The sequence below is a fragment of the Kitasatospora sp. NPDC114501 genome, assembly GCF_055633695.1.
Genome location: NZ_JBVKDS010000019.1, coordinates 110,583 through 162,345 on the forward strand (window position 1 = coordinate 110,583; position 51,763 = coordinate 162,345).

General features: G+C 74.1%; 43 protein-coding genes and 5 pseudogenes (1 of these 48 running past the window's edge). 25 read left to right on the forward strand and 23 right to left on the reverse strand.

The features are described from left to right. A protein-coding gene (locus ACZ7RU_RS31335; RefSeq protein ID WP_470344346.1) for a tyrosine-protein phosphatase crosses the window boundary here: on the forward strand, nt 1–445 show its 3' portion. It extends 293 nt beyond the left edge of the window; only the last 445 of its 738 coding nucleotides appear in the window; its start codon lies off the left edge, out of view; it ends in the stop codon at nt 443–445. A 152-nt stretch (nt 446–597) separates the two neighbouring features. Then, a complete protein-coding gene (locus ACZ7RU_RS31340; RefSeq protein ID WP_470344347.1) occupies nt 598–1,158 on the forward strand; it encodes a DinB family protein in 561 nt (186 codons plus the stop codon). Nucleotides 1,159–1,183: 25 nt separating this feature from the next. Here ACZ7RU_RS31340 and ACZ7RU_RS31345 read toward each other — a convergent pair whose 3' ends face one another. Next, nucleotides 1,184–2,092 carry a pentapeptide repeat-containing protein gene (locus ACZ7RU_RS31345; RefSeq protein WP_470344348.1) on the reverse strand — a complete coding sequence of 303 codons (909 nt, stop codon included), beginning with the start codon at nt 2,090–2,092 and terminating at the stop codon, nt 1,184–1,186. A 129-nt stretch (nt 2,093–2,221) separates the two neighbouring features. Between ACZ7RU_RS31345 and ACZ7RU_RS31350 the strand changes: the two genes are divergently transcribed. After that, the gene (locus ACZ7RU_RS31350; protein ID WP_470344349.1) at nt 2,222–2,878 is read left to right on the forward strand and encodes a GNAT family N-acetyltransferase; all 657 of its coding nucleotides are present in this window, start codon (nt 2,222–2,224) and stop codon (nt 2,876–2,878) included. Here the strand turns inward: ACZ7RU_RS31350 and ACZ7RU_RS31355 are convergent. Then, on the reverse strand, nt 2,875–3,648 hold the full coding sequence (locus ACZ7RU_RS31355; RefSeq protein WP_470344350.1) for an SGNH/GDSL hydrolase family protein: 774 nt from the start codon (nt 3,646–3,648) through the stop codon (nt 2,875–2,877). The two genes, ACZ7RU_RS31350 and ACZ7RU_RS31355, sit on opposite strands and share 4 nt — an antisense overlap. Nucleotides 3,649–3,939: 291 nt before the next feature. Continuing rightward, a pseudogene (locus ACZ7RU_RS31360) lies at nt 3,940–4,293 on the reverse strand (winged helix-turn-helix transcriptional regulator); the annotation flags it as partial. A 97-nt stretch (nt 4,294–4,390) separates the two neighbouring features. On the opposite strand from ACZ7RU_RS31360, the gene ACZ7RU_RS31365 reads away from it, so the two are divergent. Together ACZ7RU_RS31365 and ACZ7RU_RS31370 are read left to right on the forward strand one after the other, a co-directional pair. After that, entirely contained in the window at nt 4,391–5,605 is a 1,215-nt protein-coding gene (locus ACZ7RU_RS31365; RefSeq protein ID WP_470344351.1) for a pyridoxal phosphate-dependent aminotransferase, read from the forward strand. A gap of 30 nt (nt 5,606–5,635) precedes the next feature. Continuing rightward, on the forward strand, nt 5,636–5,968 hold the full coding sequence (locus ACZ7RU_RS31370; RefSeq protein WP_470344352.1) for a YnfA family protein: 333 nt from the start codon (nt 5,636–5,638) through the stop codon (nt 5,966–5,968). A gap of 74 nt (nt 5,969–6,042) precedes the next feature. Here the strand turns inward: ACZ7RU_RS31370 and ACZ7RU_RS31375 are convergent, their stop codons facing one another. From ACZ7RU_RS31375 to ACZ7RU_RS31390, 4 genes are all read right to left on the reverse strand, one after another. Continuing rightward, on the reverse strand, nt 6,043–7,710 hold the full coding sequence (locus ACZ7RU_RS31375; RefSeq protein ID WP_470344353.1) for a purple acid phosphatase family protein: 1,668 nt from the start codon (nt 7,708–7,710) through the stop codon (nt 6,043–6,045). A gap of 202 nt (nt 7,711–7,912) precedes the next feature. After that, entirely contained in the window at nt 7,913–8,149 is a 237-nt protein-coding gene (locus ACZ7RU_RS31380) for a hypothetical protein (RefSeq protein ID WP_470344354.1), read from the reverse strand. A 159-nt stretch (nt 8,150–8,308) separates the two neighbouring features. Further along, complete coding sequence (locus ACZ7RU_RS31385) at nt 8,309–8,725, reverse strand: (2Fe-2S) ferredoxin domain-containing protein (RefSeq protein ID WP_387758131.1); 417 nt, start codon at nt 8,723–8,725, stop codon at nt 8,309–8,311. Between the two features lie 186 nt (nt 8,726–8,911). Continuing rightward, entirely contained in the window at nt 8,912–10,567 is a 1,656-nt protein-coding gene (locus tag ACZ7RU_RS31390) for an FAD-binding dehydrogenase (RefSeq protein WP_470344355.1), read from the reverse strand. Between the two features lie 336 nt (nt 10,568–10,903). Here ACZ7RU_RS31390 and ACZ7RU_RS31395 point away from each other — a divergent pair, with 336 nt between their 5' ends. Further along, a complete protein-coding gene (locus tag ACZ7RU_RS31395) occupies nt 10,904–11,842 on the forward strand; it encodes an SGNH/GDSL hydrolase family protein (protein ID WP_470344356.1) in 939 nt (312 codons plus the stop codon). Between the two features lie 98 nt (nt 11,843–11,940). Here the strand turns inward: ACZ7RU_RS31395 and nicT are convergent, their stop codons facing one another. Further along, a complete protein-coding gene (gene nicT / locus ACZ7RU_RS31400) occupies nt 11,941–13,053 on the reverse strand; it encodes a Nickel transporter NicT (RefSeq protein WP_470344357.1) in 1,113 nt (370 codons plus the stop codon). Between the two features lie 247 nt (nt 13,054–13,300). On the opposite strand from nicT, the pseudogene ACZ7RU_RS31405 reads away from it, so the two are divergent. The 3 genes and pseudogenes from ACZ7RU_RS31405 to ACZ7RU_RS31415 form a co-directional block, all read left to right on the forward strand. Then, nucleotides 13,301–14,254: pseudogene (locus ACZ7RU_RS31405) on the forward strand (hydrolase); the annotation flags it as partial. Between the two features lie 141 nt (nt 14,255–14,395). Beyond that, a complete protein-coding gene (locus tag ACZ7RU_RS31410) occupies nt 14,396–16,249 on the forward strand; it encodes a CocE/NonD family hydrolase (RefSeq protein WP_470344358.1) in 1,854 nt (617 codons plus the stop codon). A gap of 121 nt (nt 16,250–16,370) precedes the next feature. After that, on the forward strand, nt 16,371–17,192 hold the full coding sequence (locus ACZ7RU_RS31415) for a hypothetical protein (protein WP_470344359.1): 822 nt from the start codon (nt 16,371–16,373) through the stop codon (nt 17,190–17,192). Here the strand turns inward: ACZ7RU_RS31415 and ACZ7RU_RS31420 are convergent. Then, entirely contained in the window at nt 17,159–18,079 is a 921-nt protein-coding gene (locus ACZ7RU_RS31420; protein WP_470344360.1) for an aminoglycoside phosphotransferase family protein, read from the reverse strand. The genes ACZ7RU_RS31415 and ACZ7RU_RS31420 overlap by 34 nt on opposite strands. A 79-nt stretch (nt 18,080–18,158) precedes the next feature. Then, nucleotides 18,159–18,881 carry an SDR family NAD(P)-dependent oxidoreductase gene (locus ACZ7RU_RS31425; protein ID WP_470344361.1) on the reverse strand — a complete coding sequence of 241 codons (723 nt, stop codon included), beginning with the start codon at nt 18,879–18,881 and terminating at the stop codon, nt 18,159–18,161. Nucleotides 18,882–18,949: 68 nt separating this feature from the next. On the opposite strand from ACZ7RU_RS31425, the gene ACZ7RU_RS31430 reads away from it, so the two are divergent. Then, nucleotides 18,950–19,777, forward strand: a complete 828-nt coding sequence (locus ACZ7RU_RS31430; protein WP_470344362.1) for a LysR family transcriptional regulator — start codon at nt 18,950–18,952, stop codon at nt 19,775–19,777. 47 nt (nt 19,778–19,824) lie between these two features. Here the strand turns inward: ACZ7RU_RS31430 and ACZ7RU_RS31435 are convergent, their stop codons facing one another. Next, on the reverse strand, nt 19,825–20,679 hold the full coding sequence (locus tag ACZ7RU_RS31435; RefSeq protein WP_470344363.1) for a helix-turn-helix transcriptional regulator: 855 nt from the start codon (nt 20,677–20,679) through the stop codon (nt 19,825–19,827). Nucleotides 20,680–20,782: 103 nt separating this feature from the next. Here ACZ7RU_RS31435 and ACZ7RU_RS31440 point away from each other — a divergent pair, with 103 nt between their 5' ends. After that, complete coding sequence (locus ACZ7RU_RS31440; protein WP_470344364.1) at nt 20,783–21,526, forward strand: SDR family oxidoreductase; 744 nt, start codon at nt 20,783–20,785, stop codon at nt 21,524–21,526. Here the strand turns inward: ACZ7RU_RS31440 and ACZ7RU_RS31445 are convergent. The 7 genes and pseudogenes from ACZ7RU_RS31445 to ACZ7RU_RS31475 all read right to left on the reverse strand — a co-directional run bounded on the left by ACZ7RU_RS31445 (nt 21,514) and on the right by ACZ7RU_RS31475 (nt 26,984). After that, nucleotides 21,514–22,179, reverse strand: a complete 666-nt coding sequence (locus ACZ7RU_RS31445) for an HAD family hydrolase (protein ID WP_470344365.1) — start codon at nt 22,177–22,179, stop codon at nt 21,514–21,516. The two genes, ACZ7RU_RS31440 and ACZ7RU_RS31445, sit on opposite strands and share 13 nt — an antisense overlap. A 28-nt stretch (nt 22,180–22,207) precedes the next feature. Continuing rightward, complete coding sequence (locus ACZ7RU_RS31450) at nt 22,208–22,591, reverse strand: hypothetical protein (protein WP_470344366.1); 384 nt, start codon at nt 22,589–22,591, stop codon at nt 22,208–22,210. Nucleotides 22,592–22,838: 247 nt separating this feature from the next. Further along, complete coding sequence (locus ACZ7RU_RS31455; protein WP_470344367.1) at nt 22,839–23,078, reverse strand: hypothetical protein; 240 nt, start codon at nt 23,076–23,078, stop codon at nt 22,839–22,841. A gap of 139 nt (nt 23,079–23,217) precedes the next feature. Further along, nucleotides 23,218–23,946, reverse strand: a pseudogene (locus ACZ7RU_RS31460) (Ig domain-containing protein); the annotation flags it as partial. Nucleotides 23,947–24,150: 204 nt separating this feature from the next. Then, nucleotides 24,151–24,900 (reverse strand): annotated as a pseudogene (locus tag ACZ7RU_RS31465) (trypsin-like peptidase domain-containing protein); the annotation flags it as partial. Between the two features lie 80 nt (nt 24,901–24,980). Further along, nucleotides 24,981–25,952, reverse strand: coding sequence for a hypothetical protein (locus ACZ7RU_RS31470; protein WP_470344368.1), 972 nt, complete (start codon nt 25,950–25,952; stop codon nt 24,981–24,983). A gap of 111 nt (nt 25,953–26,063) precedes the next feature. Then, the gene (locus tag ACZ7RU_RS31475; protein WP_470344369.1) at nt 26,064–26,984 is read right to left on the reverse strand and encodes a hypothetical protein; all 921 of its coding nucleotides are present in this window, start codon (nt 26,982–26,984) and stop codon (nt 26,064–26,066) included. A gap of 156 nt (nt 26,985–27,140) precedes the next feature. On the opposite strand from ACZ7RU_RS31475, the gene ACZ7RU_RS31480 reads away from it, so the two are divergent. Further along, nucleotides 27,141–28,262, forward strand: coding sequence for an alpha/beta hydrolase (locus ACZ7RU_RS31480; RefSeq protein ID WP_470344370.1), 1,122 nt, complete (start codon nt 27,141–27,143; stop codon nt 28,260–28,262). Between the two features lie 73 nt (nt 28,263–28,335). Then, nucleotides 28,336–30,709, forward strand: a pseudogene (locus tag ACZ7RU_RS31485) (glycosyltransferase family 39 protein). A 65-nt stretch (nt 30,710–30,774) separates the two neighbouring features. Here ACZ7RU_RS31485 and ACZ7RU_RS31490 read toward each other — a convergent pair. Together ACZ7RU_RS31490 and ACZ7RU_RS31495 are read right to left on the reverse strand one after the other, a co-directional pair. Beyond that, nucleotides 30,775–32,349, reverse strand: a complete 1,575-nt coding sequence (locus tag ACZ7RU_RS31490) for an alpha/beta hydrolase (protein WP_470344371.1) — start codon at nt 32,347–32,349, stop codon at nt 30,775–30,777. 108 nt (nt 32,350–32,457) lie between these two features. Continuing rightward, nucleotides 32,458–33,228: an HNH endonuclease family protein gene (locus tag ACZ7RU_RS31495; protein WP_470344372.1), complete on the reverse strand. Its 771-nt coding sequence runs from the start codon at nt 33,226–33,228 to the stop codon at nt 32,458–32,460. Nucleotides 33,229–33,480: 252 nt separating this feature from the next. On the opposite strand from ACZ7RU_RS31495, the gene ACZ7RU_RS31500 reads away from it, so the two are divergent. The 5 genes from ACZ7RU_RS31500 (at nt 33,481) to ACZ7RU_RS31520 (ending at nt 38,651) form a co-directional block, all read left to right on the forward strand. Further along, nucleotides 33,481–34,110: a nucleotidyltransferase family protein gene (locus tag ACZ7RU_RS31500; protein WP_470344373.1), complete on the forward strand. Its 630-nt coding sequence runs from the start codon at nt 33,481–33,483 to the stop codon at nt 34,108–34,110. Nucleotides 34,111–34,284: 174 nt separating this feature from the next. Then, nucleotides 34,285–35,133 carry a hypothetical protein gene (locus ACZ7RU_RS31505; protein ID WP_470344374.1) on the forward strand — a complete coding sequence of 283 codons (849 nt, stop codon included), beginning with the start codon at nt 34,285–34,287 and terminating at the stop codon, nt 35,131–35,133. A gap of 227 nt (nt 35,134–35,360) precedes the next feature. Further along, entirely contained in the window at nt 35,361–36,203 is an 843-nt protein-coding gene (locus tag ACZ7RU_RS31510; protein WP_470344375.1) for a hypothetical protein, read from the forward strand. Nucleotides 36,204–36,363: 160 nt separating this feature from the next. Then, nucleotides 36,364–37,329, forward strand: a complete 966-nt coding sequence (locus ACZ7RU_RS31515; protein WP_470344376.1) for a (2Fe-2S)-binding protein — start codon at nt 36,364–36,366, stop codon at nt 37,327–37,329. Nucleotides 37,330–37,553: 224 nt separating this feature from the next. Then, a complete protein-coding gene (locus tag ACZ7RU_RS31520) occupies nt 37,554–38,651 on the forward strand; it encodes a DUF2637 domain-containing protein (RefSeq protein WP_470344377.1) in 1,098 nt (365 codons plus the stop codon). Nucleotides 38,652–38,716: 65 nt separating this feature from the next. On the opposite strand, the gene ACZ7RU_RS31525 is transcribed toward ACZ7RU_RS31520, so the two are convergent. After that, nucleotides 38,717–41,029, reverse strand: a complete 2,313-nt coding sequence (locus ACZ7RU_RS31525; protein WP_470344378.1) for an ATP-binding SpoIIE family protein phosphatase — start codon at nt 41,027–41,029, stop codon at nt 38,717–38,719. Between the two features lie 494 nt (nt 41,030–41,523). Then, on the reverse strand, nt 41,524–42,039 hold the full coding sequence (locus ACZ7RU_RS31530) for an ATP-binding protein (protein WP_470344379.1): 516 nt from the start codon (nt 42,037–42,039) through the stop codon (nt 41,524–41,526). Between the two features lie 575 nt (nt 42,040–42,614). Here ACZ7RU_RS31530 and ACZ7RU_RS31535 point away from each other — a divergent pair. From ACZ7RU_RS31535 to ACZ7RU_RS31550, 4 genes are all read left to right on the forward strand, one after another. After that, nucleotides 42,615–43,325, forward strand: a complete 711-nt coding sequence (locus tag ACZ7RU_RS31535; RefSeq protein WP_470344380.1) for an urease subunit gamma — start codon at nt 42,615–42,617, stop codon at nt 43,323–43,325. Then, nucleotides 43,322–45,043 (forward strand): urease subunit alpha, encoded by a 1,722-nt coding sequence (locus tag ACZ7RU_RS31540; protein ID WP_387758090.1) that lies wholly within the window; start codon nt 43,322–43,324, stop codon nt 45,041–45,043. The genes ACZ7RU_RS31535 and ACZ7RU_RS31540 overlap by 4 nt, the downstream gene beginning before the upstream one ends. Nucleotides 45,044–45,060: 17 nt before the next feature. Beyond that, nucleotides 45,061–46,110, forward strand: coding sequence for an agmatine deiminase family protein (locus tag ACZ7RU_RS31545; RefSeq protein ID WP_470344381.1), 1,050 nt, complete (start codon nt 45,061–45,063; stop codon nt 46,108–46,110). Between the two features lie 76 nt (nt 46,111–46,186). After that, complete coding sequence (locus ACZ7RU_RS31550) at nt 46,187–46,786, forward strand: TetR/AcrR family transcriptional regulator (protein WP_470344382.1); 600 nt, start codon at nt 46,187–46,189, stop codon at nt 46,784–46,786. Between the two features lie 858 nt (nt 46,787–47,644). Here the strand turns inward: ACZ7RU_RS31550 and ACZ7RU_RS31555 are convergent. Further along, nucleotides 47,645–49,306: a protein phosphatase 2C domain-containing protein gene (locus ACZ7RU_RS31555; protein ID WP_470344383.1), complete on the reverse strand. Its 1,662-nt coding sequence runs from the start codon at nt 49,304–49,306 to the stop codon at nt 47,645–47,647. A gap of 316 nt (nt 49,307–49,622) precedes the next feature. Between ACZ7RU_RS31555 and ACZ7RU_RS31560 the strand changes: the two genes are divergently transcribed. The 3 genes from ACZ7RU_RS31560 (at nt 49,623) to ACZ7RU_RS31570 (ending at nt 51,662) form a co-directional block, all read left to right on the forward strand. Beyond that, complete coding sequence (locus ACZ7RU_RS31560; RefSeq protein WP_470344384.1) at nt 49,623–50,162, forward strand: hypothetical protein; 540 nt, start codon at nt 49,623–49,625, stop codon at nt 50,160–50,162. A gap of 103 nt (nt 50,163–50,265) precedes the next feature. Continuing rightward, nucleotides 50,266–50,931 (forward strand): DUF3105 domain-containing protein, encoded by a 666-nt coding sequence (locus tag ACZ7RU_RS31565; RefSeq protein ID WP_470344385.1) that lies wholly within the window; start codon nt 50,266–50,268, stop codon nt 50,929–50,931. Next, a complete protein-coding gene (locus ACZ7RU_RS31570; protein ID WP_470344386.1) occupies nt 50,928–51,662 on the forward strand; it encodes a DUF305 domain-containing protein in 735 nt (244 codons plus the stop codon). The genes ACZ7RU_RS31565 and ACZ7RU_RS31570 overlap by 4 nt, the downstream gene beginning before the upstream one ends. Nucleotides 51,663–51,763: the final 101 nt, after the last annotated feature.

Genomic DNA, 51,763 nt, shown 5'->3' on the forward strand with positions numbered 1-51,763 from the left:
CCCGGAGCTCGACCCCTGGCGCTACCTCGCCGACCGCTTCGCCGAGGTCGCCGAGGACGGGGTGAAGGAGATCCGCCAGGTCCTGGACGTGATCGCGGCCGCCGAGGCCCCGGTGGTCTTCCACTGCGCCTCCGGCAAGGACCGCACCGGGCTGGTCGCCGCACTGCTGCACACCCTGCTCGGCGTCGGCGAGGACGACATCGCCGCCGACTTCGCCCTCACCGAGCTCGCCACCCCGCACCTCGTCGCCGAGTGGCACACCGCCCACCCCGGCCGCACCCTGCGCTGGCCCGGCTACGGGCGCGCCCCGGAGACCGTCATCCGGCTCGCCCTCGCCGACCTCGCCGACCGCCACGGCTCGGTCGAGGGCTACCTCACCGGCACCGTCGGCATCGACCGTGACCAGATCGAGGCCCTGCGCGCCCGCCTGCTGACCGCCTGCTGACCGCCTGAGCGAACGTTCCCAGCCGCGTGGGAAGTCTGCCCGGCCGACCTCCCACGCGAGCCCGCACCAGCGGCGGTGGCCGTCGGGGCGAGGACCGGGGCGCGTCACAACCCGCTGGCGGGACGGGGTGGTCACGGACGACCATGCACCGTATGACCGAACAACCCGTGCGATGGACCGAGGCGACCGTTCACCCCGACATGTGGGCCGACCCGGACGACGACCCCCGCAACAGTGACGGGCCCAGCCCGGACGGCGAACTCGGGGCGCTCCAGGACTGCCTGACGAACTACCGGCTGACCCTGCGGATGAAGTGCGACGGCCTGGACCCGGAGCAGCTGGCCCGCCGCTCGGTGCCCCCGTCGACGATGTCGCTGCTCGGGCTGGTCCGGCACCTGGCCGAGGTGGAACGGGACTGGCGGAACTGGATCACCGACGGCGAGCCGCTGCCCAGGCTGTACGGCAGGCGGGACGCGGCCTTCGACGAGGCGGTCGGCGACCAGGCCGTAGTGGACGCCGCGTTCCGTGACCTGGAACACGAACAGGCCGCGTTGGACGCCGAGTTGGCCGGCCACCGGGACCTGGGCGAGCGGGTCGGCAGGGACCGGATCGCGATCCGGGAACTGCTGGTGCACCGGATCGAGGAGTACGCCCGTCACTGCGGCCACGCCGACCTGCTGCGCGAGTGCGTCGACGGCCGGGTGGGCCAGTAGCGCCGGGGACCAGCGGCGCCGGGGCCTACCTGCGGCGGGGGGCCCGGGACGGGCGGGGGCCGCCGGTCCGGCGGGGCGCCTTCGGGGCCGGGGCCTGCTCCGGCCAGTGGGTGGGCCGGGTGAGGCCCTCGGGGAGGCGGGTGGTGGCGTCGCCGCGGGCGGCTTTGAGCTGGGCCTGGGTGAGGAAGAGGGCCGTGGTGAGGTCGGCGCCGGCCAGGTCGGCGTCCCGCAGGTCGGCGCCGACCAGGTCGGCGAGGCGCAGGTCCGCGCCGGAGAGGTCGGCCGCGACGAGCAGGGCGCCGCGCAGGTTGGCCCCCCGCAGGTCGGCGCCGCGCAGGCGGGCGCCGAAGAGGTCGGCGCCCCGGTGCTCGCGGCGGCGCGGGACGGCGGCGCGGACCAGTTCGCTGGCGCGCAGCAGCAGCTCGCTGACCCGCTGCCGGTGGGCCGGGACGTCGACGGCGAGGATCTCCTCGGGGGTGCCGCCGGCCAGCCGGTCGGTCTCCGCCAGCGCCTGCCGCAGCTCGTCGTGGACGGCGCGGGCGGGGGCGAAGGTGAGCGCCTCGGTGAGGTAGTGGAGCAGCTCGTGCAGCTGCCGCACGATCGGGAAGACGTCGAACATCGGCTTGGCGCTGTCCGGCTCCTCGCGCCAGCTGCGGCCGCCGAAGGTCACCTGGGAGACCCGCTGCCCGGCGCCGAAGCAGTCGTAGACGGTGCAGCCCTGGAAGCCCCGCTCGCGCAGCTGGGCGTGGATGCCGCAGCTGAAGTCGGTCCGGAGGTTGTGGCAGGCGGTGCCGGCGGCCTTGTTCATGGCGAAGTCGCTGCCGGCGGCGAACGGCAGGGCGGCGCAGCAGAGGCCGAAGCAGCTGCCGCAGTCGGACTCGAGCGGGGTCGGCGCGGCCGCCGTGGGGTCCTGCGGCGGTTCGGTCTCGCGCACGTTCCGGGTCCTTCCAACGGCTGGGCGCCGGGCGGCGCGGTGAACCCGGAAATCCTACTGGGCAGACGGCCCTCGACGCCTGTAAGGTACACATCGACCAAGAGACCATTACACGTAGGGGTGGGCGCCATGCAGGACCCGAGCATCAGGGAGCTGGTCCGGATGTGGATCTCGGGCTGGGCCGTCTCGCGCGGCTCCGCCGAGCCCGTCGACCAGCCCTGGGGCTGGAGCATCGACGTCGGCGCGCCGGTCGGCGAGGTGGGCCGGCACGTGCTGCCCGAGCCGACCGAGGCCGAGGTCCGCAAGCTCGCCGAGACCGTCACCGCGCCGACCACCTGGCTGAAGCTGTTCGCCGAGGGCGCGACCGTGCTCCCCTGGCTGGACGAGCGGTGGCACCTGGACGTGCCGGGCTTCCTGATGAGCGTCCCGCTCGCCGCCGAGCGGCCCGGGGCGCCGGCCGGCTACACCGTGACCACCTGGGAGCGCGGCGGGGTCCTCCGGGTGCTGGTGCGCACTGGGGAGGGGCACCTGGCCGCACGCGGCCAGGCGGGCCTGGCCGGCCCGGTGGCCGTACCGGACCAGATCACCACCGTGCCCGAGCACCGCCGCCGGGGCCTGGGCGGCCTGGTGATGCGGACGCTCCAGTCCGCCGCGTACGAGCGGGGCGCGCGCACCGGCGTGCTGGTCGGCACGCCGGAGGGGCAGGCGCTCTACACGGCGCTCGGCTGGACCACCCACTCCCCGATGACGAGCCTGGTGCTCCAGCCGGCGAGCCCGGAGGCCTAGGGGTACGGCAGCAGCTCCGGCCGCTTCGCCGGGCGGCCGTCGCCGGAGGAGCGGCCGGTGAGGCGGCGGCCGATCCACGGGCCGAGGTGGGTGCCCAGCCAGCGGGCGTCCGCGCGCAGCCGCTCGGCGCGGCCGGCCGGGGCGGCGGCGGGCAGCGGGGCCCGCCAGTCGAAGGCGGCGGGGCGGCCGAGCGCCTCCAGCACGCCCGCGGCGACCCTGCGGTGGCCCTCGGGCGAGAGGTGCAGGCGGTCCTCGGCCCACAGCCGGCGGTCGTCGAAGCAGGGCGCGGAGAACAGGTCGACCACGGCGAAGCCGTCCTGTCGGCCCAGCTCCTGGACGAAGGCCTTCATCCGCAGGATCGCGGGCAGCAGCCGGGCGCTGCCCGCCAGGCGGCGGGTGGGGTCGGTGCTGGTGAACAGCACGACGGTGGCACCGGTGGCGCGCAGCTCGGCGGCGCAGCGGCCGAGCTGCCGCTCGACCGCGTCGATGTCGCAGCCGGGGCGCAGCACGTCGTTGAGGCCGCCGGCCAGGGTGACCAGCTCGGCGCCCATCGCGACGGCGGGGGCGAGCTGCTCGTCGTGGATCTGGCCGATCAGCTTGCCCCGGACGGCGAGGTTGGCGTACCGGAAACCGCCGCCGTTCTCACCGGCCAGCGCCGAGGCGACCCGGTCGGCCCAGCCCCGGTAGTGGCCGTCGGGCAGCAGGTCGTCGCACATGCCCTCGGTGAAGGAGTCGCCGACGGCGACGTAGCTGCGGTAGGGGGTGGGCACGGGCTGGCCTCGCTCTCCTGGTCTCCCGAGACGGCTTCGCGATCCGACGATCGTACGTGTGTGCCCACCCGGGGCGGCGACGGGCCCTGGCGCTCATCGCACGTCGAGTGTTCGTTTATCGGTCCGGGCCATCCTGAGGACACGGGGCGGCGGCCGGCGACGGGGGCCTTGCCGCCGCCCCGGTCCCCGCCGGGCACGCCCCGCGGCCGTCCGCCGCCAGCGACCGCCGCCAGTCGCCAGCCGTCAGCCGGCCGCGACCGCCGCCGTCTCCTCCGCCGCCTTCCGCGGCATGAACCAGTGCTCGCGCACGGCGTCGGTGGGCCGCTGCTCGCCGAGGGCGGCGAGCCCCCACTCACCCAACGCCTCGACGACCGGCCGCAGTTCGCGGCCTCGCCCGGTCAGTTCGTAGACCATCGCGTTGGCGGGCCGTTCCAGTCGGCGGCGGACGACCAGTCCGTCCCCCTCCAGCTGCTTGAGCCGGGTGGCCAGGATGTCGGTGGAGACGCCGGGCAGGTCGGCGTGCAGGTCGGTGTAGCGGCGCGGGCCACCGAGGAGCTCACGGACGATCAGGAGGCTCCAGCGCTCCCCCACCGCGTCCAGGGCGCGGGCGACGGCGCAGTACTGGTCGTAGCTTCGGCGTGACATGCGGATCAGCATAGCCAAGAGGTTGGACTTTCCAAGTACACACTTGGTAGAACAAAGCTGAAGCAGCGGAGCGGTGGTGACGGTCGGGAGGCCGCAGATGGAGTTTCGGCAGTCCAGCAAGCTGAATGACGTGTGCTACGAGATCCGCGGACCGGTGGTCGACCAGGCCAACGCCCTGGAGGAGGCCGGGCACAGCGTGCTGCGGCTGAACACCGGCAACCCGGCCCCGTTCGGCTTCGAGGCGCCCGAGGAGATCATCCAGGACATCATCCGCAACCTGCCCAAGGCACACGGGTACAGCGACTCGCGCGGCATCCTGCCGGCCCGCCGCGCGGTGGTGCAGTACTACCAGCAGCGCGGGGTCGAGGGCGTCACCGTCGACGACGTCTTCCTCGGCAACGGCGTCTCCGAGCTGATCCAGATGGCCGTCACCGCGCTGGTGGACGACGGCGACGAGGTGCTCGTGCCGATGCCCGACTACCCGCTCTGGACGGCCGTGGTGCGGCTGGCCGGCGGCAAGGCCGTGCACTACCTGTGCGACGAAGGGGCCGAGTGGTACCCGGACCTGGACGACATCGCCGCCAAGATCACCGCCCGCACCAAGGCGATCGTCGTCATCAACCCCAACAACCCCACCGGCGCGGTCTACCCGAAGGAACTGCTGGAGGGCATCCTCGACCTGGCCCGCCGCCACCACCTGATGGTGCTGGCCGACGAGATCTACGACAAGATCCTCTACGACGGCACCGAGCACCACTGCCTGGCCGCCCTGGCCGACGACGTGCTGACCCTCACCTTCAACGGCCTGTCCAAGTCCTACCGGGTGGCCGGCTTCCGCAGCGGCTGGCTGGTCGTCTCCGGGCCCCGGCAGCACGCCACCGACTACCTGGAGGGCCTGACCATGCTCTCCGGCATGCGGCTGTGCCCCAACGTGCCCGCCCAGTACGCCGTGCAGGCCGCGCTCGGCGGCCACCAGTCCATCAACGACCTGGTGCTGCCCGGCGGCCGGCTCACCGAGCAGCGCGACATCGCGGTCAAGGCGCTCAACGAGATCCCGGGCGTCAGCTGCGTCAAGCCCAAGGGCGCGCTGTACGCCTTCGCCAGGCTGGACCCGGCGGTGCACCGGATCGTCGACGACGAGCGGTTCGTGCTGGACCTGCTGCTGCGCGAGAAGATCCACGTCGTCCAGGGCACCGGCTTCAACTGGCCCCGCCCGGACCACTTCCGCTTCGTCACCCTGCCCCGGGCCGACGACCTGGAGACGGCCGTCAACCGGATCGGGCGCTTCCTGGCCACCTACCGCCAGACCTGAGCGCCCAGGCCGACGCCTAGGCTCGACCGCATGACCGTCCTCCGCTCCGTCGCCCTGTTCGTCCTCGCCGCGCTCGCCGAGATCGGCGGCTGCTGGCTGGTCTGGCAGAGCGTGCGCGAGCAACGGCCGTGGTGGCTGGCCGGGGTGGGCGTGGTGGTGCTCGGCGCGTACGGCTTCGTCGCGGCGCTGCAACCGGACAGCCACTTCGGCCGGGTGCTGGCCGCGTACGGCGGGGTGTTCGTGGCCGGTTCGCTGCTGTGGGGCATGGCGGTGGACGGCTTCCGGCCGACCCGCTACGACGTGCTGGGCGCGCTGATCTGCCTGGCCGGGGTCGCCGTCATCATGTACGGGCCCCGGCGCTGAGGTCCTCCCTCGACGCCGGGGCCCGGTACGGGCGTCCGTGGACCAGCGGTCCCGTGAACCACCGGTCCCGTGGACTACCAGCCCCAGCCGCCGCCCTGGCCGTCGTCGTCCCGGTTCGAGTCCCAGCCCTCGCCGACCTCGCGCAGGATCGTGTAGTTGTCGATCTGCGTGCCGTCCTCGGCCAGCGCCGTGACCTTCATGACCGACTTCTGGCCCAGCTGCTTCGGGGTGACGTCGACCTTGATGAAGGAGTAGCCCGTGTAGCGCACCCGCGACCACTGGATGGTCTCGGGGGTCTTCACCCGGCCCTTGCTCCAGTAGTAGGTGCTGACCTCCTCCTGGTGGTTCTCGTGCCCCTCGTAGGTGTCCGGCACGTCGAACTTGTACAGGCTGCGGCCGGCCGCGCCCGCGGTCACGTAGACCACGCCGTCCTTGGCCGGCTCGATGGTGGCGCCGCTCGGCACCTGCTTCGAGACCTTGTTGCCGAGGATCGCGTCGGTGCGCTCGTAGATGTGGTTGTGGCCGTTGACGACCAGGTCCACCCGGTACTTCTCGAACAGCGGCACCCAGGCCTCGCGGACGCCGCCCTCGGAGGCGTGCGCGACGGTGGTGGAGAAGGCGCAGTGGTGGAAGAAGACCACCACGAAGTCGACGGTCTCGTCGCCGCGCAGGTCCTTGAGGGTGCGCTCCAGCCACCTGGTCTGCTTGTTCGCCGAGATGCCCAGGTTGGCCGGGATCTCGTAGGACACGTCATTGGCGTCCAGCGAGATCACGCCGACGTTCTTGTAGCGGAAGGTGTAGACGCCGGGGACGGTGCGCGGGTCCGGGCCGTTGTTCGGCAGGAAGAAGCGGGCGTTCTCGCCGCCGTAGCCGTTCGGCGAGTACCAGGCCTCGATGTCGTGGTTGCCGTACGCGACCATCCACGGGATGTCGGCGGCGACCGTCTCGGTCTGCACCAGGAAGTCGTCCCAGGTCCGTGCGTTGAAGACGGACTTGTCCGGGTCGGTGCCGGAACCGGCCGGGTCGGCGTAGCAGATGTCGCCGGCGTGCAGGTGGAAGGCCGGGTTCTGGGCCTTGATGACGTGGTCGTTGCCGGCCGCGTGCGCGCTGACGCCCTGGTCGCCGAAGGCGGTGAAGGTGAACGGCTCGTACACCTTGCCCCAGCGGTGGTCGCGGGAGGGCGCGGTGCGGAAGGTGTGCAGGGTGGAGATCCGCTGCTGCGAGGCCGGGTCGAAGCCCTCGTGGCCGACACCGTAGTAGTAGGTGGTGTCGGGGCGCAGGTCCTCCAGCGCCACGTGCAGGTAGTACTGGTCCACCGGCCGGCTGTTCGGGGTCAGCGCGGGGGTGTGCAGGGCGCGGACCTCGGCCTGGACCTTGTGGCTCAGCTCCCACGGGGTCCGCCCGAAGCGCAGGAAGGGCTTCCTGACCGGGGCCGGCACCTGCCAGGAGATGCGGAACTGGGTGTCCGGCTCGGGGCCGAACTGGAGGTGGCGGCCGATCGGGGCGACCAGCGAGCCGTCGACGCCGTCGGTCGTGCCGCCGGTCAGCAGCTGCGGGCCGGCCGGGGCGGCGAAGGCCGTCCCGTTGCCCAGCGCGCCGCCGACGGCGACGGCGCCCACCGTGACGGCACCGGCGCGCAGCATCCGGCGGCGGGAGAAGCGGGCCCGCAGGTACTCGTGCTGCTCGGCCATGCTCATGCGGTCGGCGAGCTCGGCCGGCACGCCCATGTTGGGGATATCCATGCGCGGGACTCTTCCAGCGGTTCGTTGATCGCGCACGGACGCCGGGTGAACGGGTCGCAGCGTACCGGTCATTCGAACGCAATTGTTCGACCATGATTCGGTCAAGGACGTGTCCGGATCGCCTTGACGCCGCATCATGGCCCGCCGACGGCCGGGAGCGTCAGCCGGTGCGTCAGCGGGTGCGTCAGCCGGAGGGATCGTCCTACTGGGTGGCGGCCCGGTTGCCGGTGCCGTCGCAGGTGCGGCAGATCTCGTCCCGGTAGGCGTGCTTGGCGCCGGTCGCGTCCACCCGGTAGCGCACGTACACCCCGGTGCCGTCGCAGAGGAAGCAGTTGCCGCCCCCGCCGCCCACCTCGGTGGTGCCGGTACCCTGGCAGGTCCGGCAGCTGAGACCGGCGGTCCGGCCGGTGCCCGCGCAGATGCGGCAGACCGTCGTCATCGGCTTCCTTCCTCGCGCGGAAACGGCTCGGCGCCGCCCGAAAGCGGCTCGGCGCCGTCCGGAACCGCCCGACGCCACCGGTCATCGTAGTGGTGAAGGCCGCGAACCACCCCCGGCCGAGGTGATCTGACGATCATTCAATCGGCTCGGGCAGCGGCCTCACTCGGGCAGGCCCTCGCGGACCCGCCGGGAGACCGAGATCAGCTGGAGGTCGAGCAGCCCGGGCGGGTCGGCCAGGCCGGGACCGCCCGCGCGCACCCAGGCGGCGATGTCGTCGATCATCTCGTCCATCAGCACGAAGCCCAGCCAGACCGGCCGGCCGCCCGCCGCCCGGCCCTCGGCGGAGGGGCCGACCACCACCACGTTGGACTGGGTGCACACGTCGAGGCACTTGACCGCCCGGACCCGGCCCGCCGGGCCCACCGCCGTCCGCAGCCGCTCGTACTGGCCCGCGTGGTCCACCCCAGGGTGCTTCGCCTCGGTGCCGCAGCAGCAGCCCCGGCAGACCGTCACGGTCACGGGGGCGCCGGCGCCCCGCTTGCGGTCCCGGGCACCGTCGCGGTCTCGGCGGCTCATCGGTTCTCCTGACCCTCCTGGTCGGCGGCGCCCTGCGCACCGGCCTCCGCACTGTACCCGTCACGCCGCCACGGCCCCGCCGCGGGTCGGATCCGGTGCACCCCGCGCGGGGGAGGGGGCGCACCGGGGCACGCCCCCGGAGCGCTCCCCGTCCCCGCGCCCGACAGGACCCCCCGGCCGACCGCGCTAGCCGACCGCCCGCGCCGCCGCCCGTCCCGCCGTGCGGCCGGAGAACAGGCAGCCGCCCAGGAACGTGCCCTCCAGCGAGCGGTACCCGTGGACGCCCCCGCCGCCGAACCCGGCCGCCTCGCCCGCCGCGTACACCCCCGGCAGCACCTCGCCGTCCGGCCGCAGCACCCGGGAGGACAGGTCGGTCTCCAGCCCGCCCAGCGACTTGCGGGTCAGGATGCTCAGCCGGACGGCGATCAGCGGGGCGGCGGCCGGGTCGAGGATGCGGTGCGGGGCCGCGGTGCGGACGAGCTTGTCGCCGAGGTAGCGGCGGGCGCCGTGGATCGCGGTGACCTGGAGGTCCTTGGAGAAGGGGTTGGCCAGCTGCCGGTCGCGGTCCTCGACGGTGCGGCGCAGCTCGTCCGGGTCGATCAGCGGCCCGCCGGTCTTGGCGTTCATGCCGCGGGCGAGGTCGGCGAGGTTGCCGGCGACCACGAAGTCCGGCCCGTGCCGCAGGTGGGCCCGGACCGGGCCGGGGGCGCCGGGCAGCGCGCGGCCGAGCACGCCGCGCACCGACTTGCCGGTCAGGTCGGGGTTCTGCTCGGAGCCGGAGAGGGTGAACTCCTTCTCGACGATGCGCTGGTTGAGCACGAACCAGGTGTGGTCGTACCCGGTGGTCATGATGTGTTCGAGCGTCCCGAGGGTGTCGAAGCCGGGGAACAGCGGGACGGGCAGCCGCCGGCCGCGCGCGTCCAGCCAGAGCGAGGAGGGGCCGGGCAGGATGCGGATGCCGTGCCGGGCCCAGACCGGGTCCCAGTTGGCGATGCCCTCGGTGTAGTGCCACATCCGGTCGCCGTTGATCAGGTTGGCCCCGGCCCGGCCGGCGACCTCCAGCATCAGCCCGTCCACGTGCGCGGGCACGCCGGAGAGCAGCCGGGCGGGCGGGGTGCCGAGCCGGGCCGGCCAGGCCTTGCGGACCAGGTCGTGGTTGCCGCCGATGCCGCCGGAGGTGACGACCACCGCCTGGGCGCGCAGTTCGAAGCCCCCGGCGACCTCGCGCGAGCTGGCCTCGCCCCGGCCCGCCGGGCTCGGCACCAGCACCTCGCCGGTGACGGTGTCGACGGCGCCCGCGGTGGCGGACAGCCCGGTGACCCGGTGCCGGAAGCGCAGGTCCACCAGGCCGCGCGCGGCGGCCGCGCGGACCCGCCGGACGAAGGGCGCCAGCAGCCCGGGCCCGGTGCCCCAGGTGATGTGGAAGCGCGGCACCGAGTTGCCGGGCCCGTCGGCGAGGAATCCGCCGCGCTCGGCCCAGCCGACCACCGGGAAGAAGCGCACGCCCATGACGTGCAGCCAGGAGCGCTTCTCACCGGCCGCGAAGTCCACGTACGCGTCGGCCCAGCGGCGCGGCCAGGTGTCCTCGGGCCGGTCGAAGCCCGCGGTGCCGAGCCAGTCCTGCCGGGCGAGGGCGTGCGAGTCGCGGATCCGCATCCGGCGCTGCTCGGGCGAGTCGACCAGGAAGAGGCCGCCGAAGGACCAGTGCGCCTGGCCGCCGAGACCGGTCGCGGGCTCCTGGTCGAGCAGGATCACCTTCCGTCCGGCGTCGGCGAGTTCGGCGGTGGCGGCGAGGCCCGCGAGGCCCGCCCCGATGACGATGACGTCGGCGTCCAGGGCCATGCGCAGTCCTCCGTCGCGGCTCGCGGTGGCGGCGCGCCCGGGACGCGCCGCCGCTGTGCGCCCGATAGTGCGGCCCGCGGTGACGTCCGGTCAACCCGTGGGTGACAGGCACCGGGCCGAATTCCGCTCCGGTCCGTTTCGGAATTGCCGTCGGGGGCCGAACGATACGCGGTGGAGCGAAATGCGAAATGCCGCACGGGCCCATCTGACGGAATATCGGCAATTTCCGCGCAAAGCATGGACGCCCGCGAAACCTGGCAGTAACTTACCTGCGAGTAGCTGTGGCCCGGCTCGGCACGACCCCCCACCCGTCGTTTCTCTCCCCCAGGAGGAACCGTGCTCCGCCCTGCCCGGAAATCCCGGCACCTCCGGAATTCCACCGCGCTCGCCGCCGTCGCCCTCGGCGCCGCGCTCGCGCTCACCTCCACCACCGCCCAGGCCGCCGTCGCGGCGCCGAAGCACTACGTGGCGCTCGGCGACTCCTACGCCGCGGGCGCCGGCGTGCCGGGCCAGTCGGCCGGCCTGTGCCTGCGCTCCGACCGCAACTACGGCCACCTGGTCGCCGGCGCCCTCAAGGCCGGCCGGTACAGCGACGTCACCTGCGCCGCGGCCAAGATCAAGGCGATGACGCAGCCCCAGTACGACGCCTTCATCCGGGTCAACGACCCGCAGCTGGACGCGGTGACCGCCGACACCGACCTGGTCACCCTCGGGATCGGCGGCAACGACCTGGCCGCCAGCGACCTCGGTCTCGGCGAACTCGTCGCCACCTGCGTCGCCGGCGCCGTCGTCAACCCGTTCGGCACGCCCTGCAAGGACGTCTACCACCACGGCTACTGGGACTGGAGCACCATGTCCTGGCAGTACGGCACCGACGACCTGGCCGAGCGGATCCGCACCACCATCGCCCCGCAGTTGGCCGACACCCTCAGGCGCATCCACGCCAAGGCCCCCGGGGCCAAGGTGCTGCTGGTCGGCTACCCGTCGGTGCTGCCCGCCGACGGCTCGACCTGCGTCCTGCGCCAGCCGGTGACCCCGGGCGACGTCGAGTACATGCACGGGGTGCTCGACACGCTGAACGCCGCCCTGAAGTCCACCGCGGCCGCGAACGGCGCGACCTACGTGGACACCGCGACGCCGACCCTCGGGCACGACGTCTGCTCGGACGACCGCTGGATCGAGGGCGCGCTGCCCGGCTCGCCCGCCGTGCCGTTCCACCCGAACGCGACCGGCGAGCAGGTGATGGCGCAGGCGGTGCTCGCCGCGCTGAAGTAGCACCGCCCGCCGCCGGGCCGGCCGGCCCGCCCGGCCCTCGACAACCCCGAGGGCCGGTGACCGGACCCCGGTCACCGGCCCTCGGCCACGTGCGCGCGCTACTCGGAATCGCCGGAGGCGGAGGCGGTGGCGGAGGCCAGCCCGGCCGACCACTTCTCCTCGACGTTGCCGAACTTCCAGTAGGCGATCGCCGCGGCCCAGGTGAGCACGAACAGCCCGACGATGGCGTAGCCGACGAAGTTGAGGTCCAGCCCGCCGATCCAGGCGATCGGGCCGCTGGTGACGTCCAGCTTCTCGCCGAGCAGGCCGATCAGCTCGATCGAGCCGATCACCAGCGCGACCAGCACCGACAGCCCGGTGACGGTCAGGTTGTAGTAGATCTTGCGGACCGGCTTGGAGAAGGCCCACTCGTACGCGAAGTTCATGAACGAGCCGTCGATGGTGTCCAGCAGGCTCATCCCGGCCGCGAACAGGATCGGCAGGGTGAGCAGCGCGTACCAGGGCAGCGAGAAGGCCGCCGCGCCGCCCGCCAGCACCAGCAGGGACACCTCGGTGGCGGTGTCGAAGCCCAGCCCGAACAGCAGGCCCACCGGGTACATGTGCCAGGGCTTGGTGACGGCCCTGGTGACCCGGCCGAGGATGCGGTTCATCAGCCCGCGCCGCTCCAGCTGGCGCTCCAGCTCGGCCTCGTCGTAGTCGCCCACGCGCATCCGGCGGAAGACCTTGAGGATGCCGTTGAAGGCGCCCAGGTTGATCAGCCCGAGCAGCAGCAGGAAGGTGCCGGAGACGGTGACGCCGATCAGGCCGGTCATCTCGTGCAGCGTCGAGTCGTCGGACTCCACCTGGCCGGCCAGCGAGCGGACGCCGAGGGCCAGCAGCGCGCAGAGGCCGAAGACGATCGAGGAGTGCCCGAGCGAGAACCAGAAGCCGACCGAGAGCGGCCGCTTGCCCTGGCCCATCAGCTTGCGGGTGGTGTTGTCGATGGCGGCGATGTGGTCCGCGTCGAAGGCGTGCCGCATGCCGAGGGTGTAGGCGGTCAGGCCCATGCCCGCGCCGAACGCCTGGCCTCCGACGTCGTAGTGCTCGGGCTCGACCAGCGCGAGCAGGGTGAACCAGCCGATCACGTGCAGCGCGAGGATGAAGCCGCCCATTCCGGCCAGGCGGATCCACTCCTCACGGGTGAGCCGGTCGCGCCAGCGGGGGGCGGTCATCGTCGTGTCCTTTCGGTCGGGCGGTCGGAGCTGGGCCATCTTTCCGCCTGGACGCGCGCAGTTGCAAGTCATGCGCAATTACGGATTCGCCTCCCCCCGATCGCACCCCCTCCCGAAGATCGCCACGACCCGTACAAGGCTTCGTAACCTTCCGGGGCTTTCACCCCGCGCTCTACGCGCGGATACTTCCGTTCTACGCGCGAAAACCTGAGCGCCGAACCCTCAACTCCCCACGGAGGAACGGCCCATGACGATCCGTATCCGAACCGCCGCGGCCCTGGCCGGCGCGGCGCTGCTCGCGGCCGGTCTCACCGCCCCCGCCACCGCCGCCCCCACCGCCAGCGCTCCCGCCGCCACGGCCGCCGCGGTCAGCGCCACCCCGCACCGGGTGCTGTTCGACAACAGCAAGGCCGAGACCGCGGGCAACGCCGACTGGATCATCAGCACCAGCCAGCCGGACCCGCTGGCCCAGAACGCCGCCCCCACCACCGAGAAGAGCTGGACCGGCGCCCTGTCCGCCTGGGGCGTCGCCCTCCAGAAGACCGGCCAGTACAGCCTGAAGACCCTGCCGGCCGGCTCCACGATCAGCTACGGCACCGGCGCCGCGCTCGACCTCGCCAACTTCGACACCTTCGTGATCCCGGAGCCCAACATCCGGTTCAGCGCGAGCGAGAAGACCGCGATCATGAAGTTCGTGCAGAACGGTGGCGGTCTGTTCCTGATCTCCGACCACCTCAACAGCGACCGCAACAACGACGGCTGGGACTCCCCGAAGATCATCAACGACCTGATGACCGGCAACGGGGTGAACGACAACGACCCCTTCGGCTTCTCGGTCGACCTGCTCAACATCTCCACCGACAACCCGCGCGCGACCAACGACGCCACCGACCCCGTGCTGCACGGCACCTTCGGCACCGTCACCGGCTCGATCCTGCGCAGCGGCACCACCTTCACCCTCAAGCCCGCCGACAACCCGGCGGTCAAGGGCCTGGTCTACCGGACCGGCTACAGCGGCAACACCGGCGCGTTCTTCGTCACCAGCACCTTCGGCTCCGGCCGGGTCGCGATCTGGGGCGACAGCTCCCCGGCCGACGACGGCACCGGGCAGTCCGGCAACACCCTCTTCAACGGCTGGGACGACCCGGCGGGCACCAACGCCGCGCTCGCCCTCAACGCCACCGCCTGGCTGAGCAAGGCCTGACCGGCCGCGCGCCCCGGCGGGCCTTCCCGCCGGGGCGCCGCCGTCGGGGCCTCCGTTCACCAGGCCCCCTCATCAGGAAAAGGTCCGCTCCCTCCCCTACTGTCGGATTACCGACGCCCGGGACCGATGGGAGCGGCCATGCCGTCCTACCCCTTCCACACCACCCGCGAGGACCTGCGCATCCCGCTGCCCGACGGGACGCGGCTGGCCGCCCGGCTGTGGCGGCCGGTCGGCGGCGAGCCCGGCCCCGCGGTGCTGGAGTACTCCGGCGGCCGCCTCACCGACCGGACCGCCGCCGAGGACGCCCGCCGCCACCCCTGGTTCGCGGGCCACGGCTACGCCGCCGTCCGGGTCGACACCCGCGGGCACGGCAACTCCGAGGGCGTCCCCGGCGAACCCGGCGGCGACCAGGAGCTGGCCGACGGCGCCGCCGTGGTCGACTGGCTCTCCCGCCGCCCCTGGTGCAACGGCCGGCTCGGCCTGCTCGGCGTCGGCGCGGCCGGCACCACCGCCCTGCGGCTCGCCGCCCGGACCCCCGACACCGTCGGCGCCGTGGTCACCGCCTGCCCCGAGGGCGGCCACCGGCTCGGCGGGGCCGTGCTCGCCGCCGACCTGCACACCCGGCTCACCGCCCTGGTCGCCGACGCCGCCCTGCCACCGGACCCGCGGCACGTCGGCGACGCCTGGCGGGCCGCCTGGCTGGCCCGGCTGGAGTCGCTTCGGCCGCCCGTCGAGGACTGGCTCGCGGCCGGCGAGAGCACCGTCCCGGTGTCCGTGCCCGCCCTCGCGGTGGCCGGCTGGGGCGACCCGTCCTGCTCCTTCGTGCTGCGGCTGCTCGCCGAGTCCCCCACCGCGCGCGCCCTGATCGGCCCCTGGCCGCACGGGCTGCCCGAGGACGCCCTGCCCGACGCCCTGCGCTGGTGGGACCACTGGCTGCGCGGCGCCGACACCGACGCCCTCAAGGCGCCCGCCCTGCGCAGCCGGCTCGGCGACCGCTGGGCCGGCGACGAGGCCTGGCCCTCCCCCGACGTGCGGGAGATCCACTACGGCCTGGACGGGCCGCTGCGCACCGCCGGCACCGCCTCCGACGACCGGTACGTCCGGGTCCGCTCCCCGCAGCACACCGGCCTCAACGCCGGCGCGTACGTCCCGCACGGCCGCCCCGCCGACCGGCCGCCGGACCAGCGCGAGGAGGACGGCCGGTCGGTCTGCTTCGACTCCCAGCCACTGCCCGAACCGGTCGAGCTGCTCGGCATCCCGACCGTACGGCTGCGGCTGCGCGAGGAAGGGGCGCCCGTCCAGGTGGCGGTACGGCTGTGCGCGGTCGGCCCCGACGGCACCTCGGAGCTGGTCACCCGGGGCGTCCTGGTCGCCGAGGGGCCGGACGCCGAGGTCGAGCTCGCGGCCTGCGCCTGGGCGGTCCCGGCCGGGCACCGGCTGCGGCTGGCCCTCTCCTCGGTCTACTGGCCCTGGGTGTGGCCCCCGGCGGAGGACACCGGGTACGGCGTCGACCCGTCCCGCTCCGCGCTGAGCCTGCCGGTGCGCCACCTCGCCGCCGACGTCGGCGCCCCGCCCCTCACCTTCGAGGCCCCGGTGCTGCCCGACCCGCTCGACATCCACCTCACCGAGCCGCTCACCGCCCGGCCCGAGCACCTCACCGTGCACGACATCGGCCGCCACGAGTGGCGCACCGAGCTCTCCCCCGCCGGCGACGGCAGCCGTACCCACCCCGACGGCCTGGTCCGCGACGAACACACCGTTACCGCCTACCGGGTGCTCACCGGCGCCCCGCTCAGCGCCCAGGCCCGCACCGACCACACCGTCCGGCTGGAGCGGCCCGACATCGGCTGGGACGTCACGGTCCAGACCCGCACCCAACTGCGTTGCGACGCCGGGCACTTCGTCAGCGTCGTCCAGGTGCGGGCGCTGGAGGCGGGCTCGGTGGTGTTCGCCCGCGAGTGGCAGCACCGGGTGCCCCGGGACCGCGCCTGAGCGGCCGGCGGTCGACTGTCCGGCCGTTGGCCTCCAGCGGCCGGCCCTTCCGGCGGTCGACCTTCCGACTGTGGGCCTCCGGCGGTTGACCTTCCGGTGCGGCCCGCCGATCATCGCCCCCGTGAACGCACGCACCCTCTACGAGCGGCTCCTCGACCACGACGGGCCGTACCAGGACGACCTCGACCGCTGGCTCGCCGGTCCGCAGGCGCCCGGGTACCTCGAACGCCTCCGGACCGCCGCCGTCCACGGCACCTCCTGGTGGGCGGACGAGAGCGCGGACGGGCCCGGGCTGCTGGAGGAGCTCCACGCCCTCGGCCGGGTCGCCGACCTGCTGCTGCTCGACCCGCAACCGTCCGGCTACCAACGCCTGTTCACCGCGCTCGGGATGGCGCCCTTCGACGGCGCCGGCCCCTTCGACCCCTTCCTGCACGAGATCGTCGAGGTCGAACAGGCCGAGGACCCGTGGGCGCCGATCACCGTCCTGGACGTCCGGTGGCCCGGCCTGATGCTCGGCGAGCTGCTGTTCAACCGGGCCGGCGTACGGGTCCGTGCGGGCACGGCACACGCCGAACGCGGGGTGGCCGACCGCTTCCCGCTCTACTGGACGTTCCGCCGCGCGCACCGCCCCACCCGCGACCTCTCCCACGGCTGGGGCGGCAACTCGCAGTGGCGCACCGGCTTCCGGCTCGACTACCGCACCGCCGGGGGCGACCTGCTGAACGCCACCGACGCCGGATCGGTCGACGGCCGCCCCGACCTCGGCCCCTACCGGGACCTCACCCCCGAGGAGCGCCTGCTCACCGCCACCGAACGGCGTGAACTCCTGCGCCACCGCAGCCTCCTGCGCACCCCGCGGGCGGCCGCCGGACTCGCCGCCTCCCCCGGGTGGGAGCTGGAGCTGTTCCCCTACGAGTGGCGGCTGCCGGACGGGGAGGCGTGATCGGCCAGCACCTCGGCGACCACCCGGCGGGCGATGCCCGTCATCCTCGGGTCGCTGTCCCGGTAGTAGGCCAGCTCCAGCAGGGCGATGGACAGGGCCCAGCCGCGGGCCCGGTCCCACGTCGCGTCGTCGGCGGCCACGGCCGTACGGAAGTCGGGGCGGGCGGTGGCGGGCAGCACGTACCAGGCGGGGATCAGGTCGACGGCCGGCTCCCCCAGGCCCGCGCAGCCGAAGTCGATGACGGCGCTCAGCCGGCCGCCCGGGTCCACCAGCAGGTTGCCGGGCTGGAGGTCGCCGTGGATCCAGACCGGCGGGCCGACGGGCGCGGGGGCCCGCAGGGCGTGCTCCCAGGCGGCGGTCACGGCGGCGGCGTCGACCAGGTCCGGCACGGCCGCGATCGCCGTCCTGGTCGCGGCGTCGCGCTCCGCCAGCGACTCGCTGCGGTAGGCGGCGGGGGCGCCGGTCGGGTCGATCCGCCGGACGGCGGTCACGAAGGCCGCCAAGTCCCTTGCCAGCAGCCGGGGTTCGGCGACAGACCCGGGGTCCGGGGTGGTGCCGTCGAGCCAGCGCAGCACCGACCAGGACCAGGGGCAGCCGTCCACCGGCCCGCCCACGGCCAGCGGGACGGGCACCGGGACCGGCAGCCGGGGGGCCAGGCGCCGCAGCCAGACGTCCTCCTTGGCGATCTCCTCGACCACCCCGGGGATCCGCGGGATGCGCACCACCAGCTCCGTCCCCAGCCGGTACATCGCGTTGCTGGTCCCGGCCGGCACCACCGGCTCGACCGGCAGGCCGGCCCACTGTGGGAAGTGCTCGGCGACCATGCGGCCCACCAGCGCCTCGTCGATGTCCAGTTCGTCCGGGTGCAACTTGCGGGAGGAGGCCATGGGGCCCGACCCTCTCACCGGACGGCCGGGCCCGGCAACCGGATTGGCGCCGAGCGCCGTGGCCACCGGAGCACCGCCGCTACCAGGGCACCACGTTCCCCTCGTGGTCCAGGAACCGCAGGCCGGGCCGGCCCCGGTGGCGCTCGATCGTCGCCACCACCCCGGGGACGCTCTCCTCCACGCCGAGTTCGGCGTCGGGCCCGCCGAGTTCGGTGCGCACCCAGCCCGGGTCCATCAGCAGCAGGGACCGCGCGCTGCCGGCCTGGCGGACGGCGTAGCAGCGCATCAGCTGGTTCAGCGCGGACTTGCTGGCCCGGTACAGGTCCTGCCCGCCCTCGGTGTTGAGGGAGACGCTCCCCTGGTCGGAGGACATCACGCCGATGGTCCCGGCCGGCGCGACCAGCGGGCCCAGGCACTCCACGACCCGCATCGGGCTGAGCGCGTTGGTGACCATGACCTCGGTGAACATCTCCGTCGGCACCTCGCCGATCGGCAGGTCGCCGCGGGTGACGGCGGCGTTGACGAAGAGCAGGTCCAGGGTGCGCCCGGCCAGCCGCTCGCGCAGGGCCGCGGTCTGCCCCGGGTCGGTCATCTCCAGGGACTCGACGGTCAGCCGTCCGCCGGCGGTCTCCGCGAGCTCGTGCAGGCCGGTGCGCCCTCCGCCCCGCACGGTGCCGATGACGTCCCAGCCGAGGCGGAGGTACTCGGCGGCGATCCCCAGGCCCAGGGTGCGCGAGGCGCCGATGACGAGGGCGGTCCTGGTGCGGTCGGTGCTACCCGCGGTGTCGATGGTGTGGGTCATGGGTCGAGTCTCGGAGCGCCGGGACCGGGCGTCCAATGCCCTTCCGGACGCGTTGATACCGTGCGGGCATGGATCTGGACCTGCGCAAGCTCCGCTACTTCGTCGCGGTGGCCGAACACCGGCAGTTCGGCCGGGCGGCGCAGGAACTGTTCATCACCCAGCCGGTGCTCAGTCGGCAGATCCGGGCGTTCGAACGGGAGTTGGGCTGCCGGCTGTTCACCCGGACCACCCGCAGCGTCGAACTGACCGAGGCCGGGAGGCGGTTGTACGAGGAGGCGGCGCTGATCGGCACGGTGGTCACCACCGCCCTGCGCCGCGTCCAGGAGGCCGCGCGCGGCGAGCAGCGGCTGGTGGTGGCCTTCTCCCCCGGCCTGCACGTCTCGGAGGCGATCCGGGCGTTCACCGCGCGCCACCCGCAGGTCGCGGTGGACGTCCTGCCGCTGCGCTGGTGGGAGCAGGACGCCCCGCTGCGCGACGGCCGCGCGCACGTCGGCCTGCTGCGCCGGCCCTTCGACGACACCGGGCTGCGCACCGTCCCGGTCGGGCAGGAGACCAAGGTCGCCTGCCTGCCGGTCACCCACCCCCTGGCCGACCGCACCGCCCTCACCACGGCCGACCTCCACGGCGAGCCGGTCCTCGACGCCCGGACGCGGCGGACCTCCTCGCTGGACGAGAAGTTCGAGCTGATCGCCTCCGGGCAGGGCATCGCGCTGGTCCCGGTGAGCGTCGCCGGCTCGTACTCCCGCCCCGGCCTGGTGTACCTGCCGGTCACCGACTCGCCGCCGGTCGGGATCTGCCTGGCGGTGCCGGAGGGCGACCGCCCGGGCCCGGTGGCGGCCTTCCTGGACATCGCCACCGCCACCCTGCGCCCGCCGTCCGGTGGGGCGTTCCGCTGACCTCGCCCGCCTCCACGCCCGTCCGGTCCCGCGCCGCGCGCCGCGCGTCAGCCCCGTACCGCGAGGTCCTGACCGCCCACCACCTTCAGCAGCCGCAGCGCCGAGTGCGAGGGCGTCCCGGGAGCCGCGGTGTAGAAGATCGTCCACTGGTCCCGGTGCGGGTCGTGCAGCGCCTCGCAGTCGAGGTCGAGCGGGCCGACCACCGGGTGGATGATCCGCTTCCTCGTCGAACGGCGGACCTCGACGTCCTGCCGTGCCCACAGCTCACGGAACTCGGCACTGTGCGCGAGCAGCCGGTCGACCAGGGCGCGCAGCCCGCTGTCGGCGGGGTAGCGGGCGGTGGCGGAGCGCAGGTCGGCGACCGCCCCGCAGGCGAAGGCCGTGGCACCGTCGGGATCGTGCAGGGCACGGGCCGCCGGGTCGGTGAAGAACCGCCAGACCAGGTTGCGCTCGTCCGGCGGCAGGGCGGAGAAGTCGCCGAGCAGCGCGGCCGCCATGGCGTTCCAGGCGAGCACCTCGCGGACGGCGCTGCAGACCATGGCCGGGGTGTCGTCCAGCCGGTCGAGCAGGTGCAGGACGCCCGGCCGCACGTCCCGGACCGGACCGGGCGGTGGCAGCGGCGACTCGCCCACCAGGTGGTGCAGGTGGGCGCGTTCGTCGTCGGACAGCCGCAGCGCCCGGCCGATCGCCCCGATCATCTGCCGGGACGGCCGCGGCCCCCGGCCCTGTTCGAGGCGGATGTAGTACTCCACCGACATGCCCGCCAGCTGCGCGACCTCCTGGCGCCGCAGGCCGGGAGTGCGCCGCCGACCGCCGTCCGGCAGGCCGACGTCGGCCGGCTGGACGCGGGCGCGCCGGCGCCGCAGGAAGGCGGCAAGCTCCGCTCGGTCGACGTGTTCCACGCCGCCAGTCTCCCCGACACCGGCCCACGCCACCATGGGACCGCCGGTACCACCCTCGACAGTGCTCTCCCGGCCCCCGCCGCACCCGGCCAGGGTGGGGCCCATGACCACTTCAGCGCAGCACCGCATCGCCCTGATCACCGGCGCCAACAAGGGCATCGGCCTCGCCACCGCCGGGGAACTCGCCCGCGCCGGGCACACCGTGCTGATCGGCGCCCGCGACCCGGAGCGCGGCACGGCGGCCGCCGCCGCACTCACCGCCCAGGGCCTCGACGCCCGCTTCGTCCACCTGGACGTGACCGACCCGGCGACCGTCGCCGCCGCGGCCGACCGGATCGACGGCGAGTACGGCCGGCTGGACACCCTGGTCAACAACGCGGGCGTGGCCCGGGACTGGCAGCGGGCACCGGAGGAGCTGCCCGTCGAGGCCGTGCGCGAGACGTACGAGACCAACGTCTTCGGCGTCGTCGCCGTCACCAACGCGATGCTGCCGCTGCTGCGCAGGTCGCCGGCCGGGCTGATCGGCAACGTCTCCAGCCGCCTCGGCAGCTTCTCCTTCCTGGCCGACCCGCAGGACCCGACGTGGGAGCACGCGGCGCTGCTCGCCTACAACTCCTCCAAGGCCGCGCTCAACGCCGTCACCCTGGTGTACGCCCGGGCGCTGCGCGAATCCGGCATCAAGGTCAGCGCGCTGGAGCCTGGCTACTGCGCGACCGACCTGAACGAGCACAGCGGTCCCGCCAGTGCCGAGGAGGGCGGCCGCCGCATCGCCCGGCAGCTCGGCGAGGCGGCGGCCGGGGCGAGCGGGTCGTTCTTCCGGCCGGAGGGCGGCACCTACCCCTGGTGAACCGCGCCGGCGGCGATCAGGCCGGGCAGGTCCCGCATGTCGTCGAAGACCACCGTGCCCGGCCCGGCCAGCCGCTGCGCCGCCGTGACGCCGCCCGCGTAGCCGAGCGCGCGCATCCCGGCGGCGCGGGCGGCCTCGACGCCGGGCCCGCTGTCCTCGACCACCACGCAGGCGGCCGGGTCGACGCCCATCGAGCGCGCGGCGTGCAGGAACAGGTCGGGGGCGGGCTTGCCCCGCTCGACCTCGGTGGCGCTGAAGATCCGCCCGGCGAAGTGGTCGTGCAGGCCGGTCCGGCCCAGGGTGTGGCGCATCTTCTCGTGCGTACCGCTGGAGGCCACGCAGGTGGGCAGGGTGATCGCCGCCAGCGCCTCCGGCAGGCCGTCCACGGGAGTCAGCCCGGCGTCGACCTCCTCGGCGTGCAGCTCGACGAAGCGCTTGCTCCACACCGCCGCCGTGTCCCCGCCCAGCCGCTCGGCGACCGTCGCCCGGTTCGCCGCCTCGGACCGCCCGACGAACCGCTCGATCGCCTCCGCGGCGGTCAACGGCCAGCCGTACTCCTCCCCCAGCCGCACCAGCACCCGTACGGCGATCACCTCGCTGTCCACCAGGACGCCGTCGCAGTCGAATATCACCAGCTCAATCGGCTTGATCATCCGCCCAGGATAGGGCGGCCCCGCACCGTCAGGGGCCCGGCGGCGGGAGGCTCGTCACCGCCCCGGGGACGCTGTCCGGCAACCGCACCGGGTTCGAGCACGGGTAGCCCGCCACGACGGACTTGGCGTACTTCAGCGCGATGTCGAGGACGGCCCGCTGAACCGTGTCCACGCTGACCCGGACCTCCATGTACGGACGGCCCGTGCGGTTGTTCTCCGGGTGGTCACAGCGGAACCCGAGGCCCACGGACTTTCTCCCGACCCACCCCTGAACATCGGCACCGAAGTCGAGCCGGCTCATGCCGTTGTCGTAGGTCTCCGAGCCCGCACCATAGCTGTAGTTCATGGTCGACTCGTCCATCGACCGCACCCGGACCGTCAGGAGGGCCGTCTCCGCGTCCCGCCAGAGCACGCAGGTCTGCTCCTCCTGGCCTGGCCTGAGGCGCTCCCTGCTGCCGCCCCCGTAGTGCTCGACTAACGTTGGGGGAAGGCCATCCGCCAGGGGCGCGAGGTCCGCCCGGGTGAGCACCGACCAGCAGGCACCGGCCGACGGCTTCGCCGGTGCGTGGGCCGACCGCCACCACCACCCGACGCCAGCCCCGGCGAGGACCACCGCCGCAACCATGGCGGTGAGCCACCGCCGCCGGAGCCGCTTGCCCTCAGCCACTGACGGCCCGGGCGAAGAGCCCCGCGCTGTCGGCCGCGCCGGCCCGCACCTCGTTCGCGGCTCCCGTGGACAGCGCCTCGATCTCCTGCGGGTTCAGCCCGGTTCCCTGCGCGGCGTCGAAGAGCCACGGATTCACCCGCCGCTCGCAATCCGGGTCGGCCACCCGATTTCCCCCAAAGAGTTCGGCACATCCGACCGCGAGTCGACGTCGGAATGCCTGCTCGAATCCCACTGATGAATCGTTCGTACGAACGGATCCCTGTGGAAGCTTAGCCATGAATCCGTACCGCACACGGGAGTTGAGCTACTTCTGAGGAAGAACGGGAAAGGCCCGGCGGCTACGGCCGCCGGGCCTTCGGGGCGTTACCGGTTCAGCCGGTCTGGACGGCGGTGTCGTCGATCACGAAGCTGGTCTGGAGCGAGGCGTCCTCGGTCCCGGCGAACTTCACGGTGACCGTCTGGCCCGCGTAGGCCGACAGGTCGAAGGTGCGCTGCTGGTAGCCCGCCGCGGCGTCCGCGTTGGAGTAGGTCTTCAGCGCGGTGCCGTTCACGGTCACGGTCAGCTTGTCATACGCGGTGCTGCCCGACTCGGCGGTGTCGATGTGCAGCCAGAAGCTCAGCGTCGCCTTGCAGCCCGACGGGATGCTCACGGTCTGCGACAGCGAGTCCGAGTGGGTGGAGCCGTAGCCGTTCATCCACGCCTTCCAGGAGCCGCCGTGGGCCGCCTGGGAGGAGCTGTTGTCCACCACGCCGCTCGACGCGGTCCACGGCGTCGCCGTACCCGTCTCGAAGCCCGCGTTGCCCAGCAGCTGGGCCGGCGTGCAGGTGCCGCCACCGCCGCCGGTCACCGCCCAGGTGAAGGAGGTGGAGGCCGACTTGCCCGCGGCGTCCGTCACGGTGACGGTCACGTTGGCGCTGCCCGCGGTGGAGGCGGTGCCGGTGATCACGCCGGTGGAGGAGTTGATCGACAGCCCGGCGGGCAGGCCGGTCGCGGCGTAGGACAGGGGGGCGGTGCCACCGGAGGCGTTGATCTGGAGGTTGACCGCGCCGCCGACGGCGGTGGACTGGTTGCCCGGGTTGGTCACCGAGACGGCGCCGCTGCCGGCCGGCTTGGTGAGCAGGCAGCCGGAGACGTTGAGGTCGATGACCCGGCTGGAGTTCAGGCAGGTGGTGAACCAGTACGTCTGCTCGCCGTAGCTCTGGCCCTTGTAGGCCTTGGTGGTGCCGTCGGCGGCCACCTCGCACGGGTTGTTGAGGGTGCACATGGCGCCGTCGTCGTTGCCGGTGTTGTTGATGCCGATGATCCGTCCGCTGGCGGAGTCGACGATCGGCGAGCCGGAGGTGCCGTGCGTGGTGTTGCAGCCGGAGCTGTAGCGCAGCGAGTCGTGCCAGGTCCACTCGTCCTCGCGCAGGGTCGGCACGAAGCCGTTGACCGAGCAGTTCCAGACCTGCTTCCAGTACGACGAGGGTATGTACATCGACGCGCCGTCGGCCGGGTGGGTGTCGCTGATGGTCAGCGCGGCGGCGCCGTACTTGGAGGTGATCGACCCGTAGGTGTCGGTGAGTTGGTAGAGCGCGACGTCGGTACCGGTCATGGTCGCGTAGAGCAGCTTGTCGGCCTGGACGGTGCCCAGGCTGCCGCCGGAGGCGTTGAGCAGGGTGCCGCTACGGCTGGCCGTGGTGTTCTGGATGACCTGCCCGGCCGCGGGCATGGTCGGCAGGCAGTGTCCGTTGGTGAGCATCATCGCCCGGTCGCCGGCCACCGAGGTGGGGTAACGGACCAGCGAGGCCGAGCAGTTGCTCAGGGCGATGGTGGACGTCAGGTCGGCCGCCTGGACGGCCTGCGCGGGGGCGGCCGCGAAGGCCAGCCCGCCGGCGACAACGGCACTCGTACCGGCCACCGCGACAAGTCTCTTGAACATGGCTCTCCTTGTGGGGGATCGCGGGGTGTACGACTGGTCGTCGACGCCCACGCCGCACGAAAGTGCCATGGTCACTTCAAAGAGGTCAACCACTCTGACCGAACTCGCACTGTCCGGGACGGGTCGTGCCATCCGACGGCAACGACCCGTCCCGGTATGCCCGTTACGGGCCGGCGCCGGGGCCGGAGACGGGGCTGCAACTACGGTTACGGTTACGGCTGCGGGAAGGCGTTCGGGTCCACGTCGCTGGTCTTGGCGTTGCCGTCGGCCACCGGCTGGAGGGTGATCTCCCAGGAGGTCGCGGTCCGCCCGGTCTCGAACGGGAACGTGTCCTCGAACTTGGTGAAGTGGCAGTTCTGGGTGAAGGCCTTGGCGTCGGAGTCCCAGTCCGCGCCCCCGGAGACGAAGACCTCGTACGTCCCGTCCTCCACGCCCTCGACGTCGGCGTTCTGCCCCTTGCCCACGAACACCGAGTGCACGGCCTTGCCGTTCAGCGCGAGCGAGACCACCGCGTCCGTCCTGCCGCCGTTCTCGACCTTGAACACGCCCTCGCCGCGGAGCTTCCCCTTGCGGACCATGGTGCCGTTGTCCAGCGAGCGGGACTGCTGCGGGGGCAGCGGCGGGACGGCGAAGGTGGTCTGGTAGCCGGCCGCGGTCATCTTGGTGAGGGCCGCCGACACCGCCGCCAGGCCCTGGGAGGTGCCCAGTTCGGCCTCGGCCGAACTCAGGGCGCAGACCTTGTGGGACGTGATGTCGCTGCGGACCTTGCCCGCGTCGGTGGCGAGCGAGCTCATCGCCGCCACCAGCTCGGTCTGTGCCGCCGTCACCGTGGGCGGCTCGTCCGCCCTGCCCAGCGTCTTGGCGGCGCCCTCGGCGCTGGTGACGATGCCGCCGAGCACGGTGTCGAGGTCGCCCACGCTCTTGGCGCCGGCCACCTGGGCGAGCGCGGTGGTGACCGGGTCGACGCTCGCGCTGAGCACCGGGCCGTACGGCGCCCGGGTCGGCGTCGGCTTCGGCGTCGCGGTCGGCTTCGCGGCGGCCGACGAGCCCCCCGCCCCCGCCGACCCCTGCCCGGACGAGCCGCCCGCCGAACCACCGCCCCCGGAACAGGCCGCCAGCACCAACGCCGCACCCACGGCCACGCCGGCCTTCCCCACGAACCGCTCGGACTTCACGAACCTCATGCCCCACCCCCGGGAACCCGCCCTGCGCGCACACCGCGCAGCCGCACGATCACACATGCTCCCGAGCACGAACGGCACCGTCAACCGGTACCGGGCAGTCACCTCGACGGGCTACGGCTTGGGGGCGGCCCCGTCCGCGGCCACCCACTCGACGTCGGGGCTGGTGTTGCTGTTGCCGTCCAGCGCTGGAGCCTTGACCGTCCAGGTCGTCCCACCCGGCTGGAACTCGCGCTTCTCCCCCACCCTGGCGGCCAGGCAGTTCTGGGTGAACTGCCGCGCATCGGAGTCCCAGTCCACCCCGGCGGTGTAGTAGAAGTCGTACGAGCCGGCCTCGATGCCCCCGACGGTGGCCTGCCGCCCCTTGACCACGTACGCCGAGGCCACCGCCTGCCCGTCCCGGACGATCGAGACGACGGCGTCCATCTCGTCGTTGTTCTCGAACGTCAGCGCGCCCGTGCCCCGGTTCCCGCCGTCGCGGACCACGGCACCGTTCGCCAGGGCCCGCGGCTGCGGCTGCGGCTTGGGGAACTGGGGGGCGGGGAAAGCGGCCTGGTGGCCGGCCGCCGCCAGCTTGGCAAGGGCGGCCGGCACCGCCGTCAGCCCCGGGCCGGCGCCGAGCCGTGCCAGCACGACGCCGGCCGAGCAGTACTTGTGGACGTTGACGTCATCGCGGATCGTCGAGGCCTCGGAGGAGAGCGAGTTCAGACCGGCCACCAGTTCGGCGCGCGCCGTCTCCGCTCCGGCCCCGGTCGGCGGCACGGCGGACTGCAGGCTGCGGACGGCCCGGTCGGCGTTGGACTGGACGGCGGCGAGCGCGGTCGCGATGTCCATGGTGGTGGTCGCCGCGGCCACTTTCCCCAGCCCGGTGCCGACCGGCTCCAGGGCCTGGGTGGCCGTCGTGCCGAACGGCGTCGCCGAGGCGCTCGGCGCCGCCGTCGTCCCTCCCCCGCCGGAACAGCCCGCGAGCACCAGCACACCGACGACGGCCAGGGCCGCCCCACCCGAAGGCCCCGTGAACCGAACCGACTTCACAACCCCACCCCGATGACATCCCGTGCACAGTCCGTGCACGTCCCGGGCGACATGCTGCCGAGCACGAACCGTCCGGGTCAACCCGGTTGAGCGGTCAGAAGATCACCGGAAGGGCCCGTCCCCGGCCGTCGACGGAGGTCAACTACGATCGGGCCCGTGCTCAGTCTCACCGGACTCCCCCTCCAGATCATCGCCTCGGTCCTCGCGATCGCCGTCTTCGCCGCCACCATGTGGCTCTGGCCGCGGTTCGGCGGGAGGGGCTGGAAGGCCTGGCTGGGCCGGATCGGCGCGTTCCTGGCGACCCAGGTGGCGGTGCTGGCCGCGATGGGTCTGATCGCCAACAGCTACTTCGGCTTCTACAGCTCCTGGACCGACCTGCTCGGCACCAGCGGCGGCCTCGGCACGGTGGTCGACCACCAGCCCAACGCCTCCGGCGTGGCGATCACCGGGGAGGAGAAGTTCTACTCCTCCCAGGGCTCGGACCCGGAGCGCTCCGGCCTGATCCAGAAGGTCGACGTCAAAGGAGCCGGCAGCGGCCTGACCACCGAGGCGTACGTCTACCTGCCGCCGCAGTACTTCCAGCCGGACTACGCCAAGCAGCGCTTCCCGATGGCCCTGGTGCTCACCGGCTACCCGGGCACCCCGGAGAAGCTGATCTCGCTGATGCAGTACCCGGCGTCCACGCTGAGCGCCATCGAGCAGAAGAAGCTGCCGCCGACCGTCCTGGTGATGACCCGCCCCACTCTGGTCGGCGACCGGGACACCGAGTGCGTGGACGTGCCGAACGGCCCCCAGGTGGAGACCTTCTTCACCTCCGACCTGCCCAAGGCGCTGGCCATCACCTACCGGATCGGCACCGACCCGGCCAACCGGGCGGTGATCGGCAACTCCACCGGCGGCTACTGCGCGCTCAAGTTCGCGCTGCGCAAGCCCGACTCCTACCGCGCGGCCGTCGCGCTCTCCGGCTACTACAGCGCCGCCCACGACCCGACCACCGGCGACCTGTTCGGCGGCAGCGCCCAGCTGAAGCAGGAGAACGACCTGCTGTGGCGGCTCAATAACCAGCCCCCGGCCCCGGTCTCGCTGCTGCTGACCACCGCGTACGACGAGAACAACTACGACGAGACCAAGGCCATGGTCGCCGCCTTCAAGGCCCCCACCAAGATGTCCACCATCACCCTGGACACCGCCGGCCACAACTTCCACACCTGGACCCGGGAGATCCCCCCGGCCCTGGAATGGCTGGGCCGGCAGATCACCATGCCGCCGTCCGCGTGACGTCCGGCAGATCACACCCGCCTCACAGGTCCGTCTCACGGTTCTCTCAGTAGCGCCACCGACCGTATGGCGCATGACCACCAGCAGCTACTCCCCTCCGGCCGGCGAACCGTGGCCCGAGGCCGCGAAGTACCCGCCGCCGGAGGTGCCGCGGCCGGACGCGGTCCGGCCGGACCCGGCACCGCTCTTCCCCGAGCAGCCCCTGCCGCCCGCCGGTCCCAAGGGCCCGGCCTCCTGGTCCGGTCGGCTGCGCACCCTCCCGGCCCGCGCCTGGCGCGGTCGCGCGGACGACCCGCGCTGGGTGCGCCCGGCCCTGCTGGCGCTGCTGGCCGCGACCACCCTCCTCTACCTGTGGGGCCTGAGCGCCTCCGGCTGGGCCAACTCCTTCTACTCGGCCGCCGTCCAGGCCGGCTCCCGGAGCTGGAAGGCCTTCTTCTTCGGCTCCTCGGACGCCGCGAACTTCATCACCGTCGACAAGCCCCCGGCCGCGCTGTGGCCGATGGCGCTCTCGGCGCGGGTCTTCGGCCTCTCCTCCTGGTCGGTGCTGGTCCCGGAGGTGCTGATGGGCACGGCCACCGTCGGCGTGCTGTACGCGACGGTGCGCCGCCGCTTCTCCCCGCTCGGCGGCCTGCTGGCGGGCGCCGCGCTGGCGCTCACCCCGGTCGCGGCGCTGATGTTCCGCTTCAACAACCCGGACGCGCTGCTGGTGCTGCTGCTGACGCTGGCCGCGTACGGGCTGGTGCGGGCGGTCGAGGCGGCGGGCACCCGGTGGCTGGTGTTCACCGGGGTGATGTTCGGCCTCGCCTTCCTCACCAAGACCCTCCAGGCCTTCCTGGTGCTGCCCGCCTTCGCGGTGATCTACCTGGTCGTCGCGCCCACCGACCGGTGGCGGCGGGTGCGGCAGCTGCTGCTCGCGGGCGCGGCGATGGTACTGGCCGGCGGCTGGTGGGTGGCGGTCGTCGAGCTGCTGCCCGCGTCGGCCCGCCCGTACGTCGGCGGCTCGCAGGACAACAGCTTCCTCTCGCTCACCTTCGGCTACAACGGCCTGGGCCGGATCAACGGTGACGAGACCGGCAGCGTAGGCGGCGGCCGGATGCCCGCCGGGTTCGACCTGCCGGGCGGCGCGATGCCCGGCAGGGCGCCCGGCGGCGGGCGCGGCTGGGGCGAGACCGGACTGACCCGGATGTTCGGCACCGACATCGGCGGACAGATCGCCTGGCTGCTGCCGGCCGCGCTGATCCTGCTGCTGGCCGGGCTCTGGGCGACCCGCCGCCACGCCCGCACCGACACTGCCCGCGCGGCGTTCCTGCTCTGGGGCGGCTGGCTGCTCTCCACCGCGCTGATCTTCAGCTTCATGTCCGGGATCTTCCACCAGTACTACACGGTGGCGCTGGCCCCGGCCGTCGCGGCGCTGGTCGGCATGGGCGTGGACGGGCTGTGGCGGGCCCGGCACCGGCTGCCCTGGGCACCGGTGCTGGCCGGGACGCTCGCGGTGACGGCGGTCTGGGCGTTCGTGCTGCTCGGCCGCAGCCCGGACTTCCTGCCGTGGCTGCGCTGGGCGGTGCTGGTCGGCGGGCTGGTGGCGTCGGCCGCGCTGGCCGCCGGGCCGCTGCTCGCCGGGCGGGCGGTCGGCAGGCCTTCGGTCAGCGGGCCGTCGGTCACCGGTTCTGCCGGGGCCACGGCCGGGCGGCTCTCCGGCCGGGTCGGCACGCGGATCGCCTCGGTGGCGGGCCTACTGGGCCTGGCGACGGCGCTCGGCGGCCCCGCGGCGTACGCGGTGGACACCGTGAACACCCCGCACACCGGCTCGATCGTGACCGCCGGGCCGGGTGTGGCGGGCGCGTTCGGGCCGGGCGGCGCGGGGCACAGGGGCGGCAGCGGCGCCAAGGGCGCCAAGGGCTTCCCGGGCGGCGACGGCAACGGCCGCTGGTTCGGCCAGGGCGGTCCGGCGGGCCAGGACGGCCGGGACGGCCGGCAGCCCCTCCCGGGCGGCGGCACGGCCGGCGGTTCCGGGGGCGGCACGGCCGGCGGGCCGCCCCCCCGGTGGCATGGGCGGGCTGCTCGACGGCCCCAAGGTGACCGACGAGGTCGCCGCCCTGCTCGAGGAGGACGCCGACCGCTACACCTGGGCCGCCGCCGCGATCGGCTCCCAGACCGCCGCCGGCTACCAACTGGCCACCGGTGAACCGGTGATGGCCCTGGGCGGCTTCAACGGCACCGACCCGTCGCTGACCCTGGCCGGCTTCCAGAGGTACGTCCAGGAGGGCAAGGTGCACTGGTTCATCGGCGCGGGCGGCTCCCGGCGCGGCTTCGGTGGCGGCGCGGGCGGCGGCGAGGGCGGGCAACAGAACGAGTCCGCGCAGATCGAGTCCTGGGTGGCCGCCCACTTCACCGCGAGGACCATCGGCTCGACCCCGTTCTACGACCTGACGGCCCCCGCCTCCTGAGCCCAACCCCCGAAGGGGCGTGCCGCGTTCGCACGGCACGCCCCCTTTCCGCGTCCTCGGCCCGGTCAGTCGGACGGGCAGTGGGTGCCCGCCGTCGGCAGCCGGCCGTCCACCAGGTAGGCGATCACCGCGTCCCGGACGCAGCCGCTCTTGTCGTACCCGGTGTGCCCGTCGCCCTCCCGGGTGAGCAGCACGCCGTGCTCCAGCCCGCCGGCGAGCCGCTGCGCCCAGGCGTACGGGGTGACCGGGTCGCCGGTGGAGCCGATCACCAGGAGCGGCGCGCTGCCCGGCGCCCGGACCAGCCGCGGTGGTTCGGGGGTGCGGATCGGCCAGGGGCGGCAGTCCGGGTCGAGCAGGGTGCCGACCGGGTCGTGTCCGCTGGTCAGCGGGGCGCGGGCGGCGAGTTCGGCGAGCGCCGGGCGCAGTTCCGCCTCGGTGGGCGGCGGCGGGCCGTCGGCGCAGGAGATGGCGGCGTAGGCGTCGGCCGGGGTCCGGTAGCGGCCGTCCTCGCCGCGGCCGTCGGCGCCGTCGGCGAGGGCGAGCAGGCCCTCCGCGGCGCCCCGGGTGACAGCCGGGTCGAGGGCCGCGCGCAGCCGGGGCCAGGAGCGGTGGCCGTCGGCGAGCACGTTCAGGGCGGCGTCCCAGCCGAGTGCGGCGGTGAGCGTACGGCCGCCGGCGGCGCGCAGCGGGTGGTCGCGCAGGCCGTCGAGGAAGCGGGCGAGGCGTTGCGGGGCGGCGGCCGGGTCGGCGCCGAGCGGGCAGGCCGGCCCGTCCTCGGTGGCGCAGGCGGCGGCGAAGGCCCGGAGTCCGGCCTCGGCGGCGGCGGCCTGTTCGATGCCGAGCCGGGCGGCGGGGGCGCTGTGGTCGACGGCGCCGTCGAGGACGAGCCGGCCGGTGCGCTCGGGGAACTCCTCGGCGTAGCGGGCGCCGAGGTGGGTGCCGTAGGAGTAGCCGAGGAAGTCCAGCCGGCGTTCGCCGAGGGCGCCGCGCAGCACGTCGAGGTCGCGGGCGGTGTCGCGGGTGCCGAGGTGCGGGAGCAGGTCGGCGTGCCGGGCCCGGCAGGCCTCGGCGAGGATCCCGGCGCGGTCGTAGGCCGGGTCGTCGGTGGCGTCCCACTGGTCGCGGGTGCGGTCGTCCAGGCAGTGGACGGGGGTGGTGTCGCCGGCGCCGCGCGGGTCGAAGCCGACCAGGTCGTACCGGTCGTGCAGCGGCCCCTGGTAGCCCTTCCAACCCCAACGGACCGTTTCGACACCGGAGTTGCCAGGGCCTCCGGGGTTGAGCAGCAGGGCGCCGAGCCGCCGCTTCCGGTCTGCGGCGGGCACCATGGCGAGGGCGACGTCGACGGTGCGGCCGCCCGGGTCGGCGTAGTCCAGCGGGACCCTGAGGGTGGCGCAGCGCACCACGGCCCCGTCCGGGCCGGTGCCGTCCTCGCCGGGGCAGCGGTGCCAGTCGATCCGCTGGTCGTAGAGCGCGCGCAGGGCGGGGGCGGCGGTGGCGGCGACCCGCTCGTCCAGCGGCGGCCGGTCGCCCGGTCGGGCGGCGCCCGTGCAGCCGCCCGCCAGCGCGAGGACGAGGGCGGCGGCGAGGGCGGGCACGGCGTGCCTGGGCGACCGGCGGTGCCGGGAAGTCTTCGGGGCCACCGCCCACGAATACCACCCGGCCCCGGCCCGGGGCACACCGCACCCGCGTTCCCGGGCACCCGCCTTCTCCGGCCGCGCGTCGACGTCTCGCCGTGGACCGGCGTTTCGTCAGCCGTCGCACTGCTGGAGCATGGCCCTCTTGTCGGCATCGGTGACGGGCAGCTGGTACTTCAGCGAGACCTGGGCGAAGCGCACCGCGTACGCGCAGCGGATCTCGGGGTTGGCGGGCAGCCAGGTGGCCGGGCCGGAGTCGCCCTTGGAGGCGTTCTGCGAGCCGTCGGCGGGGATCAGGTTGAGCGGGTCGTTGGCGATCTGGACGCGCTTGGCCTTGTCCCACGTGCGGGCGCCCATCTGCCAGTCGTAGGAGAGCGGCATCACGTGGTCGATCTGGATCCGGGAGGCCTGCTGCTTGGTCCACTGGACGCTCTTGCCGGTGTACGGGTCCCAGATGGTCATCGCGGTGACCGTGCAGTCCGAGCCGTCCTTGTGCTCGACGGCGGTGCCGTCCCGGGCGAGCAGGTCGTTGCGGGTGTCGCACTTGTTGCCGCCGAACGGGACGCCCTCGACGTTGTCCGTCCAGGCGGGGCCGAACTCGTTGCGGTCGTAGCCGTCCTTGGTGCCGACGGCGGCGGTGGCGACCTTGGCGATGACGTCACGGCCGGCCTTCCGGTCCTCGGGGGTGGTCAGCGGCGCCAGGCCGGGCTTGGTGCCGTCCGGGTTCCGCAGCGGGCTGGTGCCCGCGCCTCCGGCGGCGGTGCCGCCGCCGGGTCCGGGGTCGCTCGGCTGGTGGTCGCGGCCGCCGATCAGCCAGCCGACCAGCGCGAGCGCGCATATCAGGAACACGGTGGCGGCGGACAGCGTGGTGCGGCGGGCGGGCACGGAGAACTCCCGGGATCAGGGGTGGGTTGACGGCGAACCAGCAGATCAGCCGCCCCGGGGCAGGTCAAGGCGACGCCACGCGGCGCCCCCGGAGCATGCCGAAGCTCACACCCGCTCAGGTCCGGTTCCTCGACCGCCCGCCCCGCCCCGTCCCGTCCCGGCAGCCGAACTGCCGGGGCGCGGCCGCCGCGTACGGCTCCCGCTGCGGGCCCCACGGTGCGCGCCCCGGCCCCGACCGGGCACGCTGTCCCCATGCAGACTGCGCCGACACCCGCCGGACCCGCCCCTGTCGCCGCTCCGGTCGCCGCCCTGGTGCTCGCCGCCGGGGGCGGGCGGCGCCTCGGCGGGCGGCCCAAGGCGCTGCTCCGGTACGGGGGGCGGCCGCTGGTGGAGCACGCGGTGGCGGTGGTCCGGGCCGGCGGCTGCGCGGACGTCACGGTGGTGCTGGGCGCGGAGGCCGGACGGGTACGGGCCACCGCGCACCTGCCGGGCTGCCGGCTGGTCGGCAACCCGGACTGGGCGCAGGGCATGGGATCCTCGCTGCGGGCCGGCCTGGCCGCTCTGCCGCCGCACGCCCCGGCGGCGCTGGTGATGCTGGTGGACACCCCGGGCGTCACCCCGGCCGCGGTGGCCCGGCTGCTGGCCGCCCACCGGGCCGGCGCCGAACTGGCCGCGGCGGCCTACGGCGGGCGGCGCGGGCACCCGGTGCTGATCGGCGCCCGGCACTTCGCCGAGGCGGCGGCGGGCGCCCGCGGCGACACCGGGGCGCGCGCCCTGCTGGCGGCGCACGCGGCGGAACTGGTGCTGGTCGAGTGCGCCGACGTCGCCGTCCCGGACGACCTCGACACCCCCGCCGACCTGGCCCGCTGGTCCGCCGGGTGAGCGTCCCGGCGCGGCCGGCCGAGCATCCCCCTCGGGAAGGATTCCGCTCCTACCCGGGCGGGCAGGATCCCCTGATCCGTCCCTGAGGATTGCCCCATTCCGCGTCCGGCGCCGGACATTTCGGGGAGCATGGGAGACGTCCCACCCACCCGACACCGACGGACGGAGCCCGCGATGGCCGGACTGCCCGACGACTTCACCGGACACGACCCCACGCGGCCGGGGCCGGGCGGTGGCGCCCGGGCGATCCGCTGCCCCGCCTGCCGCCGCGAGCACCTCTACGAACCGCCCTCCCTGCCCTGCCCGTGCGGGGCCTCGCTCAAGGTGCCGCTGCTGCGCGGCGGGGTGCCGGTGCAGGTCCGCTTCCGCTCCTGGGAGGACTCCTGGCTGAGCATGCGCTGCCCGCACTGCGGCCGCTCCGACCAGTGGCCGCAGCCCGAGTTCACCTGCAACTGCGGGGCCACCGTCCGGCTGCCGGTGGACCGCACCACCCGGCTGGGCACCGGCACCGCCGCCCCGCTCGCCGCCCCCGGCCCGCAGGCCGCCCGCCCGTACCCGGCCCACCCGGCGAACGCGCCCGCCCCGGCCCCGCCCGCGCCGCCCTCGGCCGGCCGCTCCCGCCCGTTCCGCCACCGCGCGCCGTTCCGTCCGCACCCGGTGCGCACCTCGCAGGACGCGGTGTTCACCGCCGCCCGCTACCTGGAGTGGCTGGGCTTCGACGACCTGGAACTGACCGAGGCCCAGGAGCGCGACGGGGTCACCCTGCTGGGCAGCCGGATGGTCGCCCAGGTGGACACCTGGACCGAGCCCGCCGACGTGAAGTCGGTCGAGTGCCTGTGGCTGCAGACCCTGCACGCCGAGGAGACGGCCGCCGCGATGTTCACCCTCGCGGGTTATTCGCACCAGGCCACCGTGCGCGGCGAACAGCTGCTGGTCGCCCTGTTCAGCCTGGACCTGGCGGGGGTGCCGCAGCCCGCGAACGGCGCCGCCGAGGCCCTGATGGAGACCGGCTGGACCTCCTGACCCGCCGGGCGGCCCACCGGACCGGCCCGCTCCACCTCCTCTAGATCATTCTTCTTCCAAAAGCAACAACCTTCGCTCGTGATCTGGTGCACAAGCTCACCCCCGTGTTGAATTGCCGCCACAGCGCGGGCCTTTCGCCCTGTCGTCGTCATGCGTACGGGTCGTGACGGCAGGGCCTCAGGGGCTGGTCCGCGCCCTTGCCGGATGGCGCACACAAGGAGGTGGCGTTGTCGGAGCACGGATGGGACCCGAGCGGGCCGGTCGGGCGGGGGAGGGCGGCAGCGGAGGAGCCGGGTGACACCGTGTGGCGGCTGAGGTCCCGGGGGTGCTGGCAGGAGGCTGCCGAACTGCTGCGACCGACCGCCGAGCACGACCCGGACGCGGCCCTCGGGCGGGCCGAACTCCTCATCGAACAGTGCCTGTTCACCGCCGCGAACTGGACCCAGGCGGAGCAGGCGCTGCGCCTGGCGGAGGCCCTGGCCTCCGGCACCGAGCAGCGCGCGGCCGCCGCCTGCGCCCGCGGCTTCCTCGCGTACGTCGCGAGCGTACTCGGCCCGCGGGACCGGCTGGACGAGGCGCAGGCCGCGCTCGGCCGCACCTCGGCGCTGCTGCCGCCGGACGCCCCGGGCCGCCCGCTGCTGGACTTCCGGCGCGGGCTGGTCGCCGAGAACCTGCTGCGCGACCGCAGCGCCGCCTGGATCGCCTACCGCCGGGCGCACGACGGCGCCGGCGAGCGCGGCGACGAACTGCTGCGCTCGTACACCTGGCGGCACCTGGGCGCGCTGGCGCTCTCCCGCGGGGACCGCGGGAACGCCCGGGAGGGGTTCGACGCCTCGCTGCGGCTGCGCGAGCAACTCGGCTTCACGGTGGGGGTGGCACCGGCGCTCGCGGCGCTCGCCGAAGTGTCCGAGCCGCCCGAGGCCGCGCGGCTGCGGGCCGAGGCCACCCGGCTGGTGGCCGCCCTGGGCGGGGTGCCGGTCTGGCTGGCGCGCCAGCTGGGAGCCGTCCGCACGCCGGGGACTCCCCCGGACGGACGCATCGCGAGCGAGACCGGGGGCAGCATCAGCTAAGGTGAGGCTAACCTGGCCGGGGGGAGCAGTACCCCGGCCGGGTCGCCTTGCCGTTCCCCGGGCACCGCCATGCCCCGGTCCGGCCGCGTCCGGCTCCTCCACTGCGCCGGGCACCGCCGGGCGGACCATGGGCGCCCCGGTCGACCCGATGGGGCCGTCCATGACCGTGAGCAGCGCCCGGCCCGGCCCCCGACCGCGTGCCCCCCGCACCACCGGGGCGCGCACCCCCGCCCCCGCCCCGACTCCCGGCCCCACCGCCCCGGGCACCCCCTCGTACCAGCGGCTGTCCGGGCTCACCCCCGTCCTCACGGTGCGCTGCGCCCCACCCCGGCGCGGCGACGGCTGGCTGCCCGCCGCCGACCTCGCCACCCGCCCCGAGGCGGTGCGCGAGCTGATCGACCACGACGCCCGGCAGGGCCTCGCCCGCTACGGGCAGCCGCTGCGCCCGGACGTCGCCGCCGGCTTCGGGCTGCACCGCTTCGTCTGGCCGGTCTCGCTGCTGTTCACGCTGCCGTGGTTCCTGGAGCGGCGCGTCCCGCTGCTCGCCCTCGGGGACGTCGCGCTGCGCCGGCGCCCCGGGGCGGTCGAACTGACGGTCCGTCCGGCGGAGTTCGCCTGTCTGCCGGACGACCCGGCGGCGGGGTCGGCGGTCGGCTCGGTGGCCGACCCGGCGACCGGCTCGGGGCGGCCCCGGACGGTGGCGGACGAGCGGGCGCTGGCCGCCGCCCTGCGGTCCGCGCTGGGCGCCTTCCTGGCCCCGGTGCTCACCGCCTTCGGCCCGGAGGCGCGGCGCGGGCCCCGGGTGCTGTGGGCGATGGCCACCGACGCGGTGGTGGAGGGGCTCTGGTACGCGGGCGGGCTGCTCGGCGAGCAGGAGAGGGCGCGCACCGAACTGTCCGCGCTGCTGGCGCCCGGCGAGCCCCTCGACCCCGCGCGTCCGCCCGGCGCGGGCGCCCGCCCCGCTCCGGCCCCGGCCCCCTTCACCCCGGGCGCCGGTTTCGCGCCCCCGGCACCCGGGGACGACGGTGCTCCGGGCCCGGAGCGGTCCCGGGCCAGCTGCTGCCTCGTCTACACCGCGGATCCGCAGGACATGTGCGCCGGCTGCCCGCGCGTCACACGACGTTGACGAAAACCTGTCCGAGGGCAGGCTCGAAAAGCCCGTGATTCCGGGAACAATCCACGCCAAATTCATATGACAATGCGATGGTAACCGGGTCAGAAATCCCTCTCCTCAGCGCATTGACGGAGAATCAGCCATTCCCCCGCCGAGCATCCGCCATGATGGTCCCCGCCGTCACGACGCAGGAAGACGCAGGCAAGCGACGCAGGAAAGCGAGGCCGGTTCCGGCGATGAAATTGTCCGACATACCGCTCGGATGGGCGATCACCGTGGTCGTGGGGCTGCTGGTCAGCGCACTCCTGGTGGCCCTGCTCCGCAGCCGGGGATCCACCTCCCCCACCGCCGGCACGGATTCCTGGGAGCGCTCCGAGGAACGGCGCCGCCGCAAGGAATCCCTGTACGGCGGCGCCTCCTACACCCTGCTGTTCTGCTGCGCCGGCGTCGCGGCCGCCCTCTCCTTCCACGGCCTGGTCGGCTTCGGGGTGCAGAACCTGGGCCTGTCCGGCGGCTGGGAGTACCTCGTCCCGTTCGGACTCGACGGCGCCGCGATGTTCTGCTCGGTGCTCGCCGTCCGCGAGGCCAGCCACGGCGACGCGGCGTTCGGCTCCCGGCTGCTGGTCTGGATCTTCGCCGGTGCCTCGGCCTGGTTCAACTGGGTGCACGCCCCGCGCGGCCTGACCCACGCCGGCGCCCCGCAGTTCTTCTCCGGCATGTCCCTCTCGGCGGCGGTCCTGTTCGACCGGGCGCTCAAGCAGACGCGCCGGGCCGCCCTGCGCGAGCAGGGCCTGGTACCGCGACCGCTGCCGCAGATCCGCGTCGTCCGCTGGCTGCGCGCCCCGCGCGAGACCTACGCGGCCTGGTCGCTGATGCTCCTGGAAGGCGTGCGCAGCCTGGACGAGGCGGTGGACGAGGTTCGCGAGGAGAAGCGGGAGCGCGCCGTCGAGAAGCAGCGCCGCAAGCTGGCCGGGCGCCGGGAGCGGGCCGAGATCCGGGCGATCAACCGCTCCCACAGCGCCTGGCGGCGCGGCGGCGGCGCGGCTCGGCAACTGGCCTCCGCTGCGGAGCCCGCGACGGCCGCCGGAGCGGCCCGTCCCGGCACGGAACGGGCGGTGACGGAGCGAGCGGTGACGGAACGGGCGGTGACGGAACGGGCCGGAGCGGAACGGGTCCCCACCGCGCCGGCCGAGGGCGCGGTCGTCCAGCCGGGCCTGCCGGCCGGTCCGGAGCGGCGCACCATCGACCTCACCACCGAGGACGACACCGTCACGCTGCCCCGGCTGGACTCGCTGGAGCGCAAACTGAAGGACCTGGAGCAGCAGTTCGGCTGACCCCCCGGGCCGGTTCCCCCCGGTGGCGCGCGGACGCCACGGAGGCCGGAGAACCGGACGGGTGCTCAGGCCGCGGCCACCGCCATCCCGCTGAGCTCGAACCACATCCGCTTGCCGGAGCCGCGCGGCTCCACGCCCCAGGAGTCCGCGAGCGCCTCCACCAGCATCAGCCCGCGCCCGGAGGAGGCCTGCTCCCCCGGCGTCCGGCGGGTCGGCCAGAGGTCCGACTCGTCCTCCACCTCGACCCGCAGCCGGGCCCGGCCGCCGTCCTCCTCCGGCTCCCGGTAGAGCCGGGCGGTGAACATGGCGTCCCGGTCGGTGTGCCGGATGGCGTTGGTGACCAGCTCGGAGGAGAGCAGCTCGGCGGTGTCGATGAACTCGGCCACGCCCCAGCGGCGCAGCGCGTCGCGCAGTTCGGCCCGGACCTCGGCGACCCGCGCCAGGTCGGCCTGGCCGATCCGGCGGCGCAGCTGCTGGGCGGCCAGACCGCCGGCCGGGCCGTCCCAGCGCAGGAGCAGCAGCGCTATGTCGTCCTCGCGCTCACCGGAGTCGGCGGCCTGGGAGGAGATCCGGTCGGCCAGCTCCTCCAGCGGGTCGCGCGCGGCCTCCGCGGCGTCCGGCAGCGGGCGCGCGAGCACCCGGGTGAGCCGGTCGATGCCCTCGTCCAGGTCCATGCCGCGCGCCTCGACCAGGCCGTCGGTGCAGAGCAGCACGGTCTCGCCCGGGTCCAGGCTGAACCGGGTGACCCGGTACTCCTGGTCCGGGTCGATGCCCAGCGGCAGCCCGCCGGCCACCGGCACCACGGCGGCGGTGCCGTCCGCGCGGCGCACCACCGGGTCGAGGTGGCCGGCCCGGACGGCGTAGACCACCCCGTAGTCCACGTTGACCTCGGCGTAGGTGCAGGTCGCGAAGTGGTCGGTGTCCAGGTCGGCGAGGAAGCGGGAGGCACGGGCCATCACGGCGGCGGGCGGGTGCCCCTCGGCCGCGTAGGCGCGCAGCGCGATCCGCAGCTGGCCCATGATCCCGGCGGCGTGCACGTCGTGGCCCTGGACGTCGCCGATCACCAGACCGACGTGCCCGCCGGGCAGCGGCACCACGTCGTACCAGTCGCCGCCGATCTGGAGGCCGGAGCCGGCCGCGATGTAGCGCACGGCGGTGCTCACGCCCGGGATGGACGGGACGGTGCGCGGCAGCATCACCCGCTGGAGGCCGGCCGCGAGCTCGTGCTCGGCGTCGTGCAGCCGGGCCCGGGCCAGCGACTGGGCGACCAGCCCGCCCAGGGTGGTCAGCAGGGTGCGCTCGTCCGCGTCCAGCTCGCGCTCGTCGTCGAAGCTGACCACGCAGACGCCGATCGCCCGGCCGCTGGCCACCAGCGGCAGGTACGCCCAGGAGCCGCGGCCGGTGCGGCTGGTCGGCTCCCACACCTCCGGGTAGCCCTCGCGGAAGTCCTCGCGGGTGGAGACGAAGACGGGCGCGCGGTGGCGCAGCGCCTCGGCGGCCGGGTGGCCGGCCGGCAGCACGGTGCGGTCCCAGACCGCCAGCGAGTCGGCGCGGTAGCCGGAGGCGCCGAGGATCCGCGCCCGTCCGGCCTCGAAGGAGGCCAGCACCAGGCCGTCCGGGGGCAGCCCGGGCAGCGGCAGCTCGGTGAACACCCGGGCCACGTCACGCACGGTGACGGCTTCGGAGAGGGCGCGCGCCGCCTCCTTGATGAACCGGGAGCGCTCCTCGCGCAGCAGGGCCATCCGGTCGGCGTGGTCGCGCTTGTGCAGCTCGACGGTGGCGTCCCAGACGAAGCCGACCATCCGGGAGGCCCGGCCGAAGGCGTCGGCGAGCACCCGGCCGCGGAAGCGCACCGCGCGCATGCCGCCCTTCGCCCCGACCGTGCGGTAGTAGGCGCCGCACTGGCCCAGTTCGGCCACCGCGCGCTCGACCCGGCGGCGCACCACGGGCGCGTCCTCGGGGTGCAGCAGGGACAGGAAGGAGGCGGCGGTGCGGTCGAAGCGGCCGTGCTCCAGGGCGTCGAGTCCGACGATGGCGCAGGCCCGCTGGTCGCCCTCCAGGACGTCGCGGCGGATGTCCCAGTCGAAGGAGCCGATGCCGTTGGCGGCCATCGCGGGCTCCAGCCAGTCCGGCATGGTGTCCGCGGAGGACGGCGGCAGGCCGCCGGACAGCACGGGCGCCACCCGGGCGGCGGCGAGGCTCGGGGACGGGCGCGCCACGGAGCCGCGGCGCGCGGGCTGGGCGGGCGGCCGGGCCCGGCCCGTCCCGGTGGGGGCGGGGCCTGCGACGGGCTGCCCGGAGGTGCGCGGCTCCGGGGCGCCGGGCTGCTCGGCGACCCGCGGCTCGACGGTCCGGGGTGCGATGGTCCTGGGTGCCACGGTCCTCGGCTCTCCGGTTCGCGGCTCCACGGTCCTCGGCTCTCCGGTTCGCGGTTCCACGGTTCGCGGCTCCACGGTCCTCGGCTCTACGGTTCGCGGCTCGACGACGGGCGCCGCGCCGGGAGGATGCGCCGGCCCCGGCGACTCGGGCTCAGTGGGCATGCTGCTCCTGCCGCTGCCGTGGCGGACCGCGCCGACCGTCCGGACGGGCCGCGTGGCGGTGTGATGGGTCGTGCTGGATAGGACGGTACGACGGGCGGTGGCCAGTCGAGGTTCGGTCTCCCCGCTGCTTCCCGCACGTGGACACACATTCCCACCATCCTGGCCAATGTTCGGCCGAGCGGCAATGCCAACGGCCCGGAAATCTTCCGTTCCGCCTTCTGTTCAGGGCTTCCTTCGCCAGCGAATCAATCGACGGCGAACCATCGTACGGCCCGGCCGGCGGTGGCGGGACGGGGCCGGTCGGCACGGCAGCACCGGGACGACCCGCCGACTCAGGGCGTGGCGAGTTCGAACCAGGTGACCTTGCCGTCGCCGCGCAGCTGCACGCCCCAGGAGTCCGCGAGCGCCTCCACCAGCAGCAGGCCGCGCCCCGAGGTCGCGTACTCGGCCTCCGGATCGCGCCGGCGGCCGGGCAGTCTGCTGGTGCCGTCCTGCACCTCGACGCGCAGCCGGTGGTCCGAGCCGAGCACCGCGTCGAACACCGCGCCCTTGCCGGTGTGCAGCAGCGCGTTGGTGACCAGCTCGGAGGTGAGCAGCTCGGCGGTGTCGGACAGCTCCGGCACCCCCCAGTGGCTCAGCGCCGACCGCAGCCGCCGCCGGACCGCGCCCACCCCGACCAGGTCCGCCGGGTCGAGCGTCAGGTGCAGCCGCCGGTGCACGGCACAACCCGGAGCCGGTGCGCCCGGCAGGGTCGTCCCGGTGCCGCCGACCGGCCCCTGGACCGGCCCGGACCGGTAGGCGTCGCCGGAACTCGTCCGCTGCCGCGGGAATCGCGACTGACCGTCCATCAACCCATGCCCCCGCCCTGAATCCCAGGCCCCCGCCTCCGGATCCCCCGCCGGCCGGGTGGCCCCCTCGATCTGACCACTCATCCTCATGCCCAGTTGACGGCGTTTGCAACAGTGTGCGTCCGATCACGTGGGGTGAAAGGGGCACGGGAAGGTTCGCGTGATCCAACTGCCCGCGCCGGACAGGTTTGCGAAGCGCAGGGGCTGTTTTCGAGGACGCCCCCGCCCGATCCCGCGCACACCCGGCGCCCGTAAGGACCATGCGCCCGCCTGCGCGCCCCCTCCCCCGCTCCCGCCGCGCGCCGGCCGCACGCCGGGGGCGGGCCGCACGCCAGGGCGGGCGTCGGGCGCCTCGCGCCGTCCGGCCGCTCACCCCCACCCCCCGCCCAGCAAGCCGAACGCCCGCGCAGCGGCAACGCTGGACAGGGCGGCCCGGTGCGGGTTCAATGACCCGAGGTGTTTGAACGACGTTCTAACATCGGCCCCGGACCTTCCGAGGCCCGGACCTTCCGGGACCGGACCCCTTCCGAGGCCCCCGAGCCGACCCCCTCCCCGGCGACCGCGAGCGAGGAACCGTGCGACTGACCCCCACCGAGCGGGACCGGCTGCTGATCTTCACAGCAGCCGAGCTGGCCCGCGCCCGCCGCGCCCGGGGCGTGCGCCTCAACATCCCCGAGGCCACCGCCCTGATCGCGGACACCGTCTGCGAGGCCGCCCGCGACGGCCGACGCCTGGCCGAGGCCATCGAGGCCGGCCGCTCCGTGCTGACCGCCGAGGACGTGCTGCCCGGCGTGCCGGACGTGGTCACCGTCGTCCAGGTCGAAGCGGTCTTCGACGACGGAACCCGCCTCGCCGTCGTCAACGACCCGTTCAGGGGCGCCGGCTCGCTCGGCGACGAGGCCCCCGGCGGCGCGCTGATCGGTGACGGCACCGGCTACGACCCGGTCGAGGAGACGCTCCTGCTCCCCGTCCACAACACCTCCGGGGTGCCGATCTCGGTCACCTCGCACTTCCACTTCTTCGAGGCCAACCCGCGTCTGGCCTTCGACCGGGCCGCCGCCTACGGCACCCACCTGGCCGTCCCGGCCGGCTCCTCGGTCCGCTTCGACCCGGGCAGCACCGTCGAGGTCGGCCTGGTGCCGATCGGCGGCGAGCGGGTCGCGATCGGCTTCGCGGGGCTCGTGGACGGCCCCCTCGACGCGCCCGGCGCGAAGGAGGCCGCCCTCGCGAAGGCCCGCGCGACCGGCTACCTGACCGACTTCGACGACTCGGAGGTGCCCTCGTGACGGCGATCTCTCCCCACGACTACATCTCCGTGCACGGCCCGCGCGCCGGGGACCGCGTCCGGCTCGGCGACAGCGGACTGATCGTCCGCGTGGAGTCCGACTCCCAGGCGCCCGGCGACGAGTTCCTGGCCGGCTTCGGCAAGACCGCCCGCGACGGCCTGCACCTCAAGCCCGCCGCCGTCCGGGACACCTGCGACGTGGTGATCAGCAACGTGCTGGTGATCGACGCGGTCCAGGGCATCCGCAAGACCTCGATCGGCCTGATCGGCGGCCGGATCGCCTCGATCGGGCGGGCCGGCAACCCGGACACCCTCGACGGCGTCGACGTGGTCGTCGGCACCGGCACCACGATCGTCTCCGGCGAGGGCCTGATCGCCACCGCCGGCGCCATCGACACCCACGTCCACCTGCTCTCGCCGCGGATCATGGAGGCCTCGCTGGCCTCCGGCGTCACCACGATCATCGGCCAGGAGTTCGGCCCGGTCTGGGGCGTCGGCGTCAACTCGCCCTGGGCGCTGCGCCACGCCTTCAACGCGTTCGACGCCTGGCCCGTCAACATCGGCTTCCTGGGCCGCGGTTCGTCCTCCGACGAGGCCCCGCTGATCGAGGCGCTGGCCGAGGGCGGCGCGTCCGGCTTCAAGGTGCACGAGGACATGGGCGCGCACACCCGCGCCCTGGACACCGCGCTGCGGGTCGCCGAGGAGTACGACGTCCAGGTCGCCCTGCACACCGACGGCCTGAACGAGTGCCTGTCGGTCGAGGACACCCTGAAGGTGCTGGAGGGCCGGACCATCCACGCCTTCCACATCGAGGGCTGCGGCGGCGGGCACGTCCCCAACGTGCTCAAGATGGCGGGCGTGCCGAACGTCATCGGCTCCTCCACCAACCCCACCCTGCCGTTCGGCCGGGACGCGCTCGGCGAGCACTACGACATGATCGTCTCCGCGCACGACCTCAAGCCCGACCTGCCCGGCGACGCCGCGATGGCCCGCGACCGCATCCGTGCCGGCACCATGGGCGCCGAGGACGTGCTGCACGACCTCGGGGTCATCGGCATCACCTCCTCCGACGCCCAGGGCATGGGCCGGGCCGGCGAGACGGTGCGCCGTACCTTCGCCATGGCCGGGAAGATGAAGGCCGAACTCGGCCCGCTCGACGGCACCGGCTCGTACGGGACGACGGAGAGCGGCGACGACAACGAGCGCGTGCTGCGCTACATCGCCAAGCTCACCGTCAACCCGGCCATCGCGCACGGCCTTTCGCACGAGGTCGGCTCGATCGAGGTCGGCAAGCTCGCCGACATCGTGCTCTGGCGCCCGGACCACTTCGGCGCCAAGCCGCAGCTGGTCCTCAAGGCCGGCTTCCCCGCGTACGGAGTGGTCGGCGACCCCAACGCCTCCACCGACCGCTGCGAACCGCTCGTCCTGGGGCCCCAGTTCGGCGCCCACGGCGCGACCGCCGCCGACATCTCGGTGGCCTTCGTCGCCCAGGCCGCCGCCGACGGCGCCTACCTCGACCGGGCCGCCGACGGACTGCCCACCCGCCGCCGCCGGGTCGGCGTGCGGAACACCCGCGGCATCGGGCCGCGCGACATGGTGCGCAACGCCCGCGTCGGCCACGTCGAGGTCACCGAGACCGGACTGGTCTCCCTGGACGGCTCGCCGCTGCGCTCCGAGCCCGCCGACAGCGTCTCGCTCAGCCGCCTCTACTTCCTCTGACCCTCCCCTAGGACGCGATGATGACCACCCCCACGCCCGCCTCGCTCGGCTACCGGATGCCCGCCGAGTGGCACCCGCACGACCGCACCTGGATGGCCTTCCCCACCGCCAACCCCACCTTCGACGGCCCCGAGCAGCTGCACGCCGCCCGCCGGGCCTGGGCCGCCGTCGCCGACACCATCGCCGGGTACGAGCCGGTGACGCTGGTCGTCAACACCGGTGAGACGGCGGAGGCGCGCAAGTACGTCTCCGAGCGGGTCGAGATCGTCGAGCGCCCGCTGAACGACGCGTGGATGCGCGACATCGGCCCGTCCTTCCTGATCGACGGCAAGGGTTCACTGGCCGCCGCCGACTGGATCTTCAACGGCTGGGGCGCGCAGTCCTGGGCCCGCTGGGACAAGGACCAGCACGTCGCCGAGCACCTCGGCGAACTGACGGGGGCGCGGCACTTCGCCTCCCGGCTGATCAACGAAGGCGGCGGCATCCACGTCGACGGTGAGGGCACGGTGCTGGTCACCGAGACCGTCCAGCTCGGCGAGGGCCGCAACGCGGACTGGACCAAGGAGGAGGTCGAGGCCGAGCTGCACGCCTTCCTCGGCACCACCAAGGCCATCTGGCTGCCGCGCGGACTCACCCGCGACTACGACGAGTTCGGCACCCGCGGGCACATCGACATCGTCGCCTCCTTCGTGCGCCCCGGCGTCGTGGTCGCCCACGTCCAGCCCGACCCCTCGCACCCGGACCACGAGGTCTGCCGCGAACTGGTCGCCGTCCTGCGGGCCTCGACCGACGCCCAGGGCCGGACGCTGGAGGTCATCGAACTGCCCGCCCCCACCGTCCTGCTGGACGAGGACGGCGAGCCGGTCGACTACTCGTACATCAACCACTACGTGGCCAACGGCGCCGTGATCCTCTGCGCCTTCGACGACCTGCGCGACCAGCAGGCCGCCGCCGTCCTCGCCGAGGCCTACCCGGGGCGCACCGTCGAACTCGTCGACGCCCGTGAGATCTTCGCCAACGGCGGCGGCATCCACTGCATCACCCAGCAGCAGCCGAAGGCGCTCTGACGCCCCACCCGGGTGGGAGCCGCGCGCTCCCACCCGGGCAGCCCTCCGAGCGCCGTGCCCCCGAGGAGATCCGCACATGGCCGACCCCCGCCCGCGCCGGCCGGCCCGACCCCGCGAGGAGGTCTTCGCCGCCGCCCGGGCCGCGATCGCCGAACACGGGCTCGGCAAACTCACCATGGCCGGGCTCGGCAAGCAGCTCCAGATGAGCGCCGGGCACCTGCTCTACTACTTCGGCAGCAAGGACCAGCTGCTGCTGGAGACCCTCCGCTGGAGCGAGGACCAGCTCGGCGCCCGCCGCCGCGAGGCCCTCGCCGACCGCGCCCTCGACCCCTGGCAGCGCCTCGACGCCTACCTGCGCCTCTACCTGCCGGAGGGGGCCGGCGACCCGCGCTGGATCCTCTGGGTCGAGGTGTGGGGCCGCTCCCCCGCGAGCGCCGAGATCCGCCAGGGCCAGCAGGAGATCGAGGCCCCCTGGCAGGCCGACCTGGTCGCCCTCATCGAGGAGGGCACCGCCGCCGGCCACTTCACCCCGGGCCCCGCCGCCGACCGCGCGGTGCAGATCCGCGCCCTGCTCGACGGCCTCGCCGTCCCCATCGCCATCGGCCTCCCCGACGCCCACCGCCCCGCCGCCCTCACCCAGGCCACCGCCGTCACCACCATCCTCCTCCGCACCTGACCGCGCCTGGGCCTGGTGTTGCCCCTGGCCCTGGCCCTGGCCCTGCGCGAGAAGTCGGCCCCGCCGACTTCTCGCGCCTGCGCCCAACGCCGCCGCCCGGCCGAATATGCAGACCGGTCTACAGGGTTTCCCCTGTCCGGCCACCCGCGCGCACAGGAAGTCGGCCCCGTCGACTTCCCGCGCAAGCGCCCGGCTACCCTGCTCGCCGAATATGCAGACCGGTCTACACATTCGTCATCGCGCCGATACCCATCGCCCTCCCCTGCGGCGGCGACTGGAGGCCTGCGCGTGAGAAGTCGACCAGACCGACTTCTCACGCAACCGTCGGACCACGCCCCTTCAGGACGTCGACTGTGCGGCACCAAATATGCAGACCGGTCTACAGATTTAGCTCGCCAAGCCACCCCCGCATAGGAAGTCGGCCCTGCTGACTTCTCGCGCAAGCCCGACCGACCGTGCCCCGAATATGCAGACCGGTCTACATATGCGCCCCGGGGCAGGCACTCACCCCCATCGGGCGGCAGCGACCTGAGGGCCTGCGCGCGAGAAGTCGACCAGACCGAATTCTCACGCAAGCACAGGCCGCACCCAACCTGCCATGAATATGCAGACCGGTCTACAGATTTGTTTCCGCCCAGGCACCCCCTCGCACACGGGAAGTCGGGCCGGTCGACTTCCTGTACGGCAGGTGACATGGGGACCTGCACGCGAGAAGTCGATCAGGCCGACTTCTCACGCAGGAGCGGGAATCGTGCCCTCGGGCGTAGGAAGTCGGGTCGGCCGACTTCCTATACGGCAGGGGGACGCTGGGGTCGTGCGCGGGAAGTCGGCCGGGTCGACTTCTCGTGCGGGGCGGGGTCACTCGGTCCAGATGGCGGCGGCTGTGCGGTCGTCGGCGTAGCCCTTGGCGCGGACCTGGACCTGGCGGAGGAAGTCGACGGTGCCCGGGGGGTGGGGGTGGGCCCAGTGGGAGGAGAGGAAGTGGGCGACGGCCGGCTCGTCGGCGATGGGGCGGGCCAGGCCGGGGGCGCAGAGGAGGAGGATGTCACCCGGCGTCGCGGGGACGAGCCGGAAGCGGAACGGACGCGGGCCGGGGACCGGGGCCTCGGAGACCGGCGGCTGACCGTCCGGGTGGTGCAGCAGCCGGGCCGCGTAGGCGTCGATCCAGTGGCCGGAGCGCAGCAGGTAGAGCCCGCCCGGGCCGACGCCGAAGGACGCCCGGTAACCCGCCTCCGGGTCCAGCGACACCATCAGGCAGTGCAGCGAGGCCGGTGACGGGGTGTCGTCCCCCTCCGCCCGGGGCGCCAGGGCACGCAGCGGGGCGGCCGCGCCGGTGGCGAGACGCTGGAGGCCGTAGCGGAGCCGGTCGCGGGCGCCGTCGCGCAGGTCGGCGGCCAGTCCGGCCCGGCTGCGCCCGATCGCGGCGGCGAGCTGGTGGCACGCCTCGCCGGTGGCGGCCGCGACCGCCGCCGCGGTGACCATCTCCTCCTCGGCAGGCCCACCCGTACGGTCGAAGCCGCCGAGGACGGCGAGCAGCAGACCGTCGGGGCCCTCGCCGAACCGCGTGACCAGCAGGGAGTCGCGGCGCGGCTCTCCCCGGTAGCGCGCGGAGTCGCCCCGCACGGAGGCGGCGCGCAGGACGGACGATCCGTACTGGGCGCCGTCCAGCACGGTGTCCGGTACGACCGCGCGCAGTGAGCCCGGGTCCGCCTCGGGTACGGCCGTCGGCTCGGGTCCGTAGGTAGGGGGGCGTTCGCCGACGTGTGGGACGGCGGTGCCGCCGTCGGCGAGCGGTGCGCGGGCGGCCAGGCGGGGGTCGGGGACGGGCGCGGTCTGGGCCGCGGGGTCGGGCTCGGGGTCGGGCTCCCGGGTGTGGACGGGTCCGGGCTCAGGCTCCGCTTCGGCTTCGGGTTGTGCCTCGACGACGGGCTCGGGCTCGGGTTCGGGCGCAGGTTCGGGGGTGGGCGGCGGGGTGGGCTTCTCCAGGGAGACCGGGTCCGGGACCGGTACGGCCTCCGGCTCCGGTGCCGCCTTCGGTGCGTCGTCGGCGAAGGCGGGGGCCGGGAACCGGTGGGTCTCGGTGGAGGTCCGCTGACGCCCGATCCCTTCCGTGCCGCCGATCACGCCGACCGCGGTGTCGAACCAGTCGTCGAGGCTGTCCCGGTTGTCCGAACCCGCCGAACCGTCCGAACCCGCCGAGACCTCAGAGCCCTCCGAACCCGCCGAGCCCGCTGAGCCCGCCGACCCGCCGGAACCGTCAGGCCCCCCAGGCGCCTCCGGCTCGGACTTCGACTCCGCTTCCGCTTCCGGCTCCGGCTCCGGCTCCGGTTCCGCCACCGGCTCCGCCGACCGCTGCTGCCCGATGAGCCCGACCGCCGTGTCGAACCAGTCGTCCACGCTGCCGTCCCCCGGGTCGGCGTGCGGGGTGTCCGGGAGGGTGCCCGTCGGACCGTCGTAGACGGCGTCCCACCAGCCGTCGTCCGGCCGGTGCGGTTGTGCGGGTGCACCCTGCTTGCTCATCTGACGGCTCCTGGTCGTTCCGTGGTCGCGCCGCCCCCGGCGGGCCGGGCTGACGACATTGTTCTCCACCTGCGACGACCCTGTCCGGGTTTCGGCGACAACCGGTCACCCACCGGAGAGTCCCGGCCACCGCGCTCACCAGCCGGTTCGCCGGACCGGCCCCGGGTACGTCCTCGGTTCGTCCGCTTCCGTTCCGTCCGCGCTTGCCGGATGTGTCCGGAGCAGGGCGTTTCCTGGTCATCCGGGTGTCCGAGCCGCCGAAAATGGGGGCCAATGGGGGGCATCGCATCACTCGTTCGGCTGATTAAATGTGCGCATGACCGCGTCGGCCCCCAGTTCGCCCCGACCGGGGAGGGCCGCGTCCGCGGGCCGCCCGGTGGGTCGGCTGTTGGTCCTGCTGCTCACCGCGCTGCTGACGCTGCTGCCCTGCGCGGGCCCGGCGAAGGCGGCGGACGGCTCCGGCCATCCGGCGCCGCCCTCGGCCGCGGTCGGCGCCGTCACCGTCGTCAGTGTGGTCAGCGTCCAGGTCGCCACCGGGCAGACCTCCCACAGCGGCCGCGCCGCGAAGGTCACCAAGTCCGCGCAGTCCTCGGACCACCACCGGACGGCCGAGGAGCAGGGGCACTGGATCCTCTGCACCGCCGACGGCCAGCCGCCGCGCGACAACGGCTGCTCCAGCCACCCGTACTGCCCGCAGGACGCCCAGCTGCCGAACCCGCCGCCGCAGCCGCAGCCCGCCGTGTCACCGCTGACCCCCGCCGCGCCCGAGGCGCTGCCCCGGGTGGTGCCGACCGGGCTGCTGGACGGCTCGCACCCGGTTCCCGACCTGCACGAACTCCAGGTCCACCGGTCCTGAGTGGAACCCACCGTCGGCACGGCCGCCGACGGATCCGCCCTTCCTCTCACTCCAGCTGACCGCCGCCACCCGACCCGGTGCGGCGGGGACAAGGACGACCACCATGGGTTCCGCTTCCAAGCAGTCCAACAAGCCCGGCGGCAAGCAGGGCGGCGGCGACCGCCGCGCCCGGATCGCCGAGCTGCGCGCCGCCGAGCAGCGCCGCGACCGCCGCAACAAGATCGTCGCCTCGGTGGCGGCAGGCGTGCTGGTGATCGGTGCGATAGCCACCGGCACCTGGGTCGTCATGGACCAGAACCAGAAGAAGAAGGACAAGGAGACCGCCGCCAACGCGGACATCCCGGGCGTGAAGACCTTCGGCGAGCTGAGCCGCACCCACGTCAAGGACAAGGTCACCTACCCGATGACCCCGCCGGTCGGCGGCGACCACAACGCGATCTGGCTGGACTGCATGGGCCACGTCTACGACCAGCCGGTCGAGAACGAACGCGCCGTCCACTCGCTGGAGCACGGCGCGGTCTGGGTGACGTACAACGGCAAGGCCACGCCGGACGACCTGAAGACCCTCTCCGACAAGGTCAAGAAGACCCCGTACTCGCTGATGAGCCCGTACCCGGACGAGGAGGGCACCATCACCCTGAACGCCTGGAGCACCCAGCTGATCGTGGAGAGCGCCAGCGACCCGCGGGTGGAGCAGTTCTTCACCAAGTACGTCCAGGGCAAGCAGACCCAGGAGCCGGGCGCCTCCTGCACCATGGGGCAGATGTGACCGCCGACCCGGGCCGCCGCGACGAGGCCGCGACGGAGGACGCCGCGCACGCCGCGACGGACGCCGTCGCCGAGGGCGGGTCCCCGCGCCGCCGCCGCATGTGGTGGCCGGCCGCGCTCGCCGCCGCCGTGGCACTGGCGCTCGGGGTGCCGGCCCTGGTGGCGAGCGGGACCTCCGCGTCCGGCGCGTCCACGCTGTCCGTCCCGGCCGGCGACTCCCCCGAGGCGGGGTTCGCCCGCGACATGGCGACCCACCACCAGCAGGCCGTGGACCTGTCGTTCGTCGTCCGGGACCGCACCGCCGACGAGCCGACCCGCACCCTGGCCTTCGACATCATCAACACCCAGGCCAACCAGCGCGGGATGATGATGGGCTGGCTCGACCAGTGGGGGCTGCCCCAGCACTCGACCGCCACGCCGATGGCGTGGATGAAGATGGGCCACGAGTACCAGGCCCACGACGGTTCGCTGATGCCCGGCATGGCCACCAACGCCCAGATCGCGAAGCTGCGCACGCTCAGCGGGCGGGACGCCGAGGTGTACTACCTCCAGCTGATGATCGAACACCACAAGGGCGGCGTCGAGATGGCCCAGGGCTACGTCGACAAGGCCGGGAACGAGACGGAGAAGCGGCTCGCGCAGTCGATGGTGGTCGGCCAGACCTCCGAGCTCGAGCTGATGACCGACATGCTCAAGGAGCGCGGCGCCACCCCCGGCGTACCCGCCTCCTGAGCGGCCGCTCCGCACGCTCCGCGTTCTCCCCGGGCGGCCGGGGGGGGTGGGGGGGGGGTCTTCCTTCGTGCCCTCCCCCCCCCCCCCACCTGCCCTCCCCT

Bases quoted from the DNA above. Each gene is read 5' to 3' on its own strand.
- ACZ7RU_RS31340 (WP_470344347.1), top strand. From the start codon at position 598: ATGACCGAACAACCCGTGCGATGGACCGAGGCGACCGTTCACCCCGAC.
- ACZ7RU_RS31350 (WP_470344349.1), top strand. From the start codon at position 2,222: ATGCAGGACCCGAGCATCAGGGAGCTGGTCCGGATGTGGATCTCGGGC.
- ACZ7RU_RS31365 (WP_470344351.1), top strand. From the start codon at position 4,391: ATGGAGTTTCGGCAGTCCAGCAAGCTGAATGACGTGTGCTACGAGATC.
- ACZ7RU_RS31370 (WP_470344352.1), top strand. From the start codon at position 5,636: ATGACCGTCCTCCGCTCCGTCGCCCTGTTCGTCCTCGCCGCGCTCGCC.
- ACZ7RU_RS31375 (WP_470344353.1), bottom strand. From the start codon at position 7,710: ATGGATATCCCCAACATGGGCGTGCCGGCCGAGCTCGCCGACCGCATG.
- ACZ7RU_RS31380 (WP_470344354.1), bottom strand. From the start codon at position 8,149: ATGACGACGGTCTGCCGCATCTGCGCGGGCACCGGCCGGACCGCCGGT.
- ACZ7RU_RS31385 (WP_387758131.1), bottom strand. From the start codon at position 8,725: ATGAGCCGCCGAGACCGCGACGGTGCCCGGGACCGCAAGCGGGGCGCC.
- ACZ7RU_RS31390 (WP_470344355.1), bottom strand. From the start codon at position 10,567: ATGGCCCTGGACGCCGACGTCATCGTCATCGGGGCGGGCCTCGCGGGC.
- nicT (WP_470344357.1), bottom strand. From the start codon at position 13,053: ATGACCGCCCCCCGCTGGCGCGACCGGCTCACCCGTGAGGAGTGGATC.
- ACZ7RU_RS31410 (WP_470344358.1), top strand. From the start codon at position 14,396: ATGCCGTCCTACCCCTTCCACACCACCCGCGAGGACCTGCGCATCCCG.
- ACZ7RU_RS31420 (WP_470344360.1), bottom strand. From the start codon at position 18,079: ATGGCCTCCTCCCGCAAGTTGCACCCGGACGAACTGGACATCGACGAG.
- ACZ7RU_RS31425 (WP_470344361.1), bottom strand. From the start codon at position 18,881: ATGACCCACACCATCGACACCGCGGGTAGCACCGACCGCACCAGGACC.
- ACZ7RU_RS31430 (WP_470344362.1), top strand. From the start codon at position 18,950: ATGGATCTGGACCTGCGCAAGCTCCGCTACTTCGTCGCGGTGGCCGAA.
- ACZ7RU_RS31440 (WP_470344364.1), top strand. From the start codon at position 20,783: ATGACCACTTCAGCGCAGCACCGCATCGCCCTGATCACCGGCGCCAAC.
- ACZ7RU_RS31445 (WP_470344365.1), bottom strand. From the start codon at position 22,179: ATGATCAAGCCGATTGAGCTGGTGATATTCGACTGCGACGGCGTCCTG.
- ACZ7RU_RS31470 (WP_470344368.1), bottom strand. From the start codon at position 25,952: ATGAGGTTCGTGAAGTCCGAGCGGTTCGTGGGGAAGGCCGGCGTGGCC.
- ACZ7RU_RS31500 (WP_470344373.1), top strand. From the start codon at position 33,481: ATGCAGACTGCGCCGACACCCGCCGGACCCGCCCCTGTCGCCGCTCCG.
- ACZ7RU_RS31505 (WP_470344374.1), top strand. From the start codon at position 34,285: ATGGCCGGACTGCCCGACGACTTCACCGGACACGACCCCACGCGGCCG.
- ACZ7RU_RS31515 (WP_470344376.1), top strand. From the start codon at position 36,364: ATGACCGTGAGCAGCGCCCGGCCCGGCCCCCGACCGCGTGCCCCCCGC.
- ACZ7RU_RS31520 (WP_470344377.1), top strand. From the start codon at position 37,554: ATGAAATTGTCCGACATACCGCTCGGATGGGCGATCACCGTGGTCGTG.
- ACZ7RU_RS31530 (WP_470344379.1), bottom strand. From the start codon at position 42,039: ATGGACGGTCAGTCGCGATTCCCGCGGCAGCGGACGAGTTCCGGCGAC.
- ACZ7RU_RS31545 (WP_470344381.1), top strand. From the start codon at position 45,061: ATGATGACCACCCCCACGCCCGCCTCGCTCGGCTACCGGATGCCCGCC.
- ACZ7RU_RS31550 (WP_470344382.1), top strand. From the start codon at position 46,187: ATGGCCGACCCCCGCCCGCGCCGGCCGGCCCGACCCCGCGAGGAGGTC.
- ACZ7RU_RS31555 (WP_470344383.1), bottom strand. From the start codon at position 49,306: ATGAGCAAGCAGGGTGCACCCGCACAACCGCACCGGCCGGACGACGGC.
- ACZ7RU_RS31560 (WP_470344384.1), top strand. From the start codon at position 49,623: ATGACCGCGTCGGCCCCCAGTTCGCCCCGACCGGGGAGGGCCGCGTCC.
- ACZ7RU_RS31565 (WP_470344385.1), top strand. From the start codon at position 50,266: ATGGGTTCCGCTTCCAAGCAGTCCAACAAGCCCGGCGGCAAGCAGGGC.